General features: G+C 60.5%; 41 protein-coding genes, 1 other RNA gene, 1 pseudogene and 1 riboswitch (2 of these 44 running past the window's edge). Of the genes and pseudogenes, 13 read left to right on the top strand and 30 right to left on the bottom strand.

The window, feature by feature from the left end:
• Positions 1 to 108: the 3' portion of a xylulokinase gene (locus ACUIAG_RS00660; protein ID WP_445339836.1), read on the top strand. It extends 1,398 nt beyond the left edge of the window; 108 of the gene's 1,506 nt are visible here — the last part of the coding sequence; its start codon lies off the left edge, out of view; the stop codon is at positions 106 to 108.
• A gap of 19 nt (positions 109 to 127) precedes the next feature.
• Here ACUIAG_RS00660 and ACUIAG_RS00655 read toward each other — a convergent pair whose 3' ends face one another.
• From ACUIAG_RS00655 to ACUIAG_RS00615, 9 genes are all read right to left on the bottom strand, one after another.
• Complete coding sequence (locus ACUIAG_RS00655) at positions 128 to 3,424, bottom strand: glycoside hydrolase family 2 TIM barrel-domain containing protein (protein ID WP_445339835.1); 3,297 nt, start codon at positions 3,422 to 3,424, stop codon at positions 128 to 130.
• A gap of 55 nt (positions 3,425 to 3,479) precedes the next feature.
• Complete coding sequence (locus ACUIAG_RS00650; protein WP_445340339.1) at positions 3,480 to 4,580, bottom strand: LacI family DNA-binding transcriptional regulator; 1,101 nt, start codon at positions 4,578 to 4,580, stop codon at positions 3,480 to 3,482.
• Between the two features lie 296 nt (positions 4,581 to 4,876).
• A complete protein-coding gene (locus ACUIAG_RS00645) occupies positions 4,877 to 6,169 on the bottom strand; it encodes a glycoside hydrolase 5 family protein (protein WP_445339834.1) in 1,293 nt (430 codons plus the stop codon).
• 7 nt (positions 6,170 to 6,176) lie between these two features.
• Positions 6,177 to 7,016, bottom strand: coding sequence for a carbohydrate ABC transporter permease (locus ACUIAG_RS00640; protein WP_445339833.1), 840 nt, complete (start codon positions 7,014 to 7,016; stop codon positions 6,177 to 6,179).
• Positions 7,013 to 7,984 carry a carbohydrate ABC transporter permease gene (locus ACUIAG_RS00635; protein ID WP_445339832.1) on the bottom strand — a complete coding sequence of 324 codons (972 nt, stop codon included), beginning with the start codon at positions 7,982 to 7,984 and terminating at the stop codon, positions 7,013 to 7,015. The genes ACUIAG_RS00640 and ACUIAG_RS00635 overlap by 4 nt, the downstream gene beginning before the upstream one ends.
• A gap of 2 nt (positions 7,985 to 7,986) precedes the next feature.
• Positions 7,987 to 9,288 carry an ABC transporter substrate-binding protein gene (locus ACUIAG_RS00630; RefSeq protein WP_445339831.1) on the bottom strand — a complete coding sequence of 434 codons (1,302 nt, stop codon included), beginning with the start codon at positions 9,286 to 9,288 and terminating at the stop codon, positions 7,987 to 7,989.
• Between the two features lie 102 nt (positions 9,289 to 9,390).
• Positions 9,391 to 12,540, bottom strand: coding sequence for an alpha-mannosidase (locus ACUIAG_RS00625; RefSeq protein ID WP_445339830.1), 3,150 nt, complete (start codon positions 12,538 to 12,540; stop codon positions 9,391 to 9,393).
• Between the two features lie 196 nt (positions 12,541 to 12,736).
• Complete coding sequence (gene xylA / locus ACUIAG_RS00620) at positions 12,737 to 14,080, bottom strand: xylose isomerase (RefSeq protein ID WP_306221928.1); 1,344 nt, start codon at positions 14,078 to 14,080, stop codon at positions 12,737 to 12,739.
• 114 nt (positions 14,081 to 14,194) lie between these two features.
• On the bottom strand, positions 14,195 to 16,678 hold the full coding sequence (locus ACUIAG_RS00615; RefSeq protein ID WP_445339829.1) for a glycoside hydrolase family 2 TIM barrel-domain containing protein: 2,484 nt from the start codon (positions 16,676 to 16,678) through the stop codon (positions 14,195 to 14,197).
• Positions 16,679 to 16,975: 297 nt separating this feature from the next.
• Between ACUIAG_RS00615 and ACUIAG_RS00610 the strand changes: the two genes are divergently transcribed.
• Entirely contained in the window at positions 16,976 to 18,253 is a 1,278-nt protein-coding gene (locus tag ACUIAG_RS00610; RefSeq protein ID WP_445340338.1) for an ROK family protein, read from the top strand.
• Positions 18,243 to 19,142, top strand: a complete 900-nt coding sequence (locus ACUIAG_RS00605; protein ID WP_144085500.1) for a carbohydrate kinase family protein — start codon at positions 18,243 to 18,245, stop codon at positions 19,140 to 19,142. The genes ACUIAG_RS00610 and ACUIAG_RS00605 overlap by 11 nt, the downstream gene beginning before the upstream one ends.
• A 91-nt stretch (positions 19,143 to 19,233) precedes the next feature.
• On the opposite strand, the gene ACUIAG_RS00600 is transcribed toward ACUIAG_RS00605, so the two are convergent.
• Positions 19,234 to 20,709 (bottom strand): DASS family sodium-coupled anion symporter, encoded by a 1,476-nt coding sequence (locus tag ACUIAG_RS00600; RefSeq protein WP_445339828.1) that lies wholly within the window; start codon positions 20,707 to 20,709, stop codon positions 19,234 to 19,236.
• A gap of 302 nt (positions 20,710 to 21,011) precedes the next feature.
• On the opposite strand from ACUIAG_RS00600, the gene ACUIAG_RS00595 reads away from it, so the two are divergent.
• The 3 genes from ACUIAG_RS00595 to ssrA all read left to right on the top strand — a co-directional run bounded on the left by ACUIAG_RS00595 (position 21,012) and on the right by ssrA (position 24,324).
• A complete protein-coding gene (locus ACUIAG_RS00595; protein ID WP_445339827.1) occupies positions 21,012 to 22,634 on the top strand; it encodes an NAD-dependent malic enzyme in 1,623 nt (540 codons plus the stop codon).
• Between the two features lie 233 nt (positions 22,635 to 22,867).
• A complete protein-coding gene (locus ACUIAG_RS00590; RefSeq protein ID WP_445339826.1) occupies positions 22,868 to 23,812 on the top strand; it encodes a LysR family transcriptional regulator in 945 nt (314 codons plus the stop codon).
• A gap of 113 nt (positions 23,813 to 23,925) precedes the next feature.
• Positions 23,926 to 24,324, top strand: a transfer-messenger RNA (tmRNA) gene (ssrA, locus tag ACUIAG_RS00585).
• An 858-nt stretch (positions 24,325 to 25,182) separates the two neighbouring features.
• Here the strand turns inward: ssrA and ACUIAG_RS00580 are convergent.
• From ACUIAG_RS00580 to ACUIAG_RS00570, 3 genes and pseudogenes are all read right to left on the bottom strand, one after another.
• Positions 25,183 to 26,466, bottom strand: a complete 1,284-nt coding sequence (locus ACUIAG_RS00580; RefSeq protein ID WP_445339825.1) for a pentapeptide repeat-containing protein — start codon at positions 26,464 to 26,466, stop codon at positions 25,183 to 25,185.
• Between the two features lie 372 nt (positions 26,467 to 26,838).
• Positions 26,839 to 27,336, bottom strand: coding sequence for an FtsX-like permease family protein (locus ACUIAG_RS00575; protein WP_445340411.1), 498 nt, complete (start codon positions 27,334 to 27,336; stop codon positions 26,839 to 26,841).
• A 423-nt stretch (positions 27,337 to 27,759) separates the two neighbouring features.
• Positions 27,760 to 28,173 (bottom strand): annotated as a pseudogene (locus tag ACUIAG_RS00570) (FtsX-like permease family protein); the annotation flags it as partial.
• A gap of 458 nt (positions 28,174 to 28,631) precedes the next feature.
• Here ACUIAG_RS00570 and ACUIAG_RS00565 point away from each other — a divergent pair.
• From ACUIAG_RS00565 to dtd, 3 genes are all read left to right on the top strand, one after another.
• Entirely contained in the window at positions 28,632 to 30,233 is a 1,602-nt protein-coding gene (locus tag ACUIAG_RS00565; protein ID WP_445339824.1) for a hypothetical protein, read from the top strand.
• 225 nt (positions 30,234 to 30,458) lie between these two features.
• Positions 30,459 to 30,522, top strand: a riboswitch (guanidine-III (ykkC-III) riboswitch).
• Positions 30,486 to 30,848, top strand: coding sequence for a DMT family transporter (locus tag ACUIAG_RS00560; RefSeq protein WP_445340410.1), 363 nt, complete (start codon positions 30,486 to 30,488; stop codon positions 30,846 to 30,848). It overlaps the preceding riboswitch by 37 nt.
• 163 nt (positions 30,849 to 31,011) lie before the next feature.
• Positions 31,012 to 31,512, top strand: a complete 501-nt coding sequence (dtd, locus tag ACUIAG_RS00555; RefSeq protein WP_445339823.1) for a D-aminoacyl-tRNA deacylase — start codon at positions 31,012 to 31,014, stop codon at positions 31,510 to 31,512.
• Here the strand turns inward: dtd and ACUIAG_RS00550 are convergent.
• The 12 genes from ACUIAG_RS00550 to mraZ all read right to left on the bottom strand — a co-directional run bounded on the left by ACUIAG_RS00550 (position 31,505) and on the right by mraZ (position 45,997).
• The gene (locus ACUIAG_RS00550) at positions 31,505 to 32,770 is read right to left on the bottom strand and encodes a cell division protein FtsQ/DivIB (RefSeq protein ID WP_445339822.1); all 1,266 of its coding nucleotides are present in this window, start codon (positions 32,768 to 32,770) and stop codon (positions 31,505 to 31,507) included. The two genes, dtd and ACUIAG_RS00550, sit on opposite strands and share 8 nt — an antisense overlap.
• The gene (gene murC, locus ACUIAG_RS00545; RefSeq protein ID WP_445340409.1) at positions 32,767 to 34,344 is read right to left on the bottom strand and encodes a UDP-N-acetylmuramate--L-alanine ligase; all 1,578 of its coding nucleotides are present in this window, start codon (positions 34,342 to 34,344) and stop codon (positions 32,767 to 32,769) included. The genes ACUIAG_RS00550 and murC overlap by 4 nt, the downstream gene beginning before the upstream one ends.
• Before the next feature lie 130 nt (positions 34,345 to 34,474).
• Positions 34,475 to 35,707: a UDP-N-acetylglucosamine--N-acetylmuramyl-(pentapeptide) pyrophosphoryl-undecaprenol N-acetylglucosamine transferase gene (locus ACUIAG_RS00540; protein WP_445340408.1), complete on the bottom strand. Its 1,233-nt coding sequence runs from the start codon at positions 35,705 to 35,707 to the stop codon at positions 34,475 to 34,477.
• 70 nt (positions 35,708 to 35,777) lie between these two features.
• Positions 35,778 to 37,001: a peptidoglycan glycosyltransferase FtsW gene (locus ACUIAG_RS00535; protein WP_445339821.1), complete on the bottom strand. Its 1,224-nt coding sequence runs from the start codon at positions 36,999 to 37,001 to the stop codon at positions 35,778 to 35,780.
• Positions 36,985 to 38,424 carry a UDP-N-acetylmuramoyl-L-alanine--D-glutamate ligase gene (gene murD, locus ACUIAG_RS00530; protein WP_445339820.1) on the bottom strand — a complete coding sequence of 480 codons (1,440 nt, stop codon included), beginning with the start codon at positions 38,422 to 38,424 and terminating at the stop codon, positions 36,985 to 36,987. The genes ACUIAG_RS00535 and murD overlap by 17 nt, the downstream gene beginning before the upstream one ends.
• A gap of 79 nt (positions 38,425 to 38,503) precedes the next feature.
• The gene (gene mraY / locus ACUIAG_RS00525; RefSeq protein WP_445339819.1) at positions 38,504 to 39,607 is read right to left on the bottom strand and encodes a phospho-N-acetylmuramoyl-pentapeptide-transferase; all 1,104 of its coding nucleotides are present in this window, start codon (positions 39,605 to 39,607) and stop codon (positions 38,504 to 38,506) included.
• A 74-nt stretch (positions 39,608 to 39,681) separates the two neighbouring features.
• Positions 39,682 to 41,208, bottom strand: a complete 1,527-nt coding sequence (locus ACUIAG_RS00520; protein ID WP_445339818.1) for a UDP-N-acetylmuramoyl-tripeptide--D-alanyl-D-alanine ligase — start codon at positions 41,206 to 41,208, stop codon at positions 39,682 to 39,684.
• A gap of 9 nt (positions 41,209 to 41,217) precedes the next feature.
• Positions 41,218 to 42,099 carry a UDP-N-acetylmuramyl peptide synthase gene (locus ACUIAG_RS00515; protein ID WP_445339817.1) on the bottom strand — a complete coding sequence of 294 codons (882 nt, stop codon included), beginning with the start codon at positions 42,097 to 42,099 and terminating at the stop codon, positions 41,218 to 41,220.
• 46 nt (positions 42,100 to 42,145) lie between these two features.
• A complete protein-coding gene (locus tag ACUIAG_RS00510) occupies positions 42,146 to 43,927 on the bottom strand; it encodes a peptidoglycan D,D-transpeptidase FtsI family protein (protein WP_313836921.1) in 1,782 nt (593 codons plus the stop codon).
• Positions 43,924 to 44,415: a hypothetical protein gene (locus ACUIAG_RS00505; RefSeq protein WP_045924092.1), complete on the bottom strand. Its 492-nt coding sequence runs from the start codon at positions 44,413 to 44,415 to the stop codon at positions 43,924 to 43,926. Before ACUIAG_RS00505 ends, ACUIAG_RS00510 begins: the two co-directional genes overlap by 4 nt.
• Positions 44,412 to 45,503 (bottom strand): 16S rRNA (cytosine(1402)-N(4))-methyltransferase RsmH, encoded by a 1,092-nt coding sequence (gene rsmH, locus ACUIAG_RS00500; RefSeq protein WP_445339816.1) that lies wholly within the window; start codon positions 45,501 to 45,503, stop codon positions 44,412 to 44,414. Before rsmH ends, ACUIAG_RS00505 begins: the two co-directional genes overlap by 4 nt.
• Before the next feature lie 11 nt (positions 45,504 to 45,514).
• Positions 45,515 to 45,997: a division/cell wall cluster transcriptional repressor MraZ gene (gene mraZ, locus ACUIAG_RS00495; protein WP_445339815.1), complete on the bottom strand. Its 483-nt coding sequence runs from the start codon at positions 45,995 to 45,997 to the stop codon at positions 45,515 to 45,517.
• Between the two features lie 278 nt (positions 45,998 to 46,275).
• Here mraZ and ACUIAG_RS00490 point away from each other — a divergent pair, with 278 nt between their 5' ends.
• Positions 46,276 to 48,510, top strand: coding sequence for a HelD family protein (locus ACUIAG_RS00490; protein WP_313842109.1), 2,235 nt, complete (start codon positions 46,276 to 46,278; stop codon positions 48,508 to 48,510).
• 148 nt (positions 48,511 to 48,658) lie between these two features.
• On the opposite strand, the gene nrdR is transcribed toward ACUIAG_RS00490, so the two are convergent.
• Together nrdR and ACUIAG_RS00480 are read right to left on the bottom strand one after the other, a co-directional pair.
• Positions 48,659 to 49,141, bottom strand: coding sequence for a transcriptional regulator NrdR (nrdR, locus tag ACUIAG_RS00485; protein ID WP_045924089.1), 483 nt, complete (start codon positions 49,139 to 49,141; stop codon positions 48,659 to 48,661).
• A 157-nt stretch (positions 49,142 to 49,298) separates the two neighbouring features.
• A complete protein-coding gene (locus tag ACUIAG_RS00480; protein ID WP_445339814.1) occupies positions 49,299 to 49,727 on the bottom strand; it encodes a LysM peptidoglycan-binding domain-containing protein in 429 nt (142 codons plus the stop codon).
• A 298-nt stretch (positions 49,728 to 50,025) separates the two neighbouring features.
• On the opposite strand from ACUIAG_RS00480, the gene lexA reads away from it, so the two are divergent.
• Positions 50,026 to 50,694, top strand: coding sequence for a transcriptional repressor LexA (gene lexA, locus ACUIAG_RS00475; protein WP_445340407.1), 669 nt, complete (start codon positions 50,026 to 50,028; stop codon positions 50,692 to 50,694).
• Between the two features lie 3 nt (positions 50,695 to 50,697).
• Here the strand turns inward: lexA and ACUIAG_RS00470 are convergent, their stop codons facing one another.
• The 3 genes from ACUIAG_RS00470 to hflX all read right to left on the bottom strand — a co-directional run bounded on the left by ACUIAG_RS00470 (position 50,698) and on the right by hflX (position 54,226).
• Entirely contained in the window at positions 50,698 to 51,627 is a 930-nt protein-coding gene (locus ACUIAG_RS00470) for a cation diffusion facilitator family transporter (RefSeq protein WP_445339813.1), read from the bottom strand.
• Between the two features lie 71 nt (positions 51,628 to 51,698).
• The gene (locus ACUIAG_RS00465) at positions 51,699 to 52,661 is read right to left on the bottom strand and encodes an L-lactate dehydrogenase (protein ID WP_024627229.1); all 963 of its coding nucleotides are present in this window, start codon (positions 52,659 to 52,661) and stop codon (positions 51,699 to 51,701) included.
• Positions 52,662 to 52,759: 98 nt separating this feature from the next.
• The gene (gene hflX, locus ACUIAG_RS00460) at positions 52,760 to 54,226 is read right to left on the bottom strand and encodes a GTPase HflX (RefSeq protein ID WP_445340406.1); all 1,467 of its coding nucleotides are present in this window, start codon (positions 54,224 to 54,226) and stop codon (positions 52,760 to 52,762) included.
• Between the two features lie 216 nt (positions 54,227 to 54,442).
• Between hflX and ACUIAG_RS00455 the strand changes: the two genes are divergently transcribed.
• Positions 54,443 to 55,111, top strand: coding sequence for a class I SAM-dependent methyltransferase (locus tag ACUIAG_RS00455; protein ID WP_445339812.1), 669 nt, complete (start codon positions 54,443 to 54,445; stop codon positions 55,109 to 55,111).
• Positions 55,108 to 57,671, top strand: partial view of an ATP-dependent RNA helicase HrpA gene (gene hrpA / locus ACUIAG_RS00450; RefSeq protein ID WP_445339811.1) — the 5' portion only. The gene runs 1,507 nt beyond the window's last position; only the first 2,564 of its 4,071 coding nucleotides appear in the window; its start codon is at positions 55,108 to 55,110; the stop codon falls past the right edge of the window. The genes ACUIAG_RS00455 and hrpA overlap by 4 nt, the downstream gene beginning before the upstream one ends.

Here is a 57,671-nt window from a genome sequence, read left to right as displayed (position 1 = left end):
CTGACTGGGGAAGAGGAGCCTCCCGCCTGGCCGGTGGACATCGAGACCACCCTGACGGGAGCCCCCTGCGAGCAGGTCTACCAGCAGTACCTGCGCTGGCGGGGATGAGGGGCCCCGCCAGCCTGGGTCACTTGGAGCGGACCCGCAGATGCAGTCCGAAGACCAGATCGGTTTCATCCAGGCGGTAGGCGGGATCCAGCTCCGGTCCGCAGCTGTTGGAGCCAATGCCGCTTGTGGCATAGTCCAGACAGAGCACTGTCGATCCGCATTCCTCCAGCTCATGGTCGTGCCCCTTGGCGGTCAGCTCCTCCTGCGTATACGGTGAGCAGTTGAAGCTGATGGGCCCATCCCCCGCCGCCTGCAGCAGGGAGCGGTCATCCTCCACCAGGACGTAGTCGCAGCCATAATGGGAGCCGTTCTCCTGGGGCCGCAGGTAGTGCTCGACCATGCCTGATGCGGTGTCATGGAAAACGCCATAGTGGCTGGCGCGGTGCATGTCCCGGTAGCTCTCGTAGGGCCCATAGCCGCAGTAGGTGACCCGCTTCAGGCTCTTGGGAAGGAAGAGCCGCAGTCCAAACCTGGGCAGATAGGGGAACTCGGGATCCCGATGCAGCTCCATCTTCAGGTCCAGTCCACCCTGGTCGCTCAGGGTCCAGGTGGCGTTGATGCTGCCCATGGGCTGAATGAAGGGGGCCACCAGGGACAGTTCGGTCTTGATTGTGGTCAATCCCTGATCCTCGTCGGTCTGCAGCTGGCAGGAGAGGGCTCTGGTGCCAGCCCGATCATATTCGGCCTTGCGCCATTCCTCCTTGATGATGGCATCGTTGTCGGTGGGTGCCCGCCAGAGGTTGACCTCCATAGGAGCGGTCAGCAGGGAACGGTTGTCGATGCTCATGGATTCCACCATGCCGGTGCGGCGGTTGAAGACGTAGCGCCAGTCGGCCCCCTCCACGTCGAAGCGGGCATCCGTCTGCCTGACCACCGGCCGGTGGGCGCCCCGGGACCCACTGCCGGGGTCGGCACTGATGACCCTGGCCACGCCGTTGGGGCGTTCAGGCATCCCCATATCCGCAGCTTCAAGCTGATCGAAGCCCAGAGGATGCCCCTGAGCAAGCACGGGATCGGCCTTGGCCAGGGCGTACTCCACCAGCAGGGTCAGACGGCCGTGCTCGGGCGGATCCATGGCGGGCAGACCCACGGTGCCCTCGGCATGGGGGGCGATGTGCAGGCCGGTCCCCCGTTCGAGCTCAGGCTTCCCGGAGGCCACCGGCTCTCCATCACACAGGAGGGTCCACTTCAGGCTCAGATATTCATCCAGGAAGGTGAAGTCCAAATAGTTATGCAGGGTGAGCAGCCGGGTCTGGGGATCGTAGCCGACCAGACGGGCCGGACGGAAGACGTTCTTGAACTCCCTGAGGCCGGTGTGGGGCCGCCGGTCGGGATAGACCAGGCCATCCATGCAGAAGTTGGCATCATGGGGGTACTCGCCATGGTCTCCCCCATAGGCATAGATCCGACGGCCCTTGCGATCCCTGCCCTGGTCGATGGCATGGTCGGCCCACTCCCAGATGCAGCCGCCCAGGAGCCCCGGATGAGCCTGAATGACCCGGAAGTAGTCCTCCAGATCCCCTGGGCCCAGCCCCATGGCATGGCAGTACTCGCAGAGGAAGTAAGGCTTCCGGCCCCCATCCCCGTCATCCCCGTGGCTGCTGATGCCGTGAGGGCCCTCCGGCGTGAAGTAATCCTCGATTTGCTTGATGGAGGGATACATCCGCGAGGTGATGTCCAGATTGCTATAGTCCAGGTCCTTACGGGGCGAGCCGTGGATGGCCGACTCGTAGTGGGTCAGACGGGAGGGATCCCGAGACTTGGTCCAGGCCAGAGCCGCCTCGATGCCGCAGCCGTAGCCGCTTTCGTTGCCCATGGACCAGATCAGGATGGAGGGGTGGTTCTTGTCCCGCTCCAGACTGCGCTGGACCCGGTCGACAATGGCCTTGGTAAAGAGCGGCTCGTCGGCAATGCGGCCGTTCCAGTAATCGGGCTCTTTCCAGTCCGGACCATGGTAGAGGGCCTCGATGCCATGGGCCTCCAGGTCGGCCTCGGCGATCAGGTAGAAGCCCAGCTGGTCGTAGAGAGCGTAATACTGGGGGCTGTTGGGGTAATGGGAGGTGCGGATGGCGTTGACGTTGTGCTCCTTCATCAGGGTCAGGTCGCGCATGATCTGCTTCTGGTCGATGGCGAAGCCGGTGCGCGGATCCCCGTCATGGCGGTTGACCCCGTGGATCTTGATGGGGCTGCCGTTGACCTTGACCACCTGGCCGTCCACGCTGATGGTGCGCAGGCCGATGTACTCGGTGACGACCTCATCCGAGTCGCCGGAGCCGGTTGAGCTGGCCCTGGTCGACAAGGTCAGCCTGTAGAGTTGGGGATCTTCGGCATTCCAAAGGCGAGGATGGCCAACCTCCATGACAAACTGCGCGGGCTCCTTGCAACCCGTCAGCTCGGCCCGGGCCACTTCCACACCATCGGGGTCGGTCAGCAGAGCCTGGACGTCCAGAGCGGCATCGTCCTGGCCCGATACGCCAGTCGGATCCAGATCCAGAGTCACACTGGCATGGCTCATGTCCTCATCGAGGTTGGTGTGGACGAACCAGTCGCGCAGACGGGCCTTGGGGCGACGCAGGATGTAGACATCGCGAAAGATGCCGCTCATGCGGAACTTGTCCTGGTCCTCCAGATAGCTGCCATCGCACCACTTGAGCACCAGGACGGCCAGCTGGTTGCGGCCTCGCTGCAGGTGGTCGGTCACGTCGAATTCGCTGGTGGCATGAGAGACCTGGCTGTAGCCGATCAGATCCCCATTGACCCACAGATAGAAGCAGGAATCCACCCCCTCGAAATTGAGCAGGGCCCGGGGCGCTGAGGGTTCGGGCTCGTAGTCGAAGGCGCGCAGGTAGATGCCGCAGGGATTGTCGGCAGGCACCCTGGGCGGATCGAAGGGGAAGGGGTAGCGCACGTTGGTGTATTGGGGGCTGTCATAGCCCTGGGTCTGCCAGACTCCTGGTACATGGATGGGCTGGTACGCCCCTCGGCCCGCATCCCTGGAAGGGCTGTAGTCGGCTTCGAAGAAAACCGGATCCTCGGCCTCGAGCGCGGACTGGACCTCGGCATCTAGCTGGTCGATGCTGGCGTAATAGCGAAAATCCCAGTCCCCATCCAGATCCAGGTACCGGTCGGAGCGCCTGCGCAGATCGCCACGCGTGTCCATGGTGGCGCCGGCTGGCACGCAATAGGCACGGTTGGGCTCGGTCCCCACATGCAGCGTGGCTGGATCCTCGTAGTAACGCGGTATGAACATGACTATTCCATCCTCCTCGGTGGCCATGGCAGCAGACGTTTCACAGGCGTGACTGTTTACGCTCACATGCGTCCATGATACCGGGGCCATAGCACAGAATTCCCGCCGGTTGTCACAGGCATCAACGCACCGGACGCGCCGTGCTCTCACGGATGACCAGCTTGGGGGTCAGGATGCGGCGGTTGCCCCCCACATGCTCCCCCCGGAAGATCTTCAGAAGCAGGTTGGCCACCTTGGTGCCGTAGAGCCCGGCATCACGATGGACCGACGTGATGGAGGGATAGGTGCTCTGGCAGATGAAGCTGTCCTCGAAGCTGACCATGGCTGGCAGGCCAATGCAGGCCAATGCAGGAGCAGCGGTCTTCTCATCAGACCCTTGCACTGCCATGGATGCCGTCCTGCTTTCCAGCATCGCTCTCAGACTTGCCGCAGCCATGATCTCGTTCTCGTAGATAAAAGCCGTATATGGATTTTCCCCCGATGACAGACGAAGCGTGAAGGCGGCGGCCTTGTCCGGCGTGAAGTCCGTGAACTCCACTTTCGGCTCCCCCAGGTTCTTACGACTGACGAACTCCTTGAAGGAAGAGACACGGGCGCGGCTGTAGTCCAGGTTTTCATCCCCCGACAAGTAGGCGATCCGAGCATGCCCGCGCGAACTCAGATGGTCCATGATCGTCGTCATGGTTCGGGAATCGTCGATGGACAGCGAAGGCAGGTAGTTATCTGAGTCAGGTCCTCCGGCCAGGACTGCGGGCAGACCCAGATTGTGCAGGAGCCGAGGCCTGGGATCATCGGAGAGAAGATCCACCAGCACCACCCCATCGACCCGCTTGCGCCGGGCCCAGTCCCGATAGGTGTCCAGCTCCTCATCCAAGGTGGCGCAGGGGCGGAAGAGCAGGCCGTAGCCCGACCTGCTCAGGGAGGCATGGATACCGGCCATGAAATGCAGCATGAATCCTTCGGTCTGGAAGGCATCCATGGACCTGGCCGGGGCGAAACCCACTGTCATGGTCCTGGAACTGCCCAGGGCCTGAGCGGCATATACAGGTTTCCAACCCATTCTGGCCGCCGCTTCGCGAACCCTGCGCTTGGTCTGGATGGAGACTCCGGGCTTGTCATTAATAGCGAAGGAGACTGCGGTCTGGGATATCCCCAGTTCGTTGGCTATGTCCTTGAGGCTGACCCTGGCATCGTCCATCTCCTTGTGAACAGACGAGTCCATTCTGGCTTCTGTTTCTCCGCCAGCGGACTCGTCGCCCATGCGCCACCTCATATCAACCATCCTCGTCGACGCCCGTAATCCGGCTCGACCGACTCACCAAACAAAACTGCCTGCCACACGCTTTAGGCTTATATGAACATCGGCCTTTAACCTTAACTTAGACCCTCATCCGCACAAAACCGTGTTCGACAACACATACGGCTGCCGACAGCCGGGTTTGAAATCAAAGACCTTGTTATCGCTCACTCTAGCCTCCGATGGAAGCTAAACCTGATATGGCGGCTAGGTATCCGCGGTCAGGACTTCTCTCGCAGGAGGGAGGGGTCGGATACGGCGTTATAGGAGCTTCCGCCGACAGGTTTGACGGGAATGCACTCGCTGATGCCCCTGTCCTGCAGCCAGCTGCTATCCGCCGCGTGCAGGGATGTGACCAAGGCTGGCCTTGCACCTTGACGACTGAGTTCCATCCATCTGTTGAAGATGGATCCGCCGGGTGCGCAGGCGGATCTGAGCAGGGGATCATCGTGCTCATCCACATCCACGACAAGAGCCGTGGACCTGGGCTGAGAATCCTCCTTGCTGGAGTAATCCTTCGCCGCCTGGGCGAAGGCCCTGCCTATCGGCTTGAGGCGCTTCTCTTGGTCAAACAGACCCAACTGATGCTCGAAGGGAGGGAAATCGCCGAATTGCTGGTCGACGTCATGCGAGCACCACCAGGTGATGCTGAACATATCGCTGCAATCGAGAGCATGTTCCACTGAAGATCTGCAAAAGTCAGCAGACTGCCCTGCGCCCATTACATTGAGCGGGGCACCGATCTCCTGCAGCCAAACCTGCCGATGGGGCTGACTGGCGAAGGCCTTCGACAGCTCCACCAGGTACTCAGCATGCCGCGTGCTCTCCTCGGCCAAGGGGCCGCACTCCTGAGCGGCTCCGTTGAAAACCCAGGAATGAATGCAGGTCATGTCTCCGATGTTGGACGCATACCGCGGAAGAAAAGCGTGGCCGTCTTGATACCAAATCGCATCATTTTCGGAATGCAGGAGCACGCGGCCTTCCTGGGCTGCCCTCTCCTTCAATGGGGTCAGCAGCTGCAGCAGCCAGTCTTCTGCCTCCTTAGAGGTTGAGGGCATTCGACGCGGATGGACACGGTCAGTGAACTGGTTGCATTCGTTCCCTATGGTCAGACCGCGGAAATGCGGCAGATCCGCCAAGGCTTCATAAACCGAAGCGATCAGACGGGCCTGCGCCTGGATTGCGTCCGGATCCGTGAACATATTGGTTTCATGCCATGAGACCAGCCAGGACGGCACGAAATCAAAACTGGACATGTGTCCTTGAATCACATCCGAATAGACATCCAACCCTCGTTCATCCGCCAAGGCGGCCATATGCCTCAGGTCGTCCAGGGCAGCGCCGTTGATCCAGGTTCTGTTGGGCTGGAGCAGCGTCCACAGCGGGAAGATGCGGATATGATCCAGCCCAATGGAAACGATGTCGTCAAGGTCTTTGGCGACAGCATCCCAATCCGGATGCAGCCAGAAATAGAACCAGTTGTGGGAGGGGGTGTAATTGACTCCAAATTTCATGATGATGCTATTCCTTGATGCCGCCCTGTTCCAGACCACGGAAGAAGTAGCGTTGGAAGCAGGCGAAGAAGACCAGGATCGGTATCAGGGAGACCAGGGCCCCCGCTGCTATCAATCTGGGATCCGAAATGAACATGCCCTTGAGTCGGTTCATGCCCAGTGTGAGCGTGTAGTTTGACTCGTCGGAGATGACGATCAGGGGCCAGAGGAAGTCATTCCAGGCGCCCACGAAGGCGAAGATGCCGACGACGGTCATGGTGCCTTTGACCTGAGGCACGCAGATCCGGTAGAACCGCTGCCAAAGATTGGCGCCGTCCACCTCGGCCGCCTCCTCAAGCTCGTCCGGGATGCTCTTGAAGGCATTGGTCATGAGCAGAATGTTGACGGCGCCCACCATGCCTGGCAGGGCAACAGCCAGCAGGGTGTTCTGCAGGCCGACGCTTCTGACGATCAGGAACTGGGAGATGACCACGCCCTCGACGGGGATGACCATGGTGCCCATGAAAATCGTGAAGAGCAGGTTGCGCCCGCGCCACTTGAGCCGGCCCAGCGCATATCCGGCCATGGTCGAGAAGATCACGTTGCCGCCTATGGAAAGAATGGCGACAATCACCGTGTTCAGCATGTACCGGAAGACCGGAACCTGTCTGAAGACGGATATGTAATTATCCCAGGTGGGCGTCTTCGGGATGATATAGGGCGGAACCGCATAGACATTGTCGCCCTTGCCCTTGAAGGAGAGCGACAGCTCCCAGACGAAGGGTCCCACCAGCAGGATGAAGACCAATATGAGCACAAGGTACTGGACGACCTTGCCGACAGTGACTTTGGAGTGACTGTTTTTCATGAGTCCTCCCCCCGCTTCTGGATAATCTGCTGCAGAATGAGCATGGCTCCGACCACAATCAGGACTATCAGCGACAGAGCGCTGGCGTAGCCGGTCCTCGCCTGGATACCCGTTCCCTCCTTCTGGATGAGCATGGACATGGTGATGTCTTCGCCGCCGGGACCAGCCGTGCCGTTGGTGAGCACGTAGATTTCGTTGAACACGCGGAAGGCTGCGATGGTGGACAGCATCATGATCAGCACGATGGTGGATCTCACGCCGGGAATGGTGACATACAGGAATTGCCTTACCGGTCCTGCCCCATCCAGCGAGGCGGCCTCGTACACGGAGGCGTCAATGTTGGCCAGGGCGGTCAGATAGATGACCATGTAGTATCCCAGGCCCAGCCAGATGGTGACGAACATGGATGTGAACAGTATCAGCCAGCGATCACTGAGGAATGGGATCGGGCTGTGGATGATGTGCAAGGACTCCAGAACCGAGTTGACCAGCCCCTTGGGATCCAGCAGGTTGGTCCAGATCATCCCCACCACCACGGCCGACATGACCACGGGAGTGTAGAAGGAGGTTCTGAAGAACCCCATGATCCTGGAGTTCCCCTTGACCAGGTTGGCCAGAATCAATGGAAGAATCACCATAAAGGGGACCACGCAGACCACGTACAGAGTGGAGTTGAGCAGCGCGGTCCAGAAATAGTCGTCATGCACGATCGCCACGAAGTTCTGGATGCCGATGAACTTGCCCGGTCGCAGCAGCGTGGAATCGGTAAAGGCCAGCCGGCAGGTATTCAGCGCAGCAACGATGACGAATATGAAGACGATGGCAAAGGCCGGGAAGACGAACAGGTAGGGGGCCAGGGTCGTGGTCCAATGGGTCCCCTTGCCGCCTTGCCTCCCGGCTTGAGACCCGCCGGGCCGGCCGAGGGCAGAAGCCTTCGGCCGGACGGCGGAAGAGTCAACGCGGCTCATAGTTACTGCAGCTTCTCGTTGGCGTACTTGACGGCCTTGTCCAAGGACTCCTTAGCGGTCTGCTTGCCTTGCAGAGCCAGAGCGGCCTGCTGCTGCAGGTAGTCCTTGCCATTGGCATCGGTGAACTCGGCAGGACGGCTTGAGTACCCGGTCTTCACGGAGTTCAGCGTGACCTTCAGCGCCTTGCCTTGAACATCACTGGTGTCGATGTTGGCATAGTAGGGATCATCAAGACCGCCCTTGCTGGAGGGGAAGGTGTTGGACTTCTTGGCGAATGCCAGCTGGTTCTTGGCATTGGTCACATATTGGACGAAGTCCAGGGCGAGCGTCTTGTTCTTGGTCTGGGCGTTGACGGCCAGCATCTCATAGGCCAGGCTGGCGGACTTGCCCTCATCGCTGATCTTGGTACCCACAGCCAGATGCTTGTACAGATCAGGAGAGTTCTGCTTGAAGTCCGCCGCCGAGTAGGCGCTGCCGCCCATGGCCACGATGGAGCCCTTCTGGAAGAACTCGCCCTGCTGAGACCACTGCGCGCTCAGGGCCTCCGGCGGAATTCCCTTCTTGTTGAACAGGTCGACGAAGCGCTGCAGGTGCTTGACGGCCTTGGGTGAATTGAAGATGTACTTGGTGTGGTCCTTGTTCATGATGGGAATGCCAGCCGAAGCATAGTCATCGACGGCACCGCCCAGCATGGTGGACATGTAGGCCCCGCAGCCGCTCTTGACCATGGTGTCCGCCTGAGAGAAGTAGTCGTCCCAGGTCACAGGCAGCTTATTGGGATCCAGCCCGCACTTCTGCATGAGCTCGGTGTTGTAATAGGTGGGTCCATCGTTGACGTACCAGGGGAAGCCGTAGGCACCCTCCTCGATGTCCTTGCCCTTGAAGGTCACCGCATCCCAGGCGTTCTTGTAATAGTTGTTTTGAGCCTTGGGAGCTTCCTTGCTGATGTTCATCAGGGCCCCGGCCTTGGCCAGGCCGTACATCAGGGAGGGGCCGGCATCGATGATGTCGGGCAGGGAATTGGCTGCAGCGTCGGCGGACAGCTTCTGCTCATAGTTGTCCGAGGGTTGGTCGATCCACTTGATGGTGGTGCCGGGATGCGACTTCTCGTAGGCCGAAATCAGGTTTTTGAAGTACGGCGTGTACTTGTCGTTCTTCAGATTCCAGGTCTGGAAGGAGATCTCGCCTGACGGCTTGCCGTCCTTCGGCCCGCCTGAACTGCTGTTGCTTCCACCGCACGCCGCCAGCGAACCCGCCATGGCAGTCGCGCAGATCAGTACTGCTACCTTCTTCAGTGCTCTCATCGGAGCTTCCTTTCTGTTTTTACTACTCACTTCTTTGTGGAGCTTCCGGTCGGCCCAAATAGACGAACGAACCGGCCGGACAGACACCCATGGTCAGGCGATTCAACGCCTGGAGAGTCTCAAGGTGGTGAATTGGAAGGGAACCAGATCCAAGAAGGCCCCATCGGCTTGTGCCCCCTGCTCGGAGCACAGGCCTGGCCGCACGCCCTCGGGCACAGGACCATCCTCCAGGGAGTTGGTCTCCTTCACGGTCGCCCCCTGCAGGACGGACCCTGTGTGCAGCCTGGCCTTGGAAGGCGAAGAATCCGGGTTGTAGACCCTGACAATCACATCGCCGCTGTCGTCATCAGCCGTCTTGATCCAGTCGATGACGGTGGTACCCTGAATATCCTCGACACCAGCCAGCGGCTCAACGGCAGGCAGTCCATGGTGGAAGACCGGAGCGTTGAGGGCATAGGCTGCTTGCAGAATGTCAGCCTGGGTGTCCCCAGGGACGATGGACCAGGCGAAGCTGTGCTTGCCCCTGTCGGTATGCGGATCGGGAAAGACCGGAGCGGAAAGGAGGGTCAGTCTGACCAAGGTACCTGCCTCTTTGCCGGCCTTCTCGTCGTAGTGGATCGGTGTGGTGTCGCCGCCGTATGTCGAAGCGTTGACCACGCCGACGGCAAGGTCGTCGTCGCTGATTCTGACGAATCGGTGCGTGCAGCTCTCGAACTGGGCCTCTTCAGCAGCGTTGTTCTTCTGGATTGGCCTATCGATGAAGCCGTATTGGCACTCGAATTGCGCGTACCTGGCCTGAACGGCGACGGGAATGTCCACCTTGAGCAGCTGCTCGTCCTGATGCCAGTCCACATCAGCAGCGAAATCCAACTGCCTGCCGCCGGGAGTCAGCCCGATCGTGGTCACGATAGTGGTTTCACCATGCCGACGCGATACCCGCACGCCGGAATCCAAGGCCTCCATGGTGACTGGGTCGTCGACCGGAGAAGCGGTCAGCAGGGCATCACGCTCCAGATCCCAGGCATCCCACATATAGGGCTCGTCCTTGAAGAGCTCGTATCCGCCCACCGAGGAGCCTCGCGGGACCAGATCCCTGCCGGAGGTCCTGTCAAGAATGGAATGGACCTCGCCATCCGAGCCGACGACGGCATGGATAAGACCATTATCCATGACGAATCCGTCGCCCTCTTGACTGACTTGGACAGGCCGGATGCCCTCTGGGCCTTCCTGGGCCTGGACTGGTCCAACAGCCTCCCAAGCCTTCTGGCCCCTGCCGTCCATGGGCACCAGCCGAGCATCGGATACCATGGGAGCCTGCGGTTGGGCGGAAGCTATGACGCGGGCAGCCTCATCGCCGATCTGCTCCAGACGGGCGATGTCCCTGCGGTAGTCCTCCCTGGCCAGTCTGTGTACCCAGGAGATGGCAGACCCTGGAAGAATGTCATGGAACTGGTTGAGCAGCAGCGTGCGCCAGATTTGGTCCAGCTCCTGACGGGGGTAGGCGTATGAGTCATCGACCAAGCCGGCGTAGGCGCAGAGGTATTCAACCGTGCGCAGCATGGCCTCCTCCTGCCGGCAGCCTCGCTTCATATCCTGCTGGGAGGTCAGGGTCTTGCGGTGCAGCTCCAGATAGAGCTCGCCCTTCCAAACGGGCATTTCGGAACCGGCCTCCGCGCGGATCTCTTCCTCGGACTGGCGGAAGAAGTCTGCAGGAGCCTGATACCGCACCTTGGCCGATCCCTCCACGTCATGCAGGCGCTCATAGCGTCCCAGCATCTCCCTGGTGGTGCCGCCGCCACCATCGCCATAGCCGAACAGCACCAAAGCCTTGGTCGAGATGTCCTTGTCCTGGTAGTTCTCCTGGGAATGGTTGAGCTCGCGGGCCGTCATGCTGGAGGCATAGGTATCCATGGGAGGGAAATGCGTGAAGATGGCCGTGCCGTCAATGCCCTGCCAATCAAAGGTATGATGCGGGAATTTGGTCGTATCATTCCAGGAGATTTTCTGCGAAAGGAAGGAAGTCATTCCTGCACGGCGGGCAATCTGCGGGAACTGACCCGTATAGCCGAAGCTGTCCGGCTCCCAGACCACGGTTGTATCCACCCCCAGATGCTCCCGGTAGTACCGCTTGCCATAGGTGAACTGACGGGTCAGCGACTCCCCTGAGGGAAGCATGCCGTCAGACTCCACCCACATCCCTCCGACGGGGATGAACCTGCCTTCTTGGATACGTTGCTTGACGCGGGCGAAGAGATCGGGATGATCCTCCTCCAGCCATGCATACTGTTGGGGCGAGCTCATGGCGTAGATGAATTGAGGATCACGCTCCATCAGCGCAAGCATGTTCGAAACAGTCCGCGCCACCTTGCGTCTGGTCTCCCGCTTGGGCCAGAGCCAGGCGGAGTCAATATGGGAATGCCCTACTGCCGCATGATCCAGGGCACTTGGGGTCGCAGGCACTGCAAGCACACCAGCCAAGGCCTGTCGAGCCGGCCCCAGTGTTGCCAGGTCACGCTCATCATAAATATTCAGCGAACGCTGCAGGGCTTTGCCCAAACGCCAGTACCGCGGCTGGCTCTGGTCGCACTCGCGGATCAGCTGGGCAGTGACCTCAAGATCCATGTAGTAGTTCCATGCCTCATGATCAAAATGGCAGACGTCCATCTGCTTGAGGACATTAGGCTCATCGGCGCGACCGGTGGTTCCCTCCCCCAGCTGCGTCTCCACAAATGCGGGGGTGCCGAGCAGGAGCGGATTGCAGGCCGCCTCCAGATAGATGGTAAAGGTTCCGTCAGGGTTGATGACCGAAGCCTCGTCACGGGTCGGATTCCCGTCCAGGTCGGTGCCGTCGAGCGGAATCCATCGGTTGCGGGGATTGACCGCCTTGATGATCGATCCATCGCTCCTGTAGGCCTGGGCTTCAAAATGACCGCCGGGCGCATCGGGATGCCAGCCCAAGTCGACCACCAGCTCGATCGGTGCCCTGGTCGCCCAGTCGGCATCAACGCGGCCGGTCACCTCCATCCAGGTGGTCCCCCAGGTTGTGCCCCAAGTATCCCCTAGGGAGAGAGGCTGGAAATCCACGTTCTTGCTCTGTACTTTCCCGAAGAACTCCGATGATGGTATCGGTTCTCCGGAAATGACGAAAGAGCGGACTTGAACCTGTCCCACAGGCCGCTCAATCTTCGGTAGCACGCGTTGACGCATGACACGGTCGCACTTGTCAAGCACGCGTTCTATCTTCAGCTGCATCCTCACAACCTCCTCGTAGGTCCGCTTCGCAACTCTACTAAAGCGGTTTAGTTTAATTATACCCCTTTGCATCCCGTCGATACGCTCGGACAATACTGGCGTGTCTAGCCTGGCAAACATGTCTGCGCTGGTCAGGGCATAAAAAAGCCCCGCGGGCTTTCGCTCGCGGAGCTAGGAGACGACAGCCGTCTAAAGCTCAGGCCTGGGCCAGAGCCTCGACGATGTAGTTGTTGATGGTGGCCTTGACGACCTCAAGATGGTCGGACTTGTCGGCGGCGATCAGTTCGGCCTGCGGCTTGTCAAGGCTGTACTCCTCCAAGGAGGCCAGCGTGGCCGTGCCGTCCTTCACCGTCGAACCGATGCCGGATTCGAAGGAGGAGTAGCGCTCCTGCTGCAGCTGCTCGATGTAGCCGTCCTCGTGCATCTTGGCCGCGACCAGCAGGCCGGCGGCGTAGGTGTCCATGCCCACGATGTGGGTCCTGAAGAGGTCCTCAGGCAGGAAGGAGGAGCGACGAGGCTTGGCGTCGAAGTTCAGGCCTCCACGGGGCCCGATGCTCCCATTGGCCAGCACCTCCCACATGACGGCGGTGGCATCGTAGAGATCCGAGGGGAACTCGTCCATGTCCCAGCCGATCAGCTTGTCGCCCTGGTTGGCATCCAAGGATCCCAGGAATCCAGCCTCGCGGGCCACGCGGACCTCATGCTGATAGGTGTGCATGGCCAGGTTGGCGTGGTTGCCCTCGATGTTGAGCTTGAAGTTATCCTGCAGGTCGTAGGTGCGCAGGAAGTTGATGGTGGTAGCCGCGTCGTAATCGTACTGGTGAAGCGTGGGCTCCTTGGGCTTGGGCTCGATCAGGAACTGCGCGTCGAAGCCGATCTCCTTGGCGTAGTCCACGCACATGTGGAAGAGGGCGGCCATATGGTCCTGCTCCTCCTTCATCCGGGTGTTCCAGAGGGATTCGTAGCCTTCACGGCCGCCCCAGAAGACGTAGTTCTCGGCACCGAGCCGCTTGCCGATCTCCAGGCTGTGCTTGAGCTGGCCCGCCGAGTATGCATAGATGTCAGCGAAGGGCGAGGTGCCGGCGCCGGCCTCGAAACGAGGGTTGGTGAAGAGCGACGAGGTGTTCCAGAGCAGCTTGACGCCCGTGTCCTTCATGGCGGCCTCGATGCGGTCAACCACCTTGTCAAGATTGGCATCGCTCTCGCGCAGGGTGTCGCCCTCGGGAGCCAGGTCACGGTCGTGGAAGCAGAAGAAATCGACCCCCAGCTTGGTGAAGAGCTCGAAGGCGTAGTCCACCTTGGCCAGCGCCTGATCCATGGGATCGGTGTAGCGGTAGTAGGGCCTCTGCGCAGTGGGATCGCCAAAGGGATCCACCAGGCCCTGGTTGAAGGTGTGCCACCAGGCCACGGCGAAGCGCAGCCAGTCCTTCATAGGCTTGCCGGCCACCACCTTGTTCTTGTCGTAGTAACGGAAGCCCAGGCCCTCCTTGACACCCTGGCGACCTACGTATTCGATCTTGTCAACGTCCCACAGACCCATAATGCTCCTTTGCCTAATGCATTTGCCTTTACAGCGTTCACAGGGGAGGAAACCAGTTCCTGCCTCCTGAACAATAAGAGTAGAGGGACGGATCGATTTTGTCAATTCGTTGAATTATATAGACGGCGACCCTGCCTGCTCACGGATAGGAATGCGCAGGGAAACCCTGTGACGACCGTCGGAGACCTTGATCTCAAGCAGCATGGGTCCGCCTGAACCGTCTGAACCTGCTGACCGATCCGCCTGCACCACTGCCAAGGCTTGGCCGTAATAGGTGCGCGTATGCCCGGTCAAAAACCCTTCGGGATTGTATGGGGCGGCACACCCAAAGGCCAGCAGTCGGCCACCCTGAACGCGGGCAGTCAAATCCCCCGATACCGTGGGTTTGTCAATGCCCTGCTGGTCGGTATACCTTGCCCTCACAAAGCACAACCCTCCCGGGCGGACGGAGTCCCGATCGGCTGCCAGCCTGACCGTGGTCTGAGGCGCGGCTGACCGCAACCGACTCCGTCCAATCAGCCCGCCCGAGCTGTCGTAGGCCAAGGCCTCCAGCAGGCCGTGTTCATAAGGGCAGGAGAAACGGAATCGAGTGCTACCCCGCCAACGCGAGCGGCCAAGGCAACGACCATTCAGCATCAGCACAACCTCTTGAGCCCGGGCATAGACCTCCACCTGGGCGGTCCTGCCTTCGCAGCCGTCCCAAGACCATGAGTCAAGGGCATCTGTCATCTTCCAGGCGCTGGGAGAATGCCTCTCCCCCGAGTGATTGACGGGCCGCACAGCCAGATAGGGCCCTGTCTCACCTCCTAACGCCACCCGTGTGTACAAGGCCTCGCCCAGCGGCCTGCCTGTCAGATCCAAACGGCCGGAACCAGCAGTCAGCCATCCCAGCCCGCTGAACCGTGGAGCTTCCTGTCTATACTCCCAAGCACCCACGCCGACTTCGCCCAGATAATCCATACCTGCCCAGACGAAGTCTCCGATCAGGCGCGGGCAACGGGAGGCCAGACGCATGAACTCGTCGGCATCGCTGCAGAAGGTCTCCGTCCCCAGGATGAGCCGATGAGGGTATCTGCGGAGGTCTTGAAGGTATCGTTTGATTCCATAGTTGTATCCGGCCACGTCCATAAGTGCGAAGGCATCACGGGTCAGGCGGTCGCAGGACGGCAGGGTGGCACCTCTCTTCATGAAGTCCGCTCCCATGATTCCGGCCATCTCATTGAAGAATCGGCTCCCTACAGATCCATGGCGCTTAATCGAAAGTGACACGCTCCTCTTTGGCCCATCGTGCGCCACCTGCTTGGCCGCTTTCTTGCTCGAATACACCCCGAGCCCGATCGAACTCAGGAAGTTGAAGAAGATGTTGACCCCGCAGGTAACCGGTCGGCTCGCATCCTGACCGTGGAGGAAGTCAACCATGCGCCTGGTCAGCTCTACCCCCTTGGACTGGGCGGTTTCGCTGACCTCATTGCCAATGGAGTACATAATGACCGATGGGTGGTTGAAATCCTTGGCAACCATATCAGTCAGGTCCCTGCGCCACCATTTCGGGAGGTATTCCGCATAGTCATGGATGGTCTTGTGGATGTACCATTGGTCGGCATATTCGTCCAGGACCAGCATACCCAGACGGTCGCAAGCTGCCAGAAGACTTTTCGAACAAGGGTTGTGGGCGCTGCGAATGGCGTTGTAGCCATTACGTTTCAGCAACCTCACCTTCCGCTCCTCGGCCTCGGGCCAGGCGCAGGCGCCAAGGACCCCGTTGTCATGGTGGACGCAGGCACCCTTGAGAATCCTGCGAACGCCGTTGATGAGCAGCCCCTGATCCCCCCAGGCCACCGTTCGTATGCCGAATATCGCCTGAGCCTGGTCATGACAGCCCGATGAGGAGACGAAGAGCACCTGGCATTCATATAGCGTTGGGCTTTCCGGGCTCCATGGCTGGGCGCTAGGTAGGTCGATATCGACCTGGGCTCTGCCATCGAAATCCACAGGGACTGCGACCTCAGCCAAGGGCCCCGATTCATCCTTGTTGTTGCACAAAATGCGAACCTGCGCAGTCCCGCCTGACGATGCCCGCAATGAGACCCGGATGGCGCAGGGGTTGACCCCAAGCGTAGAGACTCTGATGCCGTCCGGGTACAGATACTGCGGGCCAGCACTCCAGAGCGCGACGGGCCGGTAGATGCCTGCTCCGGAATACCAACGCGAATTGGGCTGCTGGGCGTTGCGGGCGACAACACGGACCACGCCCGGTTCCCCCGGTCGGATTTTCCCACTCAGGTCGACAAAGAACCCCGTGTATCCATAAGGGTGAAAGCTCAGGCGGCGGTCATCCAGCCAGACCTCGCTGTGTTGGTAAACGCCCTCGAACTCCAGAATCATCGAATCGTGCTGCCTAAGACCGTCAGCACGTAACTTCTTGCAGTATTCGTAATCGCGCCCTACAAACCATCCGCTGTTAGCCTCGCTCGGGGCATCGGCCCTTCTGGGTTCTGCCAGCATGGCATCGTGGGGTAGCTCAACAGGCTTCCAGGGTTCTTTTGACTCATGCAAATGTCGATAATGCCAACCCTGGTTCCAATCCGTTGCCTGCATACAACTCCTCCGCCAGCGTTCATGATCACCAGTGCATAGCCGACCTAATCAACATTGATGGATAGAAGACCAGACTACTCCCGCCTGGATGGTTCGACCTTGGCTACCAGCCGAAACCCCGCCCCTTGAGCAGACAAGTTCGACGGCTGCAGATGGCAATCCTCTCCTTGGCACCTTGAACAGTTTTGGAACAGATGGAAAGGTTTGCGAGCAGATACTAAACAGTGTTAATATATAAACACTGTTAATAAAGTTCGCGAAGATCGCGTGACGGTACCACTCAAGGAGGAGGTCGATATGCGCAGCAGCACCTACGCCAGCACGCCGAAGGCCATTTCCGAGCTCAACCAGTCACGCATCGTCCAGTATTTGCACCAGCAAGGCACCAGTTCGCGAGCCCAAATGGCCCGGGACCTCGATCTGACACCGGCAGCCGTAGGCAAGCTGGTGGCCCGCCTGATGAGTCTGGGCCTGATCAGCGAGACTGGCAGTATGGACTCAGAGGGCGGCCGCCGATCCATCGGCCTGGCCCTGAACGCCGACCGCTACCAGGTCATCGGAGTCAAGTTCGCCCGCAGCCTGGTCAGCATCGGGCTGTTCGACATCAGCGGTCGCCTGCTGGACTCGGAGGAGCTGCCCCCCGTTGACCCCGGCAACATCCCAAGTGCCGTAGCCGATGTCCGAACCCGAGTGGCAGGACGACTTGAGACGAACCCCGCCATCGTGGCGGTGGGCATGGCCGTGCCGGGCCCTTATCTGCGCGAGAGTGGACGCATCGCCCTGGTCACCAGCATGCCCGGCTGGCGCAGCGTGGACTTTATCCACGAATTCGGTCAGGCCTTCCGCGTACCCACCTTCATCGAGCAGGACGCTCGGGCCGGGGCACTGGCCCAGAGCCTGTTCGACCCCCGGGTGAGTGCATCCAGCATGGCCTACTTCCTGGTGGGCGAAGGTGTAGGACTGGGTGTCATCGACAGGGGTGCCCTGGTGGACGGCAGCCAGGGAGCGGCCACCGAGATCGGCCACGTCAGCATCGATCTGAACGGTCTGCCCTGCGAGTGCGGCAACCGTGGCTGCCTGGAATGCTACTGCTCGGCTGTAGCCATCCACCGCCGCATGTGTCAGCCGGATGTGCGGAATCACTTCCCCGGAGTCGAGGCCATGACCCACGCCAAGGCATGTGCGAGCCTGTTCCACCGGGCTCGCTCTGGTCAACAGGCCGCCCAGGCTCTTGTGGATCAGATAGCCGACTACGTGGGCTATGGCTGCGTGACCATCGTCAACGCCTACAACCCCGCCCAGATTGTCATCGGAGACATGGTGGCCGCTGCCGGAAACCGCTTGCTGGAACGGGTTCGGTCCATAGTCTCCCAGCGCGCCCTGCCCGGCCTGCGCGAGCACACGCAAATCCTGCTTTCCCGCCTTCCAATCGACGCCACGCTGACCGGCGCTGCGGCAGTGGCGGCCAACCAATTTTTGGAGCACCCGGCCAGCATGGGCCGTACAGCTGTGACATCAACAAGCACAAGGCGGGCGCATCACCCGTCATCAGGAAAGGAACACCATGACCAGTAAACCCATGGTCCTCAGCATCGGCGAGATCCTCTGGGACGTTCTGCCTACAGGCAAGCGGGCCGGTGGCGCACCGGTCAACTTCAGCTACCATGCTGCCAAGAACGGGGCGGAAGGCTATGCCATCAGCGCCGTAGGACGCGACGACCTGGGCCGGGAGCTTGAGGAGGCTGTTCACCAGGCCGGCGTCGATGCCGTGCTGCAGCACAACGACCATCCCACCAGCACCGTCGAAGTTCAGCTGACCGAGGGCATCCCCCAGTACGTCTTCAAACCGGATGTGGCCTGGGATCATCTGGAGTACACGGATGACCTGGCCGGACTGGCCAGCAAGGCCGATGCCGTCTGCTATGGCACGCTGAGCATGCGCAACAGCAAGTCCCGCGAGACCTGCCTGCAGGTGCTGCGCCACACCAAGAGCCATGCCATGCGCTTCTTCGACATCAACCTGCGAGGCACCTTCTACAGCAAGGACCTGATCCAGGAGCTGCTGGACATGGCCACGGTCTTCAAGCTCAACGACGAGGAACTGGCCACCCTGCGCGACATGTTCCACGTTCCCGGAGCCACCGACGACGAGCTCTGCCGCTGGTTCATGGACCAGTGGCACTTGGACACCATCGTGCTGACCGCCGGCAGCGACTACAGCACGATCTATCTGGCGGACGGCCAGTCCTCCCACCTGCCTACGCCTGAGATCACCGTGGCCGACACGGTCGGGGCCGGCGATGCCTTCTCCGGAACATTCGCCATCAACCGCCTGCTGGGGGCCTCCCTGACCCAGGCCCACCGGGCTGCCGTCAACACCGCCGCCTTCGTCTGCACCCAGCAGGGCGCATGGCCCGAATATCCCGAGCATATCCCCGACTATCTGGGCCAGCAGGGTCAGTGACCCCCCTGTTTGAACATGATTTGGTCCCGCCCTGTCGAGCTGTCAATGCCGACTGGACGGGACCAAACATATATATCTACGGAATCGGAATTTACCAGATGCCGATGAGCCGCCACCAGCCCAGACCCACGGTCAGGAAGATGGCCACGGTCACCAGTCCGCAGATCAGGCCGATCCGCAGGAACTCAGAGGTCTTGACGTATCCGGCACCGTAAATCAAGGCCGCCGGTCCGGAGGCGTAATGGGTCATGGCGCCGATCAGACCGCTGGCGCATCCCAGCATCAGCGCTGCAGGCATGGCGGGGACCCCGGCAGCCACGGCCACGCTGACGAAGAGCGTGTAGATGGCCGCCACCTGAGCCAGCTCGGAAGCGAACATGTAGTGGATGAGGAAGTAGAAGACCGTCAGAATGACCAGGACCAGCACCCAGGGCAGGCCCTTGACCAGTCCGGCGATGATCTCCCCCGCCCAGGTGGTGACGCCCAGGGTGTTCAGCGGTTCCGCCATGCCTACCAGGACGCCGAAGAAGATCAACGTGGACCAGGCCGACTTGTTGGCCACCATATCCTGCCAGGTGATGATCTTGGTGCACAACAGCACGGCCACGCCCAGGAAGGCCACGGTGGTGGAGTTGATATGGATTATCGAGCCGGTCGCCCAGAGGACCAGCATGACCAGGAAAGTCACAGTCATAATCCACTCGTGCATGCTCAGCGGACCCATTCCCCTGAGCTCGTCCTTGGCATCCTCCTGAGCCTGAGGAACGTTCTTCAGAGTTGGCGGGAAGATGCGGTAGATCAGGGCGGGGATGATGATCAGGCAGATCAGGCCGGGCACGATGCCGGCCAGGGCCCAGGTGCCCCATCCGATGTCCACATGGAACTTCTGGGCCAGCTGTCCTACGACCGGGCCGGCCGCCATGGCCGTCAGGAACATGGCCGAAGTTATGGCGTTGACGTTGTTGGCCGTGATCGCCAGGTAGGCGCCGATGCGCCGCCGGGACTCGTCAGTGTCCGGCTTTGAACCCTGCACGTCGCTGATGGAGGTGATGATCGGGAATAGAATGCCGCCCAGACGAGCCGTGTTTGACGGGGTAGCCGGAGCCAGGACCAGGTCGGCGGCCGAGAGTCCGTATGCTGTGCCCAGGCTGGACTTGCCTAATCGAGACAGAAAGACCAGGGCAATCCTGCGGCCCAGTCCGGTAGAGACAAAGCCCTGGGCGATGAAGAAGGCCGCCACAATCAGCCAGATGGATGCGCTGCCCAGTCCGTTGAAAGCCGCCTTCTTGGGATCCAGGGCACCGGTCAGCATCCCCACGGTCATGCCGATGATGGCCACTGCTGAGGTGGGCAGAGGCTGCAGAATCAGCCCTAGGATGGTGCCTACGAAGACTCCCAGCATGTGCATGCCCTGGGCGGTCAGCCCCTTGGGAGGCGGAATCAGGAAGATGACCAACCCTACCGCTACACAGATCAGAGCCTTGACCAGCTGGCTCGTATTGAAAGGCTGGCTGGCCTCTGCCTGGGGGTCTCCCCTGCCCTCACGTGTTCGTACTGTTTCACCCATCATTGCTCCTTCGCTCATGATCCGGCGTATGACCGCCTGGAAACCACCGACCTCTTCGTCGGCTTGCTCATGTGGACTTATGCTATGCGGCAGGCGGCAGGGGCGACAAATAAGCACTGCCTATATGAAGGAGCGCCATATCTGGCGGCCGTCCATGACCTCCAAGGCCCGTCAAAGAGCGGCAAAAAGGGCTTAAGCGCAAATAGATTCTGCTTATTTGCCGGTGTGTCCAAGGCTTTTCTAGGCTGATTGCAGAGGTCCGGCAACGCGGCCGGCCCCGATCGTGAAGGACAAGTGAGACCATGACAGGATTCGATACCATCAACGATTCCTATGCCAACCGGGGACTGGGATTCGACTATGAGCAACGGCGCGAGCTAAAACTGGACGGGCTGCTGCCTGCTGCCGTACAGGATGACGAACAGCGCGAGCGCATCGTTTACCGCCGCTTCCTGGCCCAGCCCACCGATCTGGACAAGCGACTCTATCTGATGAGCATCTGCCGCACCGACCGTCGGCTCTTCTACAGGAGCATGGACAAGCACCTGACTGAGTACATGCCCATCGTCTACGCCCCCACCGTGGCCCAGTCCATCCAACGCTACGACGAGTTCTATTCGGGCAGCGATGTGGCCTACATCTCCATCGATCACCCTGAGGGAATCGGCGATGCCCTGGACCAGTACGCCGGCGATCGGCCCATTGACCTGGTGGTCTGCACCGACGCGGAAGGCATTCTTGGCATCGGCGACTGGGGCGCTCAGGGCGCTGAGATCCTGACGGGCAAGCTGGCGGTTTACACCGCTGCTGCCGGCATTGACCCTTCGCGCGTTCTGCCGGTGATGGTGGATGTGGGCACCAACCGCCAGGCCCTGCTGGACAATCCCGACTACGTGGGCAACCACTTCGCCAGGGTCAGAGGCCAGCGCTACGACGACTTCATCGATGACTTCGTCCAACAGGTCCTCCAGCGCTATCCGGAGGCCCTGATCCACTGGGAGGACTTCGGCAGGCCCGAGGCCGCGCCCGTCCTCAAGCGCTATCAGGATCGGATCCTGACCCTGAATGACGACATCCAGGGCACTGGCGTGACCGTCCTGGCCGCACTGATCGCCGCCAGAAAAATCGCCGGAACGGACCCCAAGGACACCAAGATCATGGTCTTCGGCGCAGGGACCGCCGGCGTGGGCATCGCCGACCAGATCGTGGACGACCTGATCATCCGCCAGGGCATGGATCCCAAGACCGCGCGCAGCAGGGTCCTGCTCTTCGACCGTCAGGGTCTGATCGAGCAGGGCCAGGATGATCTGACCGAGGGCCAAACCCGTTATGCACGCAAGCCAAATGAGTTCGCTTCGGTCACCGACAAGACCTCGCTGGCAGAGGTTGTCGACGCCTTCCAACCCACGGTGCTCATCGGCACCTCGACCAAGCCTGGAGCCTTTGACCAGAACGTTGTGGAGGCCATGGCCAAGCATGTGGAACGGCCGCTGCTCTGCCCCATCTCCAACCCCACGGAACTGGCCGAGGCCAAGGCCGCCGACGTGATCGCCTGGACCCACGGCCGCGGCTTCGTCATCACCGGCACCCCCTCAAAGCCGGTTGACTACCAGGGCGTCACCTATTCCATCGGACAGGGCAACAACGCCCTCATGTATCCCGGCATCTGCTTCGGGGCCATCGTCGCCAAGGCACGGCTGGTCACCAAGGGAATGTTGTTGGCCGCAGCCTATGCCATCTCCGACATGATCGACGTGGACAAGCCCGGAACCGCCGTGCTGCCGCCGGTGGCCGACCTCAAGGAGATCTCGCGCCGGGTCGCCACTGCTGTGGCTGAACAGGCGGTTCAGGAGGGTCTGAACCGTGAGCCGATCGAGGATGTGGACGCCGCCGTGGCCAAGGCCCAGTGGCACTATGATGCCTGAGCGAAACCAGCGCCTTCGCTTCCTGCAATATTGAGATTGTGGTCCGGCCAGCACGATTTATGAACGACGATCGTGTTGGCCGGACCACAATCATGAGCCAAGCCGTATCAATATTCCCCAGGTGTCAATATTCTTAAGTCCAGTCGACAATGATAGGGTGGTGGTAAGTAGTCTTTCGCCAAAGTTGACGGATAAGCAATAATAATCTGAGCAACAATCAAGGGAAGCGGCTCATGACCTATATGGATAATGTCCGCGACCTCGAGCTGCTTACCATGCTGGCCCGGTACGGCAGTTTCACCGACGTCGCGTTGGAGGCAGGCATCTCCCAGCCTGCGGTCTCGCAGGCCATCAGAAGGCTGGAAAAGCGCCTGGGAACCAGGCTGGTCCAAAGGCAACGCTTCGGAGCAGGTGATGGCACACAGCTCACCCAGGCAGGAAGAACAGTGGTGGATCATGTCGGCCAGGCCCTGGATCTGATCAACTCCCTGCCTGAGGCCTTGGCTGCGAGAACCGGGATTCGGCGGCGCACTATAGGCCTGCCTCCCATCATCTCATCGCTGCTGAGCTCCGGACAAGGGCAGCAAGAGCAGTGTGACCCAGACAAGAGCACGACCGTAGAAACCATAGGATCTCAAAAACTTCTGGACCAGATAGAGGACCACCGTGTGGACTATGGGGCCGTTGCCAGCGTGGACGAATCGCTGAGCGTGGATGGCGTCGAAACGACCAAGCTGGCCTCCTTCCCCTTCGGCATGGTTTGTACTCAGTCCATGGTTGAACGATTGGGTGCGGCAGGAATGACCAGTCTGCATCCCGAGGATCTGGCCATGCTTCCCGGGGACGTCCCCTTCGCCACCCTTAACCGTGATTTCGTCCATGCCCAGGCCGCTGAACGGCTGATTCACCTGTCTGAACCAGTCAGCCACCTGATCGAGGTCTCGGACGTGGAAACCTTGAAGTTGGTAACCACATCCGGCCTGGTCTGCAGCCTGATCACCTCGGCTGGCGTACACCCTGGCGACGGCCTGCATTTCATTCCCTTTGCCGGGGATGACATGCCTCATTTCAACATCTTCCTCTTCAACGATACCAAGCGGGAGGCCTTCCACGAGGACGTGGAGGAGGTGCACGCCTTCAGCGACTATGCCACCAGTCGACTGGGCTCTGTGGCTTGACCAGGATTCAAGTCAATGCCCAGGGAGAAGCGGGAATATCCGCAGCGTCCATCTGTTGTATACTGACGAGGCCGGTCCGTAATGGCACCGGCAGAGCTTGATAATTCAAGATTGGGGCTGATCGGTTTCGACGGTGACCTGTTCGTCGCAGGGAAGCGTGCCGAGAACGCGGGGGTCCGCTCGTTAATGTCCTCCCGCAAACAACAAGTGCTAAATCTAACCGCACTGAGTTCGCTCTCGCTGCCTGAGCTTCGCGCCAGGATTAACCAGTGAGCAGCTGCTCCGTTCACTCCCCTTCGCCTTCGGGGGGATGCTGAGCGTCATTAAGAAGACTCGCCTGAACTGCTGCGCCACAGGGCGGTTCGGGGACTTTTACTGCGGCTATGCCCGCCACCGGTTGTCTGCGACACAGGTGGGGGCAGACAGATAGCCACAAAGGCCAGCAGACTACGCACGTAGAAGACTGAGGGTGCGGTCACCGGACCGGGGTTCAATTCCCCGCAGCTCCACCAAGAGGCCTTTGCATACACTTGGAAGGCTTACATTGGAATTCCGTCTTTTTGAAGAATTCAAAGTTGATTACCGATTCAATTCTTCACTAAACCAATTCAATACTTATGAAACCAATTCAAGACAGCTCACACTATTTTATCTACAGTTTAAAAGAAACATTTGAAGCAGATCGGAACGTCTCGTTTAAGCCAGTTATTGATTTGGGCTTAACGGTCCAATTCGTTTATGACCCTTGAACCGAACCAGCGATTCAGTCATAGTTGATATCTAGACACGTCATCATGTCGAAAGAATATTGAAATTCCAAAAAAGACAACGCCTTTCCTTGTTATCAACAAAAACAAAAATACAGTCATAGTAAATATTAATCATTACATTCATTGTCTTTTAACTATGGAATGCTAAATGGCATAAATACATTATATGGTAACTTGCAATAATTAAAATCAGACATATCTTGAACTTGCTTAAAATACAGTTGAAATTGAAGCCAGAAATTTAAAGATTACATATCAAAGCCTAGAAGTCTTTGATTGCGCTTTAGGCAGCAAAAGACACATAAGCTATTCAGCAAACTCTTATCCATTTTTATTTCATAGCCTTGCACAGGGTTGAAGCCATCAACCTCGATGGTTCTCAGAAGCGAATCCTTACAACTGAGCTGTCTTGATACAGTTTTGAGCAGAACTTTATACCGTAAAGAGCCTTATAATACAGAAGATTTAAATCACACTACTTCACTTCGCAAAGGTGCAACAACACTACAGCTATTCATGCCGTTTGAATCTGTTAAACTGAGTTAAAACTTGCGCGGGAGAACTATAGAGTTTTACTACACATGGAAATAAAATTCAGCATTAACGCTTCTTAACTAACAACTGCAGCTCTTTTACATCGTGAATCCTCTGTTTTTCATACAAAACGTCTATCGGCTCTGACACAACCGAGAAGTCGTCTATACCCGTTAGATCTGCTGAAGAGAAGTTGACACCGTTTAGAGTTGCCAAAGGCAATTGAACATCCGTAAAAATTGACCCAAAGCAATCGACATTCTCCATATCAGTCTGCTCAAAATTAACACTCTGCAAAGTCGCCATGATCATATTTACATCAGCTAGAGTGGAATGAGAAAAATCAGCATTTTGCAAAGTAACATGAGAAAAATTTGCATTTGATAGATTAGCATGGGTAAAATCAGCATTTTTTAATCTTGCATAAGTGAAATTTGTGTTTGCCAGATTCGTTTCACAAAACTTAGCCTTCCTAAGGATAGATTCTTCAAACGTTGCTTCAACGATAATCGACTTTGTAAAGTCTGCATCAGACAAATTCATATCTGAGAAATCGACAGGCCCCGAAAAATGTGCAGACCTAAATGATGTTGCACACTTACCACTCATTCCTTTGAATGTTGCAATGTTTATGGTTGAATGATCAAAACTGGTTATGCCGTTTTCCGGAAGATCAGCGTAAGATAAGTTTAACTTATTACATGTAATACCTTCAAAATCAAGCTGTTCACATATATTACTCCCGTGGAGGTCCAGGTCAATATTCTCCCAATACGAACTTTGATGAAAAGAAGCAGCCGTATCGTTACTAAATTGTGTCAAATGATCTCTGATTGCCTTTAGTATAGTCAATTCAACAGGGCCGTCATCTTCGCGTGTAGTTCTTAGATATCCGCACAAGATATCTATGATTTGTTGACGAGTGTATGGCCAGGACTGGCCTGCTCTAACAAGATATTGAACGCCAGCTATACGCGTGGATGGCTTGTCATCCCCTAACAGACGAACAGCAGTCAATATATCATTAATTTCTTGCTTAGCCACTTGACGCTGTTCTTCTCTTTCTGCCGCAGCACGCTCTTGATATTTGATTACAAGGTAACCTACTGCGCCAATACCACCGATTATGGTCAGTGCTGTAGCAGTCTTGTTTAGCGGTTGTGCATCGCCAGCCAAAATATTCGAACCACCACCTATCGTGAGCATAACTAGTACCAGAACGAATGCAATTACTGCGAGAAAAACCCAAATAATGATTCGTTCCAGTAGCGATAGGGAACCCAACCGATGGATTAATGAACGACTACGTGCATGATTGCATTCGTCGTTTTTCTGCTCCTTTTCACTCATATAGCTAATATTATGTCACATTGGCTATATCAGCATGTTAACCACATATGATGCTCTAGCTCAAGATAACAGGCCAATAAATTTGTTATTTGAGGAAGATAACAGTGCTTATGCATGAAGTTTCGTTATCTCCATTGCAGTGAGACTATTACACTAAAACACAGTCTTGAGAGACAATAAAGAGTTACCTGACACTGTAGTGGTGCTTGACTGTATCGCAGACTTCAATCTTTATAATGCATCTGCTATTTGAATTTGTTCAGAAGGAATTGGTACTGTATATATCAACTGAACCCATTGCCAAACAAAGCTTTATAGAGAGAAACCATTCAATTAAATGCATAAGAGCAAACCGCATTGACTTAATGTCAATCATTCGCCTATGGCGCCTTGCAGAATGGCTATGGGCGAGCGCCGCAAAGCAGGCCGCGCCGTCAGCATGGTCGCCAGCGAACCGACGACGATGATCGGCAACCCGCATATAAGGAAGAACTGCCAAGGAAAAACCATGGACAGACTGTGTATAAGGGGCCAGTAGACCATAGCTGTGCTCAGCCCGACCAGTCCGGTGCCGCCTGCTGCGATGATAATGCCTGTGGTCATCACGATGGTGCCGTCCAATATGGATATAGCAGTCAGCTGCCGCGGGTTTGCGCCGGCAATTGACAGGAGCGCCAAATCGAGGTCACGATCCCGAGCGGCGATGGCGAACCCCGCGATCACGCCGACCAGGGAGACCAGCAGCGCTGCCCAGAAACCATAGAGCAACTCCAGGGTTCCCCCCGATGTGACGTTCTCTATTCCCGGTACCTTGTTCATGGCGATGGTACTGGTGCCTCCGGCAGCCAACAGACCACCAACCAGAAACATACAGGCAGTCAGAGCTATTACTGTTGAGCCGAATGTAGTGTCTCGACTCCTGGCCACAGCCTGTGAACGCGCTATCCGCCAGACAGCAGATGACGAGGGGACCAGAGCAGTCCAAAGTTGAGTGACCCTGCTTATAACTGGCCCCCCAGAACGTGCCAAGGCAATCAGCAGCAAGAGAATAGCAAACAGCGGTCCACTTCCAACGGCACTTATGACCGCCTGGACTTGCTTAGGCTCTAAGGACCCAGAGCCGCTGTGCGAAAGATAGGTAAAGACAGGCAACGGCAATAGCAGCAAGGCCAGCCCAAGGAAAAGCGATACAAGACCACGTCCATGTCTCGGCCGTTCAACCGATTCGCTCTCCTCAGCACGGCGCACCATCCGGACGGGTGTCATCTTCCTCAAATCCTGCAATGTCCGGCTGGTCGCCAAGACGGCAGTGGCCAATCCCACTGCAAGACCAGTCAGGGCAGACCTGGGAAAACCGCGCCAAGTAAAAGCGAAATGCACCGGTATTCGCATTCCAGCGGAATACCAATCGAGGATCCTTCCAGCCAGCGCAGGTGAAAGAGCCGCAGCAACGAGGGAGGCTGGTAGAACCAAAATCATCACCTGCAAAAGTGTAAGTACCAGGATCTGCTTAGGCGTAGCGCCCAGCAGCGGAAGAAGGGCCAGCCCCTGCCGACGTTGGCGAATCGATGCCTGCAGGGTGTGCTTGATCACCAAACAGCCGAGCACAATGACCGTGAGAAAGACCAGACTCAGGACCGAAGCCAGGCTCTTGGCAGGATCCCTGGTCTTGGCCGACAAACCCTGGTAATAGCTGTTGACACCCATGCTCACGCTCATGGCACAGAGCAGGGTTTGGGTGACCACAAGAACGATAAAGACGCCAGCCCAGATGCCACTATTGGCTTTCAAATCACGTAAGGCCCAAGTCATGTTTCATCCACCTGCCACGTCCTCGTGTGTACACTCGGCTATATTTCTGTATTTACATGAATAGTCGATCGACGCTGAAGACAACATCCGGCAAACCCCTGAAACGACCCTGAATCAACCCTGATTCAACCTTATGATACCGAGCTTATTGCGATCGTATGCCTTACATCGTCTAGGCGTCACAGCATTGAAACGAAGCCCTTTAACTGGAGAGGCCTAACAAACAAGCAATTCCAGCTCATTGGCCAGTTCGATAGTCATCCTGTTTCTCGGTCCGCAACCAGGACAGTATGCAAACTACATGTCCTTTGGCCATATTTATATTTAACTATATAAACTCACAAAGAGAGACGATGATAGAGCGAGATTCAATTATGTCCACCACAAAAGATCATTCGAATATTTCCCCGATGTTTCATCCGGCAGAAAGTTGGCACGCTGAAAATGTTAACCAGTTTTTTGCAGCCGTAGTGTCCTCTGTCATACTTCTCGTATGCGGAATTAGTCTCAGGTCAACGGAGTATAGCTTAATCAAAAATCAAGCAGAGCAGCGGTGGTATGAGCACAGTATTTTCTTTACTTTTTTTCACAATTTTGTGCATAACGGTTTTTATACAGATCCTGCTAATATGTTGCTGTCATTATGGGGATTAATCCTAGGTGTCGCTCTTGTCACAGCTTTCCTGGAAACAAAGACCGTCGAGTCTTCCAACACCGCGAGTGCATTCTACCTATTTGTCTGCTTACTGTCGTGTGCTATTGTCATCATCACAGGCTATATAGCACCTGACATGTTTAAACAGTACGATTTTGGTCTGAGTTCGTTATTGACAATCATCAGCGTTTGCATAGCAGCCTTTGCCCTTAGCTATGGCGTAAAACAGGTCATTTCATCTCGTGCAATGCAAAAAAACGAAATGCTGAGATCAAATCACCTCAATGAATATCGATCATTAACTAAAAGATCGTCGGTTAGAAGACTTCCGAGAACTGATACTATTCTTCGCCCTATTTTCGGATTGACCCTCATGACCACTCTTGCAACATTTATAGCATGTGGAATAGCAGCGCTATTCGGCAGAATGAGCAATCATCTAGTCGTCCGTATAATCACCTTGGTCATTGCTGTTGTACTTGAACTAATCCCCTGTTCGTTTGATCGTTTCTTTATGTTACAAATCGGCGTTTACGGTCAACCAAACGAAGAGAATCAAACTCAATACAAATGTCCCAAATTAAAATACCATTTCCCTACAGCAGTACTTTCTTGGATTATATCAATTTTACCCTTTTCCCTTGTATTAAGCCCAACAACTACGTTGATGTTCGTGTTTACGATTTTGATCCCGATATTGATTTACATATTCTATTTAATACCATTCTGGAATCGTTTCTTGGTCCCCATTGATAAGTGGTTGATAAAAAGGTTTATTAAAGACGACCAGAAGTATATAGAAATCGATCATTTCCGCTTATCCACAAATGTCGCTTCAACGTACCTTCGTTCAGAATTATCTGTAGATACTCATCGCCAGCATTTACTGCACACCATCTTAACACCCACTGAAAACGGGGAGTGGGCAAAAATATGCTATCCTGCTTCCTGCGACACGAAACGGGTACCATTGCTATCGTTGTCAATTGACGAACTCCAAAAAATCCTAGAATCTTACGACTCTCAACGAAACAACATTGTAGAGCTGGATGCAACAAAACATCAACGCAACATCACGTGCTTAGTAGATCAAATCGCCACCAATGATCGGAAGTTCGATTGTTGTAATCAGGAGGATTGCAAAATCTATCTAGCAGCCATCTTTGATGACCGCCAGTATTTATCAACATCCATAAGCCCAGAGGCTGATAAAGAGGAAAGACTACAAAAAGCCATTACTCATAGGTTTTCCAGCTTCAAAGGAAAGTGGCAACTAATACTGACACTAGTAAAGCGGTGAAACCAGAACATACGATATAGCTGTGTATGTGCTGTCGACAACTTTGACCGCCCAGATCAGCCTAGGTTGCGGCATTTCCCATCCCACGTGACCAAGTAGCAATGTAATCCCAACTAAGCAGGATCTCTGACGAATTGAATCAGCATTGATCATTTACGGCCTCTGAACCGCCGTGAAAAATATCTGATTCAACATTTTACGATTCAACCAGTGCTACTCTAATGCGCAGAGCCTGATGCAGGTTCCCGGACGATGGTCAAGTACCCGGACAGCGACAAGACTTGCCGAAAGGGAGCCATTTCCTCGTGGATCGTACTCATACTCGCTGGCATCTGTGAATCAGTCTGGGCCACCGCCCTAGGCAAGTCTCAAGGCTTTACCAAAATCGTCCCGGACATGGTTTTCATCGTTGGATTGATTCTCAGCATAGTTGGCCTGGCCTTAGCCATGCGAAGCATCCCTACCAGCACGGCCTACGCGGTCTGGGTCGGCATCGGTGCCGCCTTGACTGTCCTCTACGCCATGGCCACGGGCTCGGAGCCTATTTCACTCGCCCGCATTCTGCTCATCATCGGCCTGGTCGCTTGCGTGGTCGGACTCAAGATCGTCAACTGAGAGCGGTGCCCGTCATATTACCTGAGTAACACAGGCATAGTGGGCTTCGACCTGAAGCTGCCCACCGATCTTCAAACGGGTCTCCAGCCTGACCCTCACCAGGTACCGGTCCAGCTGTACCCTGCGGCACTACAACAACGCCAGAAGTTTTTAGACTGGAACCATGAGAATCGTCATACAGCGGGTCAGCCGTGCCCGGGTCGATGTGGTCGACGAGCAGGGGCAGCCGGATCCCGATTTCAAGCCCCAGAGCATCGGCACGGGTCTCCTGCTCCTGGTGGCCGTCCAGGACAGCGACGGCGATGCCCAGGTGGACTATGCCGTGCGCAAGCTGACCCGGATGCGCATCTTCGCCGACGAGGAGGGCCGGATGAACCGGTCGGTCCTGGACTGCGGCGGCTCCATCCTCTCCATCTCCCAGTTCACTCTTTACGCGGATCTGCGGCGCGGCAATCGACCCAGTTTCATGGCTGCGGGCGAACCCCAACACGCCCAAAGCGTCTGGCAGGACCTGAACCGGGCCCTGGCCGCGACCGGTGTCCCTGTTGCCGCCGGACAATTCGGCGCCCACATGCGATTGGATTTGGTCAACGATGGCCCGGTGACCATCCTGCTGGACACTGACAGGTTGATGAAGACGGCAGCTCCTGCAGCGACTATTTGACGATGGGCCGCAGGGGCGCCGACACATCAAGCTGATGCTTGTCGCCGATCTTGGTTGGATCGTTGATGATCTTGTCGACCACGGCCTGCTTGAGCTTCAGGTCGGAGCCGTCGCCCCAGATGATGACATGTTTGCCCTGGTCCAGCTCAGTGGTGATGGAGTCCTGGGTTTCCGCAGTCACCTTGGTCACCGAATGACGCATGGCCTCGGGCATGGTCGACAGTATCCGCAGGGTCTGCCTGACCGCCTGATCCTGCTGGGCACGATTGACGGTGGAGACCTGGATGACCGGCACTCCCTTCACCGGCTTGGACACAGTATTGAGCACCCTTCCCTGTCTGTCGACGGCCGTCAGTTTGTCCTGCGCATCCTTGAAGACCGCAGTGGGCTCCTGGGCATCGAAGGTCACCTCCAGACCGTGCGGAAAACTCTTGCGGACCTTGGCATCGGTCACCCCGGCCATGCCGCTGATCTCCTCCTCGACTCCATTGGTGGAAACGAGCAGCAGCGAGCGATCCCCCTGACGAGCCACGATTGAGGCCACCCGATCGTTGGACACCCAGGCATTGCCGCCGCTGACATCGATCTTTTCGGTCTGCAGGCGGAAGACCGGCGAGAGAAAAAGCAGCCATGACAGTCCTGCAATCAGAGCCATGACCAGGAGGACGACACCTGTCCGGATCAGGACCAGCCTGCGACTGACCTTCTTCTTCTCGCGCACCCGGGCCTGAAAGTCCAGAACCTTGGGCCGTACGAAGATCCCCAGCCCCTGATCCTCCTGGTCGGTGCCAATCCTGCCTGAGACGGGTCGGTCCGGCGGTATGGTCCGGGCATCGACGAATCCGCCGGCCGAACTCGTCGAGCGTGAGAGCGCAGACCTGGATGTCACAGACGTGGAGGCTGAGGCGCTGCTGCCTTTGACTAGAGAGCGGGAGGATGAAGAGGCCGACCTTGGGCTACGTGTCCTGGAGCCGCCTGCTTTCTTGGCACGATTGGGACGACCCTTGAGACGCTTGGACCGCTTGAGACGCCTGCCCCTGCCGCCTGTCTTTTCAGCCTTGGACCGGCGGCCTGCCAATCCCGCAGCATCGGAAGCGGCCGACCTGCCCGATCTGGCGGTTCTGCCGGTCTGCGGTTCCTCTCCCAAAGGCTTGGTGGTGCGCCCAGACCGGGCTGTCCGTGCGGCCTTGGCAGCCCGGACGGCCCTGCTTCTGGAAGAGGCTCCGCCGGAGGCGCTGCGACCCTTGCCGGTCTTCACTGCTCGTCCCGTTCAGCAAGCTTGTCAAGAATGACCGGTCCCATAGCGGTGACATCGCCGGCGCCCACAGTCAGGATCACATCCCCCGGCTCTGCCCGCTCTGCCAGATCCAGAGCTGCCTGATGCATGTCCGGGCAGGCCCGGAAGACAGCTCCGGTCGACCTCTTCCCGGAATCCCGGGACTCATGGTTCGATGCCTTGCGAGCGGCGGCAGGGATGGTCCCGGCATCCACGCCCGGAAAATCGCTGGCCAGCTCGCGGGCGGGGAAGATGTCGGTTACGGTCACATCGTCCGCCAGGGACAAAGCATCTGCGAACCGGTCAGCAAAGATGGCCGTTCGCGAATACAGGTGAGGCTGGAAGAGCACCCTGATGGTCCGCCCCGGATAACGCCGTCTGGCGGCGGTCAGCAGGGCGGCGATCTCCGTAGGATGATGGGCGTAATCATCAACTACGGTGACCCCATGCTGGATTCCGCGGACCTCGAAGCGTCGAGAGGCCCCACGGAAGTCGGCTGCAGAAGCGGCGGCTGCATCGGGATCCATTCCCAACAGGATGGCGGCGATGATGGCCGCGGCTGCATTGCGGGCGTTGTGAATGCCGGGAATCGCCAAGTCCACCTGCAATTCGAGCGGCTTGCTGGCATCCAACCCTGCTGCCTGGAGCACCTGCGCCGGGAGAGCCAAACGGCAATGCTCACGACCGCTGCCGCTGCTTTCGGACTCGGACTCGATGCGAACCAGGCCGAGGACCCCGGGCAGGGAGTCCATATTCAGCTGGGGATCCGAAGCATAGACGATGATCTTGGCCTGGCAGTCCCCGTGCAGCCGCCGCAGCACCTCCAAGGCGCCCTGGTCGTCCCCGCAGACCACCAGGAAGCGGCGGGCATGCCGGGCATGTTCCACGAAGGCCTGGTGGAAGGCGTCAGCCGTGCCGTAGTGGTCCAGATGGTCGGGCTCCACGTTGGTGATGATGGCGATGTCGGGAGTGTACTTGCCAAAGCTGCCGTCGGACTCGTCCGCCTCGGCCACCAGGACCCGTCCGGCCCCCACGTGCCCCCCGTCCATGGGCCCCTGGCCGCTCTGAAGGCTGCCCCCGATGGCGTAGCTGGGATCAGCCAGATCCCCTTGGCCGCCCTTGGTCAGCAGGTGGGCCAAGAGCGCACTGGTGGTGGTCTTGCCATGGGCACCGGCCACGGTGACTGAGATTCTGGAGGCCATGAGCAGGGCCAGAATGTCACTGCGGTGGATCAGCCGGGCGCCGGCCTCGCGAGCTGCCAGAATCTCGGGATTGTCAGGCTTGATGGCACTGGACCAGACCACCGTGCGAGCCCCGGCCACGTTGCTGGCATCCTGGCCGATGGCGACCGGGATTCCCAGCTGACGCAGGCGACGGGTCTTGTCCCCCTCGGCGCGGTCGGAGCCCGAGACCTGTACCCCCTCCTGGTGGAGCATCTCGGCCAGCACGCTCATCCCAGCCCCGCCGATGCCGATGAAGTGGGTGGGCCCCAAATCCCTGGGGTCGCGCACTCCGGCCTGGGCCAAGGCAGGCAGGCGGGGGTCCAGAACCGGCAGGGACCGGTCGCCGCCGTCCTGCCGACCGGGCACAGTATTCAATTCATGCTTGGGCACAGTAGTTGCATCTCCTCCAACAGTTCAGGACCGTTCAGGACGGTCGCCCGTCGCCTGCCTCCATTATGCCCGATTAGGCCCTCCCAGAGTCCTTGCGGGCAAGGTGTTGGTCGGCCATGGTCAGGATCTGCTCAGCCATCACCTGGGCAGCGTCGCGAATCCCGTACCCCCAGGCCCGGCTGCGCATGTCAGCCAGCCTATCCTTATCAGCCATAAGAGCAGGGACGTGCTGGGCCACCCATTTGGCGTCCAGCGCCGCATCATCGACCATGAGTCCTCCCCCGGCCCCAACGACAGGCTGGGCGTTGAATCGCTGCTCGCCGTTGCCGATGGGCAGGGGCACGTAGACGGCGGGCACCCCCAGGGCGGCCAGCTCGCTGACAGAGCCGGCACCAGCCCTGCAGACCACCAGATCAGCGCAGGCGAAGGCCAGATCGATCCGCTCCAAGTATTCGGCCATGTGGTAGTCCCCCCGGCCCTGGTGGGCCGGGTCCAAATCGTTGATGGCCGCATCGCCCATATCTGCCGCCACCTGCTCTCTGACCTGGTCGGCCTTGCCACGGCCCGTCAGATGGATGACCTGGGTTCGCTCCAATAGTTGCCGGGCCGCGCCAGCCACCGCCTTGTTCAGGCTGAGCGCACCCAGGGATCCCCCGGTGACCAGCAGGATGGGCCTATCGGGATCCAGACCCAAGGACTGCGCCGACTCCCGGCGAGCGCCCGAGGGATCAGCCTCCATCTGCTTGGCCAGTCGGGCGATGGCCGGCCGCAGGGGCAGACCCACGCGGCGCACAGGCACTCCGGCCCGGGCTCGGATGCCGGTATCCTCATAGGCTGTACCTACGAAATCAGCCCAGCGAGCGCCCAACTTGTTGGCCATGCCTGCCCGGGCGTTCTGCTCGTGGACGACGATGGGCAGACCCAGATTCCGCGCAGCCCTGTAGGCCGGCGCCGAGGCATAGCCACCAAAGCCGACCACCAGGTCGGCCGACCGATCCTGCAGATATTCTCGGACCCGCTGCACCTCATGCCGCCAACGCCGGGGAAAGCCTAGGGCGGCCTTGCCGGGGCGACGGGGGAAGGGCACCTTCTCAATCAGGTCCAGGGGAAGTCCGGTGGCCGGCACCAGGTCGTGCTCCAGCCCGACAGCAGTACCGATCACGCTGACAGCCGCCTGGGGACAGCGTTCCCGAATGGCCGCAGCCACGCTGAGCAGGGGGTTGACATGCCCTGCCGTCCCACCACCGGCCAGCACCAGATGGGGACCAGCGCCCTTACCGGCATGCTCCTGGTCGTCCCCAGGCATCCCGTTCTCGGTCCTCGTCGCTGTCGTCATCCGCGAATCCGCTTCCTTTCCGCCATATCCATTCCATATCTCATGACCCGTCTGTGGCCGCCTTCACGTCCGGTTGAGTCCGAATCATCTGCAAGGCCACCCCGGCCGAAGCCAGGCAGGAGATCAGGGCGGTCCCTCCAGCCGAAACAAAGGGCAGGGGCAGGCCGATGACCGGCAACAGGCCCAGAACCACGCAGATGTTGACCAGGGCTTGACCCACCAGCCATACATCCAGGCAGATCAGCACCATGCCGGCATACCGGTTCCTGGTGGTCAGGGCGATCCTCAGCATGCACCAGCCCATGACCACGAAGACCAGAATAAGCATGGCCGCCCCTACAAAGCCCAGCTCCTCGCCGATGACAGCGAAGATGAAGTCATTGTGCGCCTCGGGCAGGTAGTTCCACTTCTCCCTGGAGTTGCCCAGCCCGACCCCGGTCAGCCCTCCCGAGGCCATGGCATACAGTCCGTGGATGGACTGGTAGCAGACACCCTGAATGTCATCCGCCGAGCACTTGCCATAGGCGGCCATGATCCGCTGGGTCCGGTTGCTGTTGCCATAGACCGAGAAGCCGATGACCGCCGCCATCCCCAGGACTGCCAGGCTGAGCAGCCAGCGCAGGGGGAAGCCCGAGACCAGGAAGGCCACGAAGCCGATGATGACGATGATCATGGCCGTTCCCAGATCCTTGCCCAGCATGATCAGCAAGAAACTGACCAGAAAGCCGGCGGCCGGCCTGGCATAGGCCTTGGCCTGGCTCTTCAGGTCGGAATCCTTGCCAGCCTGCCGTTGGGCTTCGATCAGGGCCTGGGGCAGCCACAGGCACAGGGCCAGTTTGAGCAGCTCGGCCGGCTGCATGGAGATGCCCCCCACCGAGATCCACCCCTCATTGCCGTTGGCAGACCGCCCCAGGGGAGTACGCGTCAGCAGCTGAACACCCTGGCTGACAATCAGAAACCCGGTGCTCCAGCTCCGGTAGCGGTCGATGCTGATCCTTACGGCCAAAAGGGCCAGCAACAGCCCCACCACGGCGTATATGCTCTGACGAATGACCTGGCTCCAGGGAGAGCTGCCCTGGGCCACCAGATCCACAGCCGAGGAGGAAAAGACCATCATCAGGCCGAAAACCGTGGTGGCGACGACTGTGGCCAAAAAGCCGTAGTAGCACCATAGCGGGTTGAGAATGGCCCGCCAGCCCCGGTAGTCCCCCTTGCCGCCAGACCCCCGGGAGGGAGCCTTGTGCGGATCAGTGTCGCGCTTCATGCTCGTGGACCCACTGTTCGGCCTGCTGGGCAAACTGGTCACCCCGGTCGGCATAGGAGGCGAACTGATCCATGGAGGCGCAGGCGGGGGCCAGCAGAACCACCTGGCCGGGCTTTGCATAGGAGCCGGCTGCACGGACGGCCCGGGCCATAACCTGATCGCCGGCACCAGGGTCGATCAGGGTAACCGGCAGATCGGGCGCCTGGGCCTTGATGGCCTGGGCCATGGGCTGCTGATCCCGGCCGATGATCACGGCTGCAGCCAGCTTGGACCTGCGGGACCGGACCAGATCGTCAAAGCGGGCGCCCTTGGCCAGCCCGCCGGCCAGCCAGACCACCTGGCCGTCATGGTAGCTGGCCAGGGAGGCCTCGGCGGCATGGGCGTTGGTGGCCTTGGAGTCGTCGACGAAACGGATGGCCTGCGAACCCTGGCCCAGGGTGGCCACCGTACTGATCCTGTGGTCGCCAGGGGTGAAAGCACGCATGGCTTCGATGGCCGCGTCGACCTTGGCCCCAGCACCCAGGGCCAGAGCCAGGGCGCAGAGGGCATCAGCCAGCAGATGGGGGTAGACCGTGCCGTCAGGCTCGCACAGATCCGTCAGGTCGGCCACCCGGACCAGCCTGACGCCCTCCTCAAAGTCATGACCGGTCAATCCGCTGCGGTCTATGACCCAGCCATCCTCTACGCCCAACTGCCCAGGCTCGGGCCGACCCAAGGTGAAGCCCACACGTCGGCAGCCTGGGGCTGGCTGCGCCTGCCTGGCCAGTTCAGAGACCCGGGAGTCGTCAGCGTTGTAGACCAGGGCCTTGCGCACGCCCCGGTAGATGCGCGCCTTGTCGGCCGCATAGGCTTCAAAGCCACCGTGCCAGTCCAGGTGGTCGTCGGCCAGATTGGTGATGGCCGCGCACTCCAGGGTCGGCGAAAAAGTGAAGTGCAGCTGGAAGGAGCTCAGCTCTACGCAGAGCATGTCGTTGTCGGAGTCCAGAACGGCTGTGGAGATGGCCTTGCCGATGTTGCCCACCGCAGGGGCCGTGAACCCGCTGGCCTGCATCATGGCGGCGACCATCCTGGTGGTGGAGGTCTTGCCATTGGTGCCGGTGATTCCGATCCAGGGGGCTGGCCGGCCGGTCCGGGCTGCGGGCACCCGCAGCCTCCAAGCCATCTCCACTTCGCTGACCACAGGGATGCCCCGACGCTGCGCCTCAAGGATAAATGGGGTGCGCGGATTGAAGACGGGCGAGGCCATGACCAAGTCCACCTGGCTCCAGTCCACCTGGTCGAAGTCATGAAGATCGGCCTGCGGGGCGCGCTGGTCCACAGTGATCACACCGGCCGCTCGGCCTCGCAGGGCTGCGGCCACGCTCCGTCCGGAAATGCCCAGCCCGGCGACCAGTACACGCTTCTGGCTCAAGTCCATATCCATGAACACCTCATTCCGCTAGCTCCGGCATCTGCTTGGCATGATACCGGCTGCCGAAGTCCGGTACCGTGAATGGACGCGCTCAGATGGGCAGCCCAGAGCGGACCACCCAGTCTGCATAGAAGCAGACCAGGGCCAGCAGGACGAAGATCAGGTCCACCATCCAGAACCGGACAACCACCTTGGACTCCTGCCAACCCATCAGCTCGAAGTGGTGGTGGATGGGCGCCATCTTGAAGACCCGCTTGTGGGTGAGCTTGAAGTAGCCCACCTGGATGACGTCGGAGGCGGCCTCGCCCACGAAGAGCCCGCCCAGGATGACCGCCAGAAGCTCGGTATGAGTGGCGATGGACAGGGCTGCGAAGAGCCCGCCCAGGGCCAAGGATCCGGTGTCTCCCATGAAGATGGAGGCCGGATTGGTGTTGTACCAGAGGAAGCCGAAGCAGGCCACGGCCGCGCAGCAGGCGATGATGGCCAGGTCCAGGGGGTCGGAGACCGCGTAGGCATGGCCGGGATGGCTGCCGCCCTTCAAGTGGTAGCTTTCCCAGAAGGCGATGACCGTGTAACCCACGAAGGCGATCATGGAGGAGCCTGAAGCCAGCCCGTCAAGGCCGTCAGTCAGGTTGACCGCATTGCTCCAGGCCGTCATCAGCAGATTGACCCAGATGATGAACAACACCACGGACAGGACGCTGCCTGCCATTCTGAAGTCGATGATGGGCTGCTCCACGAAGGAGATGCCCGCCTGGGCGCTGGGGTAGCCGTTCTTGGTGGGCAGCTTCAGAGCCAGCACCGCGTAGATGGTGGCCAGTATGAACTGGCCGATGAACTTGGCCTTGACCGACAGGCCCAGGTTCTGCTTCTTGCGCACCTTGGCGAAGTCGTCGATGAAGCCCAGGAAGCCCATGGAGAGCATGGCGAACAGCACCAGCATGGCCGACAGGGACACGGATTCCCCCCGCGACAGGTAGCGGTAGAGCGCCGAGGCTGCCCAACCCAGCAGGATGGCCAGGTTGATGATCAGCCCGCCCATGGTCGGGGTGCCGCGCTTGACCAGGTGGGACTTGGGCCCATCCTGGCGGATGTACTGGCCGTAGTGCAGACGGTGAACCAGCCGTATCAGCAGGGGGGTGCCTGCCAGCGTCACCACCAGGGCGACCAGGATTCCGATGATGAGGGCAATCACAGTGTGTACTCCAACTCTTGGATTCTGTCCTTGAACGTTCTACCCCGCTGTGGGGATGCCAGCAGATTCATGGCTCAGCCCTGCCACCGGTCGGCCAGACCGGACAGGCCGGACATGTGCGAGCCCTTGAGCAGGACAAGATTTTGCCGGTCAGGATGCTTGGCGCATAGGCGGCGAACCATGTGATCGGCCTGGTCAGCATCCTGGGCGAAGAGGACGCGCATGGCCCCAGGCTGTTCCTCGCTCCGACCAGACAGGCCGCCAGCGCCACGGACAAGGGCATGAACCAACCCGTCCATCTGCTGATCCCGGCAGCCCACCGCGACCAATGCATCAATGCCCAACCGACGGCAGTAGGCGCCGATCTCCTGGTGCAGCCGCTCCCCTTGGCCGCCCAGCTCAAGCATGACCCCCAGGACAGCTATCCGATAGACCGGGCCATCGGATCCCTTCCAGGCGGCCAGGGCGTCCAGACCAGCCCGCACGGAGTCGGGATTGGCGTTGAAGGAATCATCGATCAGCGTGAAGGAGGCATCCGGCAGCCGGACCGAAGACAGGGCCATCCGATGCGGGCTTATTTGCCGCTGTCGACCCAGCTCATCGGCGATGCGTTCTGCGTCCAGACCCAGAGCGTGGGCTACCGTGGCGGCAGCCAGGGCGTTCATGACATTGTGCCGCCCCGGGATGCCCAGACGCAACCGAACAGGTTGCTGGCCAGGCAGACGCAGCTCGAAGGCCGGCCTGTCCAGGCTGTCGCTGTCAAGGTAGCGAGCCGAGCCGTCCAGGCTGCGGTCCGGACCGGCGTCCTCAGCGGCCATGCCAAACCGCAGAACAGGGCCAGAGGCCAGATCAGCCATGGCAGCCACCCGGGAATCGTCTGCGTTGAGCACGGCGGTCCCGCCCGGCACCAGACCTTGCACGATCTCGCTCTTGGCCTGGGCGATGCGATCCACGGAGCCGAATTCGCCCAGGTGGGCCACTCCCACCTTGAGGACCAGAGCCATGTCCGGGGGAACCATTGTGGTCAGCCGGGCGATCTCACCCAGGTGGTTGGCACCCATCTCGGCCACCAGATACCGGGTGTCAGGCCCGACCTCCAAGGCTGTCAGAGGAAGGCCGATCTCGTTGTTGAAAGACCCGACAGGGGCCACCACCGGACCAAGGAGTGCCAGCAGAGAGGACAGCAGATCCTTGGTGGTGGTCTTGCCGACGGATCCGGTGATGCCAATCACCGTAAAGGGTTCTGACGCTGCGCGCCGACGGTCTATGCTGGCCCGGGCCAGCAGCCCCAAGGCGTCAACCGTATCGTCCACAAGAATCTGGGGCAGGTCAGCGCCCGGAACGAGATGGTCGACCAGGGCCGCCCGGCAGCCCTTGGCTCCCAGGCCGGGAACATAGTCATGGCCATCCACGTGCTCGCCCTTGATGGCTACGAAGAGTCCATCGGGCTTGGCCTGACGGGAGTCGGTCACCACCCGCATGCGCACGGACCGCTGGTCGGATTCGTGACCAGGACTGACCCCGACCAGCCGACCGTGCACATATTCGACGACCTCTTCCAGGGTCATGGGCATGGACCCGGCCCCTACAGACTGACTCATCCTCACCTCTCAGGACATTTCGCGGGAGACGCGCAGGGCGCTCCTGATGTTGTTGCGTTTGACGCCGGCGGCCATGGTCATGGCGATGCACAGGGACAGGTCGTCGCTCTGTGCATCGGCGGGCAGGGACTGCCGGGCCAGCCCGTCGGATTCCTCGTTGCGCCGGGCTACGATGGTGTGCCCGCCCAGGCTGAACCCATATCGGCGGGCCCTGGAGATCAGCCGTACGTGCCGCATATCGCGCGTGGAGCCCTCCTGAGCGCCCAGGGCCACTACATCCAGATCCACCGCCTGCAGGGCATCCCTGGCCAGGGTCTGTTCGTCCACGGAGATGACCACGGCGGCCGCCCCGTCCTCCAGGGCGATGGACAGACTGCGTTGCACATCGAACATGCTCAGGGGATATTCCAGGTCCAGTCGCCGGTCCAGCGAGTACGAACCCTTGGCGCTGAGAATGCCGACGGGATTGCCCAGCACGTGCAGGAAGTCGGCCAAGAGATCCACCTGCTCCTGCACCTGGGAACCGACCAGGGCGAAGACGGCCAGGGCTCCCGAAGGGTCCCCTGCGGCGTTGGACAGCAGCTGGCCCATCTGCCAGGCGTGCATGGTGCCGAAGAGCAGGGGTATGCGGGCTCGTCCCACCTGTTGACGGGCCGAGGTCGGCAGCAGGGCTGCGTAGGCCCCTCGACGCTCGGCCTCCTCGATCATGCCCTGGTCCACCTGCTGGTCTGCTGGCACATACAGACTGCCGGGCCGCACTGAGGGCAGATCGTCCACCAGTGAGGTCACCGTAACTGGTTCAGCGAAATCGGGGACCAGGGTCAGACCGTAGCGTCCTTTGAGCTGACCCAGGGTCAACCGTCGGGAGATTGATTCACTCAGCGCACTCATGCTGCAATCTCTCCTTCGTCCGGGAACGCCATGATGCCTGCCGGTATCACCATGTTACCGGGATAGCATCGGTTCTGGGCCCAGACGTGGGGACCTGGTATTTCTGCATAAGGAATTCACCGATCTGAGCAAAGATGGGGCCGGCGGTGATGCTGCCGAAAACGCCATCGCTGCTGTGGGGATTCTTCAGGACTACGGTGACAACATAATGGGGGTCGTCAGCAGGCAGGATGCCCACCCAGTCGCTGATGATGCCGCCCAGGCCGCCCGAGCTGTCGGCCACCTCGGCGGTGCCGGTCTTGGAGGCCACCCGATAGCCATCCACCTTGGCTGTATTCTGGTACTTTTCAGCCACCGACTCCATGCCGTTCATGACCGTAGCCGCCACCTTCTCGTCCACTACCCTCACCCGGTTGGCGTTGACAGCATCCTGGCCGCGGATGATGGTCTGGTCGGCCCGGACCCCCTTGTTGGCCAGGGTGGCGATGACGTTGGTCAGCTGAATGGCGTTGGTGGCGTAGCCCTGGCCGAACAATACCGTGTTGCGCGTGCGTCGGTCCCAGGTCTGAGGCGAAGTCAGCAGGCCCTTGGACTCCCCCGGCAGGCCCAGGGACGAGGCCTGGCCGATGCCAAAGCGGGTCAGATAGTCGTAGCGCTTCTGATCCGGGTAGTGTTCGCCGGCCATGACCATGCCCACGTTGGAGGAGTTCTGCAGAATGCCGGCAAGGGTCCAGTGCTCGGCTGGATGGTCGAAGGCATCCTTGTACTGCTGGTTGTCCACGGTGATGTGGTCGGGCACAGTGAAGCGGTCGCTCATGGAGTGCACCTGCTCCTGAAGCATGCCGGAGATCGAGATGGTCTTGCCGATGGAGCCGGGCTCGAAGGTCTCCGCCACCGCCCGCGAGGAGTTGACCTTGGCCTGGTCGCTGCCAGCCTGGTAATCGTCAGTGTCGGCCAGGGCCAGGATCTCGTTGGTGCGGGTGTCCTGGACGACGGCCAGGGCCCAGTCGGCATGAAAGCGCTGGCAGCCCGACTTGAGGGCCTGACGGACGTACCACTGAACATCCTGATCAACGGTCAGGGTCACATCCTTGCCGTTGACCGGATTGCGCTGACGGGTCACGGTTCCGGGGATCTCCTGGCCAAGCATCCCCTGCTGGTAGACCGTGTAGCCGTCAGAGCCGGTCAGCTGCCGATTCTCCATCTGCTCGATCCCGGCCACGCCCTTGCCGCTGTCGTCGATGCCCCCGATCAGGGCTCCCATCAGATCCGCATGAGGATAGGTGCGTTCGCTGCTCAGCTCTGCCGTGATGATCCCCTGCAGCCCCAGCTTGTCGATGGAGCGCTTGACCTCGGGAGTCACCCGCTTGGCCAAGACCACGTACCGTCCGGGGACGCTGAGTTTGCCGCCCAGCTCCATGGCGTTCATTCCCAGGGCCGGCGCCAGGAGGCGGGCCACGCCAGCAGCACCGTCAGCGCCCACCGGGTGGCCTTTGATGCTGTGGCAGTCGCTGCCTGTGCGCTTGGTGCAGTTGACAGGTATGAAGGAGGCGGCCGCTTCGGGGTCACCGATGATGTTGTACCGCTCCAGGCTCTGGGCCAGCACCCGGCCATTGACATCTAGGATGCGGCCACGCTGGGCCTTGATGGTATGCGGCACGGTGCGGCCCGCCGCAGCGGCTTGGGCCATGGACCTTCCGTCGAAGAGCTGGATATAGGCCAGCTTGCCCAGGGCCAAGGCGGCCACCAGGACCAGGATCAGGCCCACAGACAGCGAACGCTTGCAGAAGGAGAGGTGCCAGGAGCGCTTGGTTCCCTTGCCGCTCATGGATGCCCCGCCTTGCCCTGGGCATCCTGAGGGGGCTTGTAGCCCTGCAGATCGATGGAGTTCAGGCCCTGCTGAGGCTGCATGCCCAACTGCTGGGCCTTGTCCGGCAAAGAAGCCTGGAGCTGGTCGAGCTTGTTCTGGTCATCCTGGACGTCCTGGTTGAGATTGCTGATCTCATGCTGGATCTGGGTAGCTTCGAAGGAGTCCTGGACCATCTGCGTGCGCAGCATCAGGGAACCGAACATGCAGGCAGCCAGAAAAACCACGGAGGCCATGATCCGCAGCAGGGGGTTGCCACGGGTGCGCGTCCAGCCAATCAGACGCCTGGCCCCCTCAGCCACCGGGCCTCGTTCGGGATGGCGGTCCTTGCCCGGTTTGCCTGTGCCCTTGATCAGACTGAGCTCAGGCCTGGTGGGCATCTCCTGAATGCGGGGATGACCCTTGTCCGCAGACGCCTTGGAACGGACTGAACGTGCTGGCATGGTCATGACCGGCGCCTCGATTCCGAACCATGGCCGACGCGGCGATGACGACCATCCGAGCCCTCACCACGGGCCTCGGCCTGAAGCCGACGACGACGCTCCTCGGGGATGGCTCCGATCATCTCCACGGCCCGCAGGCGCACTGAAGCCGATCTTGGGTTGCGTTCCCGCTCGGCCGCGTCGGCCTTAATGGCCCCATGAGTCAGATCCGATAGATAGGGGCGGGCCTGATCGGGCACCACCGGCATGCCCGCCGGCAGGTCCACGTGCAGCCCTGGCGCCATGAAGCGCTTGACCATGCGGTCCTCCAGAGAATGGTAGGACTCCACAATCAGACGGCCTCCCTGAGCCAGCCGCAGCATGGCCTGGGGCAGGGTGCGCCTCAAACGATCCAACTCCCCGTTGACCTCGATGCGCAGGGCCTGGAAAACCCTCTTGGCCGGATTGCCCGGCGGACGATGGCCGCGCGGCACTGCCCTGTCGACCAGACGGTCCAGCTGGGCCGAGGTGGTCAGCGGCTGCTCCTGCCTGGCCTCGACGATGGCCCGAGCGATGCGTCCTGCATAGCGTTCCTCCCCATATCTGGAGAAGATGTCAGCCAGCCGGGCCTGGTCGTACTCGGCCAGGACCTGCGCGGCCGTCAGCTCCTGGCTGGTGTCCATGCGCATGTCCAGCGGAGCGTCCTGACGGTAGGTGAATCCCCTGTCGCGCTGGTCGATCTGCAGAGAAGACAATCCCAAATCCATGAAAACCAGGTCCACTTGCCCCAGGCCCAGGGCATCAAGCTGCTGGTCCAGCTGATCAAAGGGGGCGTGAACCGGCGTGAAGCGGTCGGCCAGACCCTCGTCGCGCATCCGGCCAGTGGCCAGATCCAAAGCCTGGCTGTCCCTGTCTATGCCAATAAGACGGGCCTCAGGGCAGGACTTGAGGAAGGCGGTGGCGTGACCAGCCAGGCCCAGCGTGCAATCCACAGCCACGGCCCCCGGGTGCTTTAAGGCGGGTCGAGCCAGCGCAAGGCAGCGTTCCAGCAGCACGGGACGATGGACCCTGCCGCTGTCCACGGCCTCCTGGTCGGGAGGATTGCGATCTGACATCGGGGCCTCCATCAGCAATCCACCGCCGGAAGAACATCATCGGCAATGTCGGCGTAGCCCTGCTCCTTGCTCTCCAGGTAGGCAGTCCAGGAATCCTGATCCCAGATCTCAGCACGGGTGCCCACGCCGATGACCACGACGGGGCCCGTCAGCCGTGCATATGAGCGCAGCATGGGCGGAACCAGGATGCGGCCCTGCTTGTCGGGGACCTGGTCGACGGCCCCGGACAGAAATACGCGCAGGTAGTCCCTGGCCGACTTGTCGCCCATGGAGGTGTGCTGGATGCGCACGGCCATCCGTCGAAATTCCTCGGTGGGCAGCAGGCTGACGCAACGTTCCTGGCCACGGGCCATGACCAGGCCCTGACCCAGCTGGGCGCGGAACTTGGCGGGCAGAGCCAGGCGGCCCTTGGAATCCATCTTGGGGGTGTAGGTGCCCAGAAGCATGGACGGCAGGGAAGGCGAGGCGGCATCTGCGTCGTATGTATCGGCCATGCCCCACCTCCAATGCCAGTTTGGTAACCATGGGACGGCCCCATCGGGTAGCGTCCCCTACGCAGTGCTCCCCACTTTACCCCACTTATCCCCATTGCTCACCACCTTGACACCACTTCAGGCCCAAATCCAACCATTCGCCTCACCGACGGGTTCGCCTCGGCGTTTCGCCACCCGGCAAGGAGGGCGCGGCCAGGGGTCAGATGGACCGAAAAAATGTAGAGGTCGAGCGGTATATTGGATCATCCGATTTTGAACATTCCACAGAACGGACACACATGTCGAGCTATTCCTCACAGCTGCATGAAGAGCAGACGGCGGTGGACAGGGCCTACGGCCGTCTGGACGAGCTGCGGGCGCAGGCCAGGACCAGACTGGACGCGGTTCGGGCCGCCGGCTCCCACGGTTCACCCACCCAGCGTACCGAGCGGGATTCCTTCGCCAACATGTACGAGGACCGGCTCACCCAGCTGCGGGCCGTGGAGGACCGTCTGGTCTTCGGCCGACTGGATACAGCCCAGGGCGGCCGGCGATATATCGGGCGACTGGGCCTGCTTGACAGCAATCACGAGCCAATCCTGACCGACTGGCGTGCCGAGGCCGCACGCCCCTTCTACGAGGCCACCCCGGCGGATCATGGCGACATCGTCATGCGTAGGCACATCACCCTCAACTTCCGCCAGGTCACCGGCATCGAGGATGAGGTTCTGGACCTGTCGGCCCCGGAAGTGGACAAGGCGGCCCAGGGCGGCACCCTGGCCGGCGAGGGCGCGCTCATGGCATCCCTGTCCAGCCGCCGCACCGGGCAGATGACCGACATCGTGGCCACCATCCAGGCTGAACAGGACCGGATCATCCGCTCCCCCATGACCCGTCCGCTGGTGGTCCAGGGCGGACCGGGCACCGGCAAGACGGCCGTGGCTCTGCACCGGGCGGCTTATCTGCTCTACACTCACCGGCGCCGACTGGAGAGTTCAGGCGTGCTGATCGTCGGGCCCAGTAACGCCTTCCTGCACTACATCGACCAGGTTCTGCCCTCCCTGGGCGAGACCGGAGTGCTCAGCCGCACCATGGGCGACCTCATCCCCGGCATCAGCACCGACCGCCAGGAGGACCCGCACGTGGCCCGGCTCAAGGGGGACATCCGCATGGCCGAGGCTGTAGCCAACGCCGTCGCCTCACGTGAGCGGGTGCCCGCCTCCCTGCCCACGGTCAAGGTGGATGGGGTGGCCGTCCCCATGCTGGCGGTCGACCTGGAACAGGCCCTGATCGATGCCCGACGCAGCCACCAGCCCCACAACAAAGCCAGGAACACCTTTGTGCGCTCGGCCCTGAACGCCATGACCGCCCGCTATGCCGAAGGGGTGGACTATCAGCCCGGAGCCGAGGAACTCGCCCGGGTCACCTCCCTGCTGCGGCTGAACGACCAGGTGCGGAGGACTCTCAACCTGGCCTGGCTGCCCATGAACCCCCGCTGGCTGGTCAACGACCTCTGGTCCAGGCCGGACCGTCTACGCCGGTTCGCCCCCTGGCTGACTCCTGAACAGATTGATCTGCTGACCCGCCAGGATGGCGCCGAACTGACCGTATCCGACATCCCCATCCTGGACGAGGCCATGGAGCTGCTGGGCCCCGACCCACGCCAGGCGGACCGCGAACAGGCTGAAAAGGCCCGTCGCGATGAGGAACGGCGGTTTGCCAGCGACACCTTGGCCCAGAATGGCATCGGCACAGGGATCGTGACCTCCCAGATGCTGTTGGATTCCATCAACGGTCAGGACGAGAACCAGGCAGCCACCCAGGCGGCCGCCGACCGTGAATGGGTCTACGGGCACATCGTGGTTGACGAGGCCCAGGAACTGACGGCCATGGACTGGAGGATGCTGATCCGGCGCTGCCCCTCCCGATCCTTCACCATCGTCGGGGACGTGGCCCAGACCGCAGCCCTGGGCGGCACCCGGTCCTGGGCCTCCACCATGGATGCGCTTTTCGGACCGGATGGTTGGGACCTGCGACAGCTGACCATCGACTATCGCAACCCTCGTCAGGTATCCAACCTGGCCTCCTCCTTCGCAGCCTCCGAAGGTCTTGAAGTTTCAACGCTCAAGGCCGTGCGAGAGGTGGAAGGCTCGGTCAGCCGCCTGCGGGCAGAGGATCAAGCAAGCCTGTTGGACCAGCTGCCTGACCTGGTAAGCGAGCTGGCAAAACGTCATCTGGGCAAGGACGGCACCGGACGCCTGGCCATTATCGTTCCTGGCGCCCTGGAAGCCGAAGTAATCTCACGGCTGCATATTGACAAGGCTCAGGAGCACCAGATCACGGTCACGACCACCGGTCACACCAAGGGCCTGGAGTTCGATGCCGTGGTTCTGGTTGAGCCTGGAGCCATTCAGGATGAAGCCCCTTCCAGGCTGAGCGCGGCGGCTGACCTCTATGTGGCCATGACGCGACCGACACAGGAGCTGGTCATAGCCCAGACTTCCGGGGATCACAGGCTGCTGGACCTGGGATGAAGTGCCTAGGTGCCAGGCCTACATCGTGCCTGGCGCCCCCGTTCGCTTCCAAACACAGTCCGATCTCGTCACAAGCCAGCCCAGTCGCACACTGACGAAAGCTGCTGGCCTGTTGCTGTCAGAATGGCCGATGGCAGAATAGCCAATTCTAGGACTGCTGAATTGCAGACTGCTCTTCGGCAGACTGGTCTTCGGCGCGCAAGGTGTCGATGGCCTGCTGGAAGTCCTCCAGGTTGCTGAAGTTGCGGTAGACCGAGGCGAAGCGCAGATAGGCCACTTCGTCCAACTCCCTGAGAGGCTTCAGGATGGCCCTGCCGACCTCTTCCGAATCCACCTGAGCCAGGCCGCGTGAGCGCAGATCCTCTTCAACCTGTTGGCCCAGGAGTTTCAGGTCATTCTCGTCGATGGGCCTGCCTTGGCAGGCCTTCCTCACGCCAGCAATGACCTTGTCGCGGTTGAAGGGCTCGGCATTGCCTGAGCGTTTCATGACCAAGAGGATCGAGGTCTCCACCGTGGTGAACCGACGCGAGCATTGCGGACACTCACGGCGGCGTCTGATGGCATGGCCGTCGTCGCTGATTCGCGTATCCACAACCTTGGTATCGGGATTCTGGCAGAAAGGACAGTGCATATGCAATATCATAGCGCCAAAGAATCTCAAGACCCACGTATACCGGGCCTATCAGCGTATAACACTGGACAAACTCCTCGAATTCAGCTACTGCCTTCATCCAAACGACAGGTCATTGAGGCCCCGTCGTGCATCTTCTGGATCTAAAGCCGATGCCTCACTCGTCGCTGGGAATCAGAATTCGGTCCCCGACGCGCAGGTTGGGTGAGGACATATTGTTGATCTGCATGATGCGGTCTACGTTCTTGGTGACATCCTCGCCTTGCGGGGTGATTGAGGCCGCATAGGACCAGACATTGTCGCCCGGACGAACTGTTCTGGTGACGACTTCCTGTGGTCCTGGAGCAGAGCTGGCCGGACGAGCCATCCATCCGAACCCAGCCAGGGTCAAAGCTCCGACAGCCAGGAAAACCGCGATTCTGCGCAGGACAACACCCGCAAACCCCTGATCAGGCAGACAGGCATTGACAGCTCTGCGAAGACGAGCCAAGACGGACGAGAACACAGAACGCACATAGGCCAGGCAGACCGAAAACAGGTTCGTCGGCGCAGACATGCGGGAACCGGCACAGGTACGGACAACCATGGCACACCTCTTTCGAACATTTGTTCTATCGAACAGATGTTCTCATTCTGGCACCGCGATGGTTATTTGGCAAGGCTGATTCGAACATTTGTTTGATTTTTCACTTCAGGCAGGTTAGACTGAGTTCAGTTTCCAAGGAAAGGAGCCCATCGTGAGTACCATCCCCTTCACCGGGTCCACGGCCACGAGCTCCCTCAACCAGTCCACTCTTGCCGACAGCGCCGGATCTCAGGAAACCGGCTCACCCTCAGCCAAGGACACGACGAAAGAAAAGGCAGCCACCTCCAAGAGTCCGAATCTGGAGTCCAGACCCAAACTGACCGATCGCCAGGCCAAGGTCTTGGAAGCCATCAAGCGGCACCTGTCAGAGCGCGGATTCCTGCCCTCCTACAGGGAGATCGGCAGAGACGCGGGACTGCGCAGCACTTCTTCCGTCAAGCACCAGCTTCAGGTCTTGCAGGATCTGGGCTACATCCGTCTGACTGCCAACAAGGGACGTGCCATAGAGCTGGTTCAGGATCAGCCTGAGCCAGCTGCTGGAATCGCCAAGATCATGCCCTTCCCTGATACACAGGCCGACGAGGCCATCATGCAGTCGCGCGACGTGCCCCTGGTCGGCAGAATCGCCGCCGGCCAGCCCATTCTGGCCGAGCAGCATGTGGACGATGTCATGCGTCTGCCCGAACGTCTGACCGGATCCGGGGAGCTCTTCATGCTTGAGGTCCATGGGGATTCCATGGTCGATGCCGCCATCTGCGACGGGGACTTTGTCGTCGTCCGCCGCCAGCAGGAAGCTGAGAACGGAGATATCGTTGCAGCCCTGCTTGACGATGGAGCCACGGTAAAAACCTTCCGCCGCGAGGAGGGCCACGTTTGGCTGATTCCCCACAACCCGGCCTACTCCCCCATCGACGGCACCCACGCCGTCATCATGGGCAAGGTAGTCACCGTTCTGCGCAAGGTCTGAAGACTACATGTCCAAATGCTCGCCGCTGCTATCCCGGTGGCCCTGGGGTTCTATCTGAAAGGTCGTGTGTTCGACCGAAACAGGGAAATGATCGCGCAGGCAGCGTTGCATTCTGGTAAGAATGCGTTCGCTCTCAACAGCCGTCGTGCCCTGACGCACTACCACATGCGCCGTCAGCTGCGGCAGACCGGTGGAAACGCTGTTGGCATGCAGGTCATGTACCTCAAGTACGCCAGGCACGCCCTCCAGGTGCTTCCTGACCTTGGCCATGTCGAGGTCCGCCGGAGTCTCCTCAAGCAGCACAGAGACACTGCTGGCCAGCAGTTTGATCGCGCGGGGAATCATCAGCAGGGCGATCAGTCCTCCCGCCACGGCATCGAACCCGGCCCAGCCGGTGATCATCATGACCACGGCTGATACCAGAACCGCCACCGAGCCCAATGCATCGTTAACCACCTCGAGAAAAGCGGCACGCATGTTCAAATTGTCCTTGTGCCCTGAGGCCAGGACCAGGATGGATCCCACATTGGCAGCCAGACCCAAAAGTCCGAAGAAGAGCAGCAGTCCCTGCTGATGAACCTGATCCCGACCGGGCGACCAGAGCCGCAGGACGGCCTCCACGATGGCATAGATGCCCACAGCCAGCAGAACCAGAGCACCGCCAGCCGCCGTGATGACCTCCAGACGGGACCAGCCCCAGGTCCGTCGGTTCGTAGGGCGGCGATCCATCAACACAGCGGTTACCGTGGAGGCGATCAGCACAGCCATGTCGGTCATCATGTGCCCGGCATCGACCAGCAGGGCCAGGCTGCGGGTGACCAAGGCGCCGACGACCTCGGCAACAAAGACCGATCCCGTCAGCGCCAGGGTCGTCAGCAACTGTCGACGATGGGCGGACCCGCCGCCTTGGACACCACCTTCATGAGCACTCATGCATACCCCGATTCATCAGTCACCAAGGTAAGTCACCAGGGGCTGCAAGGCAAGGGTCTTATGCCAAATCCTCAGAAGCCGAACTTGCTGGCCGTCTCCTTGAGGGTCTCGGCGGAGCGCTTCAGAGCGGCCAGCTCGCCGTCGCTCAGCGGAGTGTTGATGTGGGTGTTGACCCCGTCACGGTTGAGCACGCTGGGCACCGACATGCACACGTCCGATATGCCGTGGAAGTCCTCCAGCAAAGAGCTGACCGGCAGGATTCGGTCGGTGCCGTTCAGGATGGACTCGATGATGTCCACGCCGGACATGGCGATGGCGAAGTTGGTCGCCCCCTTGCCCTCGATGATCTGGTAGGCGGCGTTCTTCACCTCCTGGTGGATCTCCTCGCGCTTGGCCGCGTCCAAAGGCTCATGGCCAGGCAGCTCCATCCAGTCGCACATGGGCACCCCGCCGATGGTGGCCGAGCTCCAGAGCGGGACCTCGGAGTCGCCGTGCTCGCCGGCGATGTAGGCATGCACGTTCTTGACGTTGACACCGGTCTGCTGGCCGATCAGGTACCGCAGCCGGGCGGAATCCAGGTTGGTGCCCGAACCGAACATCTGGTTGACCGGCAGCCCGGACAGCTCCAGGGAAACTCTGGTGACGATGTCGACAGGGTTGGTAATCAACAGGAAGATGGCGTTGGGGGCCACCTCGACCATCTGAGGGATGATGGACTTCATCATGTTTATGGTGGCACCGGCCAGGTCGAGCCGAGTCTGTCCCGGCTTCTGCCTGGCTCCGGCCGTGATGACCACCATGTCGGCGTCGGCGCAGATCTGTGGATCGTCCGAGCCATCGATGGTGACCGTGGGGTAGAAGCTGGATCCGTGCTGCATGTCGCGGACCTCGGCCTCAACACGCTGGGCGTTGATATCCTCAAGGACGATCTCCCGAGCCACACCGCGCTGGGCCGCCGAAAAGGCCAGAGTCGACCCCACGGCTCCGGCTCCCACGATTGCTAGCTTGGTTGGCTTGATTGATGATTCCGCCATAGTTTTATGGACCTCTCTTATCGGAACCCGGGAAACGGGTTTGCCGCTGACAACATACGTAGTCTACCCAGCATAGATGACCTGGCGTGCACCTGCTCTTATGAGCTCAGCCCGGCTGATGGCGTGTCACCCGCTGAAGCCTGCAAGGGCTTCGGATCAATGGCCTGGTCAAGCACGGCAGCTGCCAGCCGGTCATCCACATCAGCGCTCAGCGCAACCCCATCGGCCCGGTATTCCAACGAATCCACCCGTCCCAGCTGCCGCACCTGCTCCAGCAGGGAGCCGCTGGTGTACGGGAGGATAGCCTGGACATGCACAGCGGGGGCGGGCAGCAGCTCCTCCACCCGTCTGCGCAGGGGCTCCAGACCCCGACCCTGCCTGACCGAGACCAGGAAGGCCTCGGGCTCAAGGTTGGCGAGACGCTGCCGGGCATCCTGATCGATCAGATCAACCTTGTTGAAGACCAGCAGGCGGGGAATGGATTCAGCGCCGGGGATGTCTGCCAGCACGGCGTCCACAGCCCTGATCTGCCCGAAGGGATCGGGATGGGAGCCGTCTACGACGTGCAGAATCAGATCGGACTGCCCCACCTCCTCCAGGGTGGATTTGAAGGCCTCGACCAGCTGGGTGGGCAGACGGCGTACGAACCCGACCGTGTCCACGTAGACGTAGAGCCGGCCGTCTGCCGTCTTGGTGCGCCTGACGGCCGTGTCCAGCGTGGCGAAGAGGGCGTTCTCCACCAACTCCTCGGAGCCGGTCAGCCGGTTGGTCAGCGAGGATTTGCCGGCGTTGGTATACCCCACCACGGCCACTGCCGGCAGCTGGTAACGCCGACGTGACCCACGCTTGACCTGGCGCGAGGGGGCCATCTGGGCGATCTGACGCTTCAGCCGGGAAATCCGTCGCCTGATGACCCGACGGTCGGTCTCGATCTTGGTCTCTCCCGGGCCGCGGGAGCCTATGCCGCCGGCCTGCCCTGCAGCCTGGCCGCCGGCCTGGCGGGAGAGGGATCCGCCCCAGCCGCGCAGCCTGGGCAGCATGTACTCCAATTGGGCCAGCTCCACCTGGGCCTTGCCCTCGCGGCTGGTGGCATGCTGGGCGAATATGTCCAGAATCAAGGCTGTCCTGTCGACCACTTTGACCTTGGTGACATCCTCAAGGGCACGTCGCTGGGAGGGATGAAGGTCGTCATCGGTAATGATGGTGTCGGCGCCCAGCCCAGCCACGATATCCGCCAGCTCCCGTGCCTTGCCCGAACCCAGGTAGGTGGCCGGATCCGGCTTGACCCGCTGCTGGAGCAGCCCGTCAAGCACCTCGGCCCCGGCCGTCCGCGCCAGGGCGGCCAGCTCGCGCAGGGACTCCTCGGCCTGACCGACCGTGGTCCGCGAACCCGACCAGACGCCGACCAGGACCACCCGCTCCAGACGGACCTTGCGGTACTCCACCTCGGTCACGTCCTGGAGCTCGCCCAGCCCCTCGACATGGCGGAAGGCATTGCGCCGGCTGCGCTCCTGCCACTCCTGATCCTGGTCCTGCCCGACCTGCCCATCGCTGCCGGTCAGCACCTCGGACTTGTGGGCGAGCGGGTCCTGGTGGGCATCGACAACTGCTGAACCATGTTCTTGGGTCGGTTTTTCTTGGGTCAAAGGCACCTCTGCATTGATCTATGGACTAGGGAACGAATCCGGTGTAGGCGGAATCATGACACAGTCTTTATTATCATCTTCTTAGCAGACATCAGCGGATGCCCGAGGGACGGGCAGATTTCAAAGACGGACAGGATGGACATGACGCACAGGGACCATGGCAGCAGCCGGGGGCAATCCTCCAGGACCGGGACGGACGGAGGCGAACAGTACTTCGTAGCCCGTCCGGCCTCCCCCGACCAGCGGCGGACCATCCAGGTGGAGCTGGCCGGCCGCACCTGCCAGGTGGAGGTCTCCCACGGGGTCTTCTCGTCAGGCAGGCTTGACCTGGGCACTTCGGTCCTGCTCAAACGCGTCCCCCAACCCCCGTCCGAGGGCGATTTTCTGGACCTGGGCTGCGGCTGGGGTCCCATCGCCCTGAACATGGCCATACAGTCGCCCAAGGCCAACGTCTACGCTGTAGACACCAACCTGCGAGCCCTGGATCTGACCGCCCGCAACGCCCGATCCCAGAACCTTGACAGGGTGCATACCCTGACCCCGGAGCAGGTGCCGGACGATCTGCGCTTCGACCTGATCTGGTCCAATCCGCCCATCCGGGTGGGCAAGGCGGCCCTGCACGACCTGCTGATGACCTACCTGCCCAGGCTGAAGCCCCAGGGCCTGGCCTACCTGGTGGTTCAGCGCAACCTGGGCGCCGACTCCTTGATTCCATGGCTGGCTGACGCCCTGGGCCCCGGCTGGACGGCGGAGAAGTATGCCTCGTCCAAGGGCTACCGGATCATCGAGGTGGGCCGGGCATGAGGTTCGAGTATCCTGCCGAGCTGCCCATCAGCGCGGCCAAGGAGGACATCGTCCATGCCGTGCAGTCCTCCCAGGTGGTCATCGTCTCGGGCCAGACCGGCTCGGGCAAAACCACCCAGATCCCCAAGATCCTCCTGGAAATGGGTCGCGGCGACCACGGCCGCCAGATTGTGCACACCCAGCCCAGAAGGATCGCCGCCAGAACCGTGGCCGAGCGCATCGCCTCGGAGACGGGCACCAGGCTGGGCGATCAGATCGGCTACCAGGTGCGATTCACCGACAAGTCCAGCCGAAGCACCCGTCTGCGAGTGGTCACCGACGGCATCCTCCTGGCGCAGATCCAGGGCGATCCGCAGCTGCGGGCCTACGACACCATCATCATCGACGAGGCCCACGAGCGCAGCCTGAACATCGACTTCCTGCTGGGGTATCTGACCGCCCTGCTGCCCAAACGGCCCGATCTGAAGCTGATCATCACCTCGGCCACCATTGATTCGGTCAAGTTCCGCGACCACTTCGCCAAGGCCCTGCACACCCAGGTGCCCGTGCTGGAGGTCTCCGGCCGCACCTATCCGGTCCAGACCCTCTACGAGCCTGCTGGGTCGGCCCCTGCCCTGATGCGGCATGTCCCCGGATTCGACTCCGAGAAGGAGGGCCCGGACAGGGAGGAGCCGGACATGCCCCAGGCGGTGGCCCGAGCCTGCGCCGAGCTGGTCATCCACTCCACCCATGTCGACGGCCCCAGGGACATCCTGGTCTTCGCCGCCGGCGAGCGCGACATCCGGGAGTACGAGACCGCTCTGCGACGGCACTTCGGCCCTCGGACCTCCGACATGCGCCGTCCGGACGCCCTGGAGATCATCCCCCTCTTCGCCCGCCTGTCGGCCAAGGAGCAGCACCGAGTCTTCGAAAGCCACGGCCATCAGCGCATCGTCATCGCCACCAACGTGGCCGAAACCTCCCTGACGGTGCCGGGCATCCGATACGTGGTGGACCCCGGACTGGCCAGGATCAGCCGCTACTCCAAGTCGGCCAAGGTCCAGCGCCTGCCCATCGAACCTATCTCCCAGGCTTCAGCCGATCAGCGGGCGGGTCGCTGCGGGCGCGTGGCCGACGGCATCGCCATCCGTCTGTATGCCAAGGATGACTATGACGCCCGTCCCAAGTTCACCGATCCTGAGATCCTGCGCACCTCCCTGGGCTCGGTCATCCTGCACATGCTCTCGGTGGGCGTGGCCCATACGGCCGAGGACGTCACCGACTTCGGCTTCATCGATCCGCCCGACACCCGTGCGGTCAGCGACGGTCTGCGGGAGCTGACCGAGCTGCAGGCCATCTCCCGCCGGCAGGGCCTCATCCGGCTGACCAATCTGGGACGACGGCTGGCCAGGATCCCCATCGACATCCGTCTGGGCAGAATGATCCTGCAGGCCGGCCAGGACGCCACCCCGGACACCCTGGCCGCCGTTCTGGTGGTCGTGGCCTTCCTCTCCCTGCAGGACCCTCGCGAGCGCCCGGAGGAGAAGCGCGAGGAGGCCGACAGGATCCATGCCCGCTACGAGGACCCCTCCAGCGACTTCCTGACCGCCCTGAACATCTGGAACCGCTTCTTCCCGCAGGACAAGGAGCCATCCAACGGGGCCCTGCGCAAGGCCTGCAAGCAGGAGTACATGGCCTTCCTGCGCATGCGGCAGTGGCATGACCTCTACCGGCAGCTGGCCCAGATGTGCCGGGGCCTGCACATGAAGGTAGGCTCCCCCGTCCCCGTCAAGGGTCCGGACCAGGCTCTGCTGGCCCTGCCTATGGGGCAGCAGGCGGCACACGCCCTGGTCTGCTCCTGGGACGACCAGGGCATCCATCGTTCCATGCTGGCCGGCCTGCTCTCCAGCCTGGGCATGCAGGTGATCCGCGAGCCCAAGGCCTCCGATTTCGCCGGCCTGCATGGCGCGGCCCGGGCCAAGGCCATGAAGCGGGCGCGCCGGCAGGCCAAGAACGACTACCAGGGGGCGCGCGGCACGCATTTCGCCATCTTCCCCGGATCTGCGCTCTCCAAGGCCAATCCGCCCTGGATCATGGCCGCCGAGCTGGTGGAGACCTCCCGGCTCTGGGCTCGCTGCTGCGCGGCCATCGATCCGGCCTGGGCCGAACCCCTGGCCAAGTCCCTGACCAGGACCACCTACGCCGAACCCCACTGGTCGGCTTCCCGTGGTGCCGCGGTCGCAACTTCCAAGGTCCTGCTCTACGGTCTGCCCATCGTGCGCGACAGGACCGTCCAATGGGCACGGATCAACCCCGGCCAGGCCCGGGACATGCTGATACGCCAGGGCCTGGTACAGGGCGACGTGCGCGAGCGCTTCCCGCATGACGGCTTCATCCAGGCCAACCGGCAGGTGCTCAGCGAGGCCGGTGAGCGGACCAGCAGAACCCGCCAGGCGACCGGCGCCGTCACCGAGGAGGACCTCTACGATTTCTACCAGGAACGCATTCCCCAGGAGGCCACCTCCCTGGCCGCACTGGGCTCTTGGTGGCGGAGGCACCACGATGCGAACCCGCACCTGCT

This window comes from Bifidobacterium sp. ESL0825, assembly GCF_052606465.1.
The sequence above is the reverse complement of the archived record's forward strand: the minus strand, read 5'-3'. Positions and strand labels throughout refer to the sequence as shown.

Excerpts from the sequence above, each read along its gene's own strand:
- ACUIAG_RS00505 (WP_045924092.1), bottom strand. The coding sequence starts at position 44,415 with ATGACCATGCCAGCACGTTCAGTCCGTTCCAAGGCGTCTGCGGACAAG.
- ACUIAG_RS00490 (WP_313842109.1), top strand. The coding sequence starts at position 46,276 with ATGTCGAGCTATTCCTCACAGCTGCATGAAGAGCAGACGGCGGTGGAC.
- ACUIAG_RS00625 (WP_445339830.1), bottom strand. The coding sequence starts at position 12,540 with ATGCAGCTGAAGATAGAACGCGTGCTTGACAAGTGCGACCGTGTCATG.
- ACUIAG_RS00575 (WP_445340411.1), bottom strand. The coding sequence starts at position 27,336 with ATGTTTCTGGTTGGTGGTCTGTTGGCTGCCGGAGGCACCAGTACCATC.
- ACUIAG_RS00510 (WP_313836921.1), bottom strand. The coding sequence starts at position 43,927 with ATGAGCGGCAAGGGAACCAAGCGCTCCTGGCACCTCTCCTTCTGCAAG.
- ACUIAG_RS00480 (WP_445339814.1), bottom strand. The coding sequence starts at position 49,727 with ATGGTTGTCCGTACCTGTGCCGGTTCCCGCATGTCTGCGCCGACGAAC.
- rsmH (WP_445339816.1), bottom strand. The coding sequence starts at position 45,503 with ATGTCAGATCGCAATCCTCCCGACCAGGAGGCCGTGGACAGCGGCAGG.
- murD (WP_445339820.1), bottom strand. The coding sequence starts at position 38,424 with ATGGATATGGACTTGAGCCAGAAGCGTGTACTGGTCGCCGGGCTGGGC.
- ACUIAG_RS00465 (WP_024627229.1), bottom strand. The coding sequence starts at position 52,661 with ATGGCGGAATCATCAATCAAGCCAACCAAGCTAGCAATCGTGGGAGCC.
- ACUIAG_RS00630 (WP_445339831.1), bottom strand. The coding sequence starts at position 9,288 with ATGAGAGCACTGAAGAAGGTAGCAGTACTGATCTGCGCGACTGCCATG.
- ACUIAG_RS00535 (WP_445339821.1), bottom strand. The coding sequence starts at position 37,001 with ATGAAGCGCGACACTGATCCGCACAAGGCTCCCTCCCGGGGGTCTGGC.
- ACUIAG_RS00605 (WP_144085500.1), top strand. The coding sequence starts at position 18,243 with ATGACCAGTAAACCCATGGTCCTCAGCATCGGCGAGATCCTCTGGGAC.
- ACUIAG_RS00560 (WP_445340410.1), top strand. The coding sequence starts at position 30,486 with ATGGTCAAGTACCCGGACAGCGACAAGACTTGCCGAAAGGGAGCCATT.
- nrdR (WP_045924089.1), bottom strand. The coding sequence starts at position 49,141 with ATGCACTGTCCTTTCTGCCAGAATCCCGATACCAAGGTTGTGGATACG.
- ACUIAG_RS00645 (WP_445339834.1), bottom strand. The coding sequence starts at position 6,169 with ATGAAATTTGGAGTCAATTACACCCCCTCCCACAACTGGTTCTATTTC.
- ACUIAG_RS00640 (WP_445339833.1), bottom strand. The coding sequence starts at position 7,016 with ATGAAAAACAGTCACTCCAAAGTCACTGTCGGCAAGGTCGTCCAGTAC.
- ACUIAG_RS00515 (WP_445339817.1), bottom strand. The coding sequence starts at position 42,099 with ATGAGTGCGCTGAGTGAATCAATCTCCCGACGGTTGACCCTGGGTCAG.
- mraZ (WP_445339815.1), bottom strand. The coding sequence starts at position 45,997 with ATGGCCGATACATACGACGCAGATGCCGCCTCGCCTTCCCTGCCGTCC.
- ACUIAG_RS00595 (WP_445339827.1), top strand. The coding sequence starts at position 21,012 with ATGACAGGATTCGATACCATCAACGATTCCTATGCCAACCGGGGACTG.
- ACUIAG_RS00650 (WP_445340339.1), bottom strand. The coding sequence starts at position 4,580 with ATGGACTCGTCTGTTCACAAGGAGATGGACGATGCCAGGGTCAGCCTC.
- ACUIAG_RS00540 (WP_445340408.1), bottom strand. The coding sequence starts at position 35,707 with ATGCCTGGGGACGACCAGGAGCATGCCGGTAAGGGCGCTGGTCCCCAT.
- ACUIAG_RS00600 (WP_445339828.1), bottom strand. The coding sequence starts at position 20,709 with ATGGGTGAAACAGTACGAACACGTGAGGGCAGGGGAGACCCCCAGGCA.
- ACUIAG_RS00610 (WP_445340338.1), top strand. The coding sequence starts at position 16,976 with ATGCGCAGCAGCACCTACGCCAGCACGCCGAAGGCCATTTCCGAGCTC.
- ACUIAG_RS00470 (WP_445339813.1), bottom strand. The coding sequence starts at position 51,627 with ATGAGTGCTCATGAAGGTGGTGTCCAAGGCGGCGGGTCCGCCCATCGT.
- xylA (WP_306221928.1), bottom strand. The coding sequence starts at position 14,080 with ATGGGTCTGTGGGACGTTGACAAGATCGAATACGTAGGTCGCCAGGGT.
- ACUIAG_RS00580 (WP_445339825.1), bottom strand. The coding sequence starts at position 26,466 with ATGAGTGAAAAGGAGCAGAAAAACGACGAATGCAATCATGCACGTAGT.
- dtd (WP_445339823.1), top strand. The coding sequence starts at position 31,012 with ATGAGAATCGTCATACAGCGGGTCAGCCGTGCCCGGGTCGATGTGGTC.
- ACUIAG_RS00455 (WP_445339812.1), top strand. The coding sequence starts at position 54,443 with ATGGACATGACGCACAGGGACCATGGCAGCAGCCGGGGGCAATCCTCC.
- ACUIAG_RS00590 (WP_445339826.1), top strand. The coding sequence starts at position 22,868 with ATGACCTATATGGATAATGTCCGCGACCTCGAGCTGCTTACCATGCTG.
- ACUIAG_RS00635 (WP_445339832.1), bottom strand. The coding sequence starts at position 7,984 with ATGAGCCGCGTTGACTCTTCCGCCGTCCGGCCGAAGGCTTCTGCCCTC.
- ACUIAG_RS00615 (WP_445339829.1), bottom strand. The coding sequence starts at position 16,678 with ATGCAGGCAACGGATTGGAACCAGGGTTGGCATTATCGACATTTGCAT.
- ACUIAG_RS00565 (WP_445339824.1), top strand. The coding sequence starts at position 28,632 with ATGATAGAGCGAGATTCAATTATGTCCACCACAAAAGATCATTCGAAT.
- ACUIAG_RS00520 (WP_445339818.1), bottom strand. The coding sequence starts at position 41,208 with ATGAGTCAGTCTGTAGGGGCCGGGTCCATGCCCATGACCCTGGAAGAG.